General features: G+C 59.5%; 39 protein-coding genes and 1 pseudogene. 25 read left to right on the plus strand and 15 right to left on the minus strand.

Translation table 11 applies throughout. The features are described from left to right. Window positions 1-176 precede the first annotated feature (176 nt). From BW940_RS18500 to BW940_RS18515, 4 genes are read left to right on the plus strand one after another with little or no spacing between them, the layout of a single operon-like run. Window positions 177-2,786, plus strand: a complete 2,610-nt coding sequence (locus BW940_RS18500) for an Eco57I restriction-modification methylase domain-containing protein (RefSeq protein WP_216819683.1) — start codon at window positions 177-179, stop codon at window positions 2,784-2,786. A gap of 34 nt (window positions 2,787-2,820) precedes the next feature. Beyond that, window positions 2,821-3,369: a TATA-box-binding protein gene (locus BW940_RS18505; RefSeq protein WP_084776816.1), complete on the plus strand. Its 549-nt coding sequence runs from the start codon at window positions 2,821-2,823 to the stop codon at window positions 3,367-3,369. Between the two features lie 4 nt (window positions 3,370-3,373). Beyond that, window positions 3,374-6,310, plus strand: coding sequence for a DEAD/DEAH box helicase (locus tag BW940_RS18510; RefSeq protein WP_076610677.1), 2,937 nt, complete (start codon window positions 3,374-3,376; stop codon window positions 6,308-6,310). Then, entirely contained in the window at window positions 6,310-6,858 is a 549-nt protein-coding gene (locus tag BW940_RS18515; protein WP_076610678.1) for a TATA-box-binding protein, read from the plus strand. Before BW940_RS18510 ends, BW940_RS18515 begins: the two co-directional genes overlap by 1 nt. A 365-nt stretch (window positions 6,859-7,223) precedes the next feature. On the opposite strand, the gene BW940_RS18525 is transcribed toward BW940_RS18515, so the two are convergent. Further along, window positions 7,224-8,624, minus strand: coding sequence for a hypothetical protein (locus tag BW940_RS18525; RefSeq protein WP_076610680.1), 1,401 nt, complete (start codon window positions 8,622-8,624; stop codon window positions 7,224-7,226). A gap of 176 nt (window positions 8,625-8,800) precedes the next feature. Continuing rightward, window positions 8,801-9,874, minus strand: coding sequence for a hypothetical protein (locus BW940_RS21225; protein ID WP_143823945.1), 1,074 nt, complete (start codon window positions 9,872-9,874; stop codon window positions 8,801-8,803). A gap of 364 nt (window positions 9,875-10,238) precedes the next feature. On the opposite strand from BW940_RS21225, the gene BW940_RS18530 reads away from it, so the two are divergent. Both BW940_RS18530 and BW940_RS18535 read left to right on the plus strand, forming a co-directional pair. Beyond that, window positions 10,239-11,390 carry a tyrosine-type recombinase/integrase gene (locus BW940_RS18530; protein WP_084776817.1) on the plus strand — a complete coding sequence of 384 codons (1,152 nt, stop codon included), beginning with the start codon at window positions 10,239-10,241 and terminating at the stop codon, window positions 11,388-11,390. Window positions 11,391-11,545: 155 nt separating this feature from the next. Beyond that, complete coding sequence (locus tag BW940_RS18535) at window positions 11,546-12,772, plus strand: hypothetical protein (RefSeq protein ID WP_159440191.1); 1,227 nt, start codon at window positions 11,546-11,548, stop codon at window positions 12,770-12,772. Between the two features lie 138 nt (window positions 12,773-12,910). Here the strand turns inward: BW940_RS18535 and BW940_RS18540 are convergent, their stop codons facing one another. Together BW940_RS18540 and BW940_RS18545 are read right to left on the minus strand one after the other, a co-directional pair. Next, the gene (locus BW940_RS18540) at window positions 12,911-13,930 is read right to left on the minus strand and encodes a tyrosine-type recombinase/integrase (RefSeq protein ID WP_076610682.1); all 1,020 of its coding nucleotides are present in this window, start codon (window positions 13,928-13,930) and stop codon (window positions 12,911-12,913) included. Between the two features lie 330 nt (window positions 13,931-14,260). Then, window positions 14,261-15,550, minus strand: a complete 1,290-nt coding sequence (locus BW940_RS18545) for an MFS transporter (RefSeq protein ID WP_076610683.1) — start codon at window positions 15,548-15,550, stop codon at window positions 14,261-14,263. A gap of 190 nt (window positions 15,551-15,740) precedes the next feature. Between BW940_RS18545 and BW940_RS18550 the strand changes: the two genes are divergently transcribed. Continuing rightward, window positions 15,741-16,463, plus strand: coding sequence for a helix-turn-helix domain-containing protein (locus BW940_RS18550; protein ID WP_076610684.1), 723 nt, complete (start codon window positions 15,741-15,743; stop codon window positions 16,461-16,463). A 253-nt stretch (window positions 16,464-16,716) separates the two neighbouring features. Here the strand turns inward: BW940_RS18550 and BW940_RS18555 are convergent, their stop codons facing one another. The 5 genes from BW940_RS18555 to BW940_RS18575 form a co-directional block, all read right to left on the minus strand. Then, on the minus strand, window positions 16,717-17,268 hold the full coding sequence (locus BW940_RS18555; RefSeq protein WP_076610685.1) for a carboxymuconolactone decarboxylase family protein: 552 nt from the start codon (window positions 17,266-17,268) through the stop codon (window positions 16,717-16,719). Between the two features lie 113 nt (window positions 17,269-17,381). Next, window positions 17,382-18,182 (minus strand): beta-ketoacyl-ACP reductase, encoded by an 801-nt coding sequence (locus BW940_RS18560; protein ID WP_076610686.1) that lies wholly within the window; start codon window positions 18,180-18,182, stop codon window positions 17,382-17,384. Then, window positions 18,179-18,772 carry an HTH domain-containing protein gene (locus tag BW940_RS18565; RefSeq protein ID WP_076610687.1) on the minus strand — a complete coding sequence of 198 codons (594 nt, stop codon included), beginning with the start codon at window positions 18,770-18,772 and terminating at the stop codon, window positions 18,179-18,181. Before BW940_RS18565 ends, BW940_RS18560 begins: the two co-directional genes overlap by 4 nt. Further along, the gene (locus BW940_RS18570) at window positions 18,759-18,977 is read right to left on the minus strand and encodes a transcription initiation factor IIE, alpha subunit (RefSeq protein ID WP_076610688.1); all 219 of its coding nucleotides are present in this window, start codon (window positions 18,975-18,977) and stop codon (window positions 18,759-18,761) included. The genes BW940_RS18565 and BW940_RS18570 overlap by 14 nt, the downstream gene beginning before the upstream one ends. Before the next feature lie 311 nt (window positions 18,978-19,288). Further along, window positions 19,289-19,588 carry a DUF7111 family protein gene (locus tag BW940_RS18575; RefSeq protein WP_076610689.1) on the minus strand — a complete coding sequence of 100 codons (300 nt, stop codon included), beginning with the start codon at window positions 19,586-19,588 and terminating at the stop codon, window positions 19,289-19,291. A gap of 125 nt (window positions 19,589-19,713) precedes the next feature. On the opposite strand from BW940_RS18575, the gene BW940_RS18580 reads away from it, so the two are divergent. The 5 genes from BW940_RS18580 to BW940_RS21235 all read left to right on the plus strand — a co-directional run bounded on the left by BW940_RS18580 (window position 19,714) and on the right by BW940_RS21235 (window position 22,765). Then, window positions 19,714-20,634: a DUF3267 domain-containing protein gene (locus tag BW940_RS18580; RefSeq protein ID WP_076610690.1), complete on the plus strand. Its 921-nt coding sequence runs from the start codon at window positions 19,714-19,716 to the stop codon at window positions 20,632-20,634. A gap of 48 nt (window positions 20,635-20,682) precedes the next feature. Then, window positions 20,683-20,982, plus strand: a complete 300-nt coding sequence (locus BW940_RS18585; RefSeq protein ID WP_076610691.1) for a PadR family transcriptional regulator — start codon at window positions 20,683-20,685, stop codon at window positions 20,980-20,982. A 72-nt stretch (window positions 20,983-21,054) separates the two neighbouring features. Continuing rightward, a complete protein-coding gene (locus tag BW940_RS18590; protein WP_076610692.1) occupies window positions 21,055-22,101 on the plus strand; it encodes a phytoene/squalene synthase family protein in 1,047 nt (348 codons plus the stop codon). Between the two features lie 84 nt (window positions 22,102-22,185). Continuing rightward, window positions 22,186-22,479, plus strand: a complete 294-nt coding sequence (locus BW940_RS18595) for a hypothetical protein (RefSeq protein WP_076610693.1) — start codon at window positions 22,186-22,188, stop codon at window positions 22,477-22,479. A gap of 133 nt (window positions 22,480-22,612) precedes the next feature. Further along, window positions 22,613-22,765, plus strand: coding sequence for an AbrB/MazE/SpoVT family DNA-binding domain-containing protein (locus BW940_RS21235; protein ID WP_006067993.1), 153 nt, complete (start codon window positions 22,613-22,615; stop codon window positions 22,763-22,765). An 18-nt stretch (window positions 22,766-22,783) separates the two neighbouring features. On the opposite strand, the gene BW940_RS18605 is transcribed toward BW940_RS21235, so the two are convergent. Together BW940_RS18605 and BW940_RS18610 are read right to left on the minus strand one after the other, a co-directional pair. Continuing rightward, a complete protein-coding gene (locus BW940_RS18605) occupies window positions 22,784-23,461 on the minus strand; it encodes a nucleotidyltransferase family protein (protein ID WP_076610694.1) in 678 nt (225 codons plus the stop codon). Further along, the gene (locus BW940_RS18610) at window positions 23,458-24,687 is read right to left on the minus strand and encodes a molybdopterin molybdotransferase MoeA (protein ID WP_076610695.1); all 1,230 of its coding nucleotides are present in this window, start codon (window positions 24,685-24,687) and stop codon (window positions 23,458-23,460) included. Before BW940_RS18610 ends, BW940_RS18605 begins: the two co-directional genes overlap by 4 nt. Before the next feature lie 164 nt (window positions 24,688-24,851). Here BW940_RS18610 and BW940_RS18615 point away from each other — a divergent pair, with 164 nt between their 5' ends. The 12 genes from BW940_RS18615 (at window position 24,852) to BW940_RS18670 (ending at window position 37,984) form a co-directional block, all read left to right on the plus strand. Then, window positions 24,852-25,445, plus strand: a complete 594-nt coding sequence (locus BW940_RS18615) for a CoxG family protein (protein ID WP_076610696.1) — start codon at window positions 24,852-24,854, stop codon at window positions 25,443-25,445. After that, window positions 25,442-26,329, plus strand: a complete 888-nt coding sequence (locus tag BW940_RS18620) for an FAD binding domain-containing protein (protein WP_076610697.1) — start codon at window positions 25,442-25,444, stop codon at window positions 26,327-26,329. Before BW940_RS18615 ends, BW940_RS18620 begins: the two co-directional genes overlap by 4 nt. Further along, window positions 26,326-26,979, plus strand: a complete 654-nt coding sequence (locus tag BW940_RS18625; protein WP_076610698.1) for a (2Fe-2S)-binding protein — start codon at window positions 26,326-26,328, stop codon at window positions 26,977-26,979. The genes BW940_RS18620 and BW940_RS18625 overlap by 4 nt, the downstream gene beginning before the upstream one ends. After that, window positions 26,976-29,459, plus strand: coding sequence for an aerobic carbon-monoxide dehydrogenase large subunit (locus BW940_RS18630; RefSeq protein WP_076610699.1), 2,484 nt, complete (start codon window positions 26,976-26,978; stop codon window positions 29,457-29,459). Before BW940_RS18625 ends, BW940_RS18630 begins: the two co-directional genes overlap by 4 nt. Before the next feature lie 30 nt (window positions 29,460-29,489). Then, complete coding sequence (locus tag BW940_RS18635) at window positions 29,490-30,596, plus strand: XdhC family protein (RefSeq protein ID WP_076610700.1); 1,107 nt, start codon at window positions 29,490-29,492, stop codon at window positions 30,594-30,596. After that, a complete protein-coding gene (locus tag BW940_RS18640; protein WP_076610701.1) occupies window positions 30,593-31,570 on the plus strand; it encodes an AAA family ATPase in 978 nt (325 codons plus the stop codon). The genes BW940_RS18635 and BW940_RS18640 overlap by 4 nt, the downstream gene beginning before the upstream one ends. Continuing rightward, entirely contained in the window at window positions 31,567-33,018 is a 1,452-nt protein-coding gene (locus BW940_RS18645) for a VWA domain-containing protein (RefSeq protein ID WP_076610702.1), read from the plus strand. Before BW940_RS18640 ends, BW940_RS18645 begins: the two co-directional genes overlap by 4 nt. Beyond that, a complete protein-coding gene (locus tag BW940_RS18650; protein ID WP_076610703.1) occupies window positions 33,015-33,926 on the plus strand; it encodes a Rossmann-like domain-containing protein in 912 nt (303 codons plus the stop codon). The genes BW940_RS18645 and BW940_RS18650 overlap by 4 nt, the downstream gene beginning before the upstream one ends. Before the next feature lie 18 nt (window positions 33,927-33,944). Then, window positions 33,945-35,102 (plus strand): XdhC family protein, encoded by a 1,158-nt coding sequence (locus BW940_RS18655; RefSeq protein WP_076610704.1) that lies wholly within the window; start codon window positions 33,945-33,947, stop codon window positions 35,100-35,102. A gap of 159 nt (window positions 35,103-35,261) precedes the next feature. Beyond that, window positions 35,262-36,029, plus strand: a complete 768-nt coding sequence (locus tag BW940_RS18660) for a hypothetical protein (RefSeq protein ID WP_076610710.1) — start codon at window positions 35,262-35,264, stop codon at window positions 36,027-36,029. Between the two features lie 291 nt (window positions 36,030-36,320). Continuing rightward, on the plus strand, window positions 36,321-37,109 hold the full coding sequence (locus BW940_RS18665; RefSeq protein ID WP_076610705.1) for a class I fructose-bisphosphate aldolase: 789 nt from the start codon (window positions 36,321-36,323) through the stop codon (window positions 37,107-37,109). Window positions 37,110-37,111: 2 nt separating this feature from the next. Further along, entirely contained in the window at window positions 37,112-37,984 is an 873-nt protein-coding gene (locus BW940_RS18670; RefSeq protein ID WP_076610706.1) for a class 1 fructose-bisphosphatase, read from the plus strand. A gap of 46 nt (window positions 37,985-38,030) precedes the next feature. Here BW940_RS18670 and BW940_RS18675 read toward each other — a convergent pair whose 3' ends face one another. Both BW940_RS18675 and BW940_RS18680 read right to left on the minus strand, forming a co-directional pair. Then, the gene (locus tag BW940_RS18675) at window positions 38,031-38,270 is read right to left on the minus strand and encodes a hypothetical protein (RefSeq protein ID WP_076610707.1); all 240 of its coding nucleotides are present in this window, start codon (window positions 38,268-38,270) and stop codon (window positions 38,031-38,033) included. A gap of 56 nt (window positions 38,271-38,326) precedes the next feature. After that, window positions 38,327-39,499: a hypothetical protein gene (locus BW940_RS18680; protein WP_076610711.1), complete on the minus strand. Its 1,173-nt coding sequence runs from the start codon at window positions 39,497-39,499 to the stop codon at window positions 38,327-38,329. Window positions 39,500-40,019: 520 nt separating this feature from the next. Between BW940_RS18680 and BW940_RS18685 the strand changes: the two genes are divergently transcribed. After that, window positions 40,020-40,370 carry a DUF5658 family protein gene (locus tag BW940_RS18685; RefSeq protein ID WP_143823947.1) on the plus strand — a complete coding sequence of 117 codons (351 nt, stop codon included), beginning with the start codon at window positions 40,020-40,022 and terminating at the stop codon, window positions 40,368-40,370. 72 nt (window positions 40,371-40,442) lie between these two features. Here the strand turns inward: BW940_RS18685 and BW940_RS18690 are convergent, their stop codons facing one another. Both BW940_RS18690 and BW940_RS18695 read right to left on the minus strand, forming a co-directional pair. Continuing rightward, window positions 40,443-41,045: a PH domain-containing protein gene (locus BW940_RS18690; RefSeq protein ID WP_084776819.1), complete on the minus strand. Its 603-nt coding sequence runs from the start codon at window positions 41,043-41,045 to the stop codon at window positions 40,443-40,445. Window positions 41,046-41,118: 73 nt separating this feature from the next. Beyond that, window positions 41,119-41,751, minus strand: a pseudogene (locus tag BW940_RS18695) (aldehyde dehydrogenase family protein); the annotation flags it as partial. Between the last annotated feature and the right edge of the window lie 93 nt (window positions 41,752-41,844).

The following is a 41,844-nucleotide window of genomic DNA, read 5'->3' on the forward strand; positions in this document are numbered from 1 at the left end:
CCCCGATTAGTGTTGTTCAACCGCTATCGACGACTCATCACGACAGAACAGGTGACTCAGGTCAGGCTAACTGGTAATGCTTTGTGAGGTACTGATACTATACTCCTGAGTATGTCGTCGAATATATTGTCGAGAATACACTAGAACCACTCGTAACCGATATTCGGGAGGACTTGATGGCACAGAGTGCTCGGGGTGACCGTGGCTTCGCTGCGGAGTTTGCTGATCGAGTATTTGACCTGAAGATTCTCGACCCGGCGATGGGTAGTGGTCATTTTCTCACCAGTGCGATCGATTATCTCGCCCGTGAAATTATCGACGCACAGGAGAAACAAGCAGCACAGCAGGGAATTGAGACAGTCAATAAGGAACACGATATCAATTGGGCTCGTCGGCAGGTTGCACAGCGCTGTATCTACGGCGTTGATCTGAATCCCCTCGCTGTGGAGCTAGCAAAGGTATCTCTGTGGCTGCGTACCCTGGCCGCCGAACAACCGCTTGCCTTCCTTGATCACCACCTGAAGACAGGGAATTCGCTCGTAGGTAGTGACATTGAGGAAATTGAGGAACTAGAGTCTGATACCGGGGGTAGCGGTCAAAATGCGTCATTAGCCGACTTCGGTGTTACACGGAAGGGTACCATCGAGCAACTGATGGGAATCTATCAGGACTTCATTGCCATCGAGAATCAAGAACTCGCTGACGTCAAAGAGATGGAGTCCAAGTACGACGAGTTTGAGCAGAACAAGCTTCGTCAGCGTCTTGAAGCGATGACGAACGTTCATACTGCTGAGCATTTCGGCTGTGATAGTATCCCCCAAGATGCGTATAAACGCATGGCTGCATCACTAGAAGATGATGATAGCTGGGAAGATATTATGGACACCTCGTGGTTCCAGACATCTCGTAAATGGGCAGAAAAGAATCAATACTTCCATTGGAGCTTAGAGTTCCCGGAAGTCTTCTACAACGAAGAAGGTGGGGAAATAAGCGACCCAGGATTTGATGCAATAATCGGGAATCCACCTTACGTCCGAGTACAGAACTTAGACCATGACCTGATTGACTACCTTAAGACACAGTATCAAGTCGCGTACCGCCGTATTGACGTCTCATTGATGTTCTTTGAACTGGCGACGCAACTTTGCAAAATCAGCGGGAGGGCATCATACATCTCCTCAATGCAGTTCCGGAATTCGACATACGGAGAGAAGCTACGCGACTACTTAGCGGAACGAGATATTGAGAAAATCGTTGACTTCGGGGACTTGCCTGTCTTCGAAGATGCAACGACGTACGCAGGCATTCTTGTGTGGAAACCTAGTGAAAATACAGACCGTACTGTGGATTACACCAAGGTCAATTCATTATCCGATGAGTTGGTTGACGTATTACGTAATGAAACTGACTCTGACGCAATCTCCCGATATCAAACGTCTCTTCTACCTAATGAGGAATGGACATTCACTAACAAAGAAGAAGAGGCCCTGATTAATGAGTTAGAGGAGAATCCACGACTCACAGAATTTGCAGAATCATGTACCGGGATGTTCACAGGTAGAGACGAGATCTTCCTGTTTGAGCCGGAAGAGGCAAAAGAATCAGATATTGAGGATGACATATTTTTAGATGTCATTCGAGGCGGTGATCCTGAACGCTGGCATCTACCGCAAGCGAGTAAAAAATCGATTTACCCATACCAAGAGGTCGATGGTCAAACAAAACTACTCTCAGTTACCACGTTACAGAATGAGTATCCGAATGCATACGAATATCTCCTCTCGCACAAGGAAGAGCTCGCTGAGCGGCAAGACTCGAGAGAAAACATTGACGGCAATGACTGGTACAAGCTGACCCGCCCGGGAAGGATTCCGGTTTTCAACACCCGGAAGATCGTCACATCTGGAGAATCAAAGCAGAACCAGTTCTGCATTGATGAAGTCGGGAGCGGATACAGTAACGCGCGAGTATTTTCCGTTGTTCCTGAAAATCTGTCCGCTGAAACATTACTTGGTATGCTGAACTCGAAAGTCGCAGAGTTCTACTTGCATTCCATCTCCCGAATCAAACGAGGAGGATATTACAGTTACTCATGCAGTTACTTGGATGAGGTTCCGATTCCCCCTTCAATTGATGACCGCCTTGAGGAACTTGTGGAAGTTATTTGCAACAAGACTGCGGAGTTGGACGCGTTAAACTTGAATTTGGGAGATTATCTTGGAAACTACTCTGAAGGGAAGAACCTCGGTGAATTGTATATGCCTGCGAATAACCTCAGCGGAACAGTTCTCACTGCAACAACCGATGATAAGGATAACCTCCGACTGGGCGATGTGAGTGTCACGCGTGAAAACGGTACAGTGAACCTATATGCGACAGCACGATACAAACCAGTAGAACCTGACGAGTACGAAACCGATCAGTGGGGGTACACGGAAACAGAACCCATCCATGCAATGCAGTTCGCTGGCCTTGACCGCAAGATGGAACAGCTACTAGTTGACTTTGTGCCTATGGCTATTGACAAAGCTGGTGGGTTCGCCGGCTTCCGAGAAACTGCCACAACGACAATGTCGCTAATTGATCGGCTTAGCGCGCTTCAGCTACCGGAATTAAATGATGTAGAAGACGGGATGAGTCGCTATATTGAGATCCATACTACCGCGGAAGATCTTAATCAGGAGATTGCAGAGTTGGAAACGCAAATTGATCAGTTGGTTTATGACATGTTCGACCTTTCAGAGGAACAAATTGAATTGATCGAGTCGTCTGTGAATGACCGGTAGTTGACGCCCCCACTTCTCGTATGAAACTTCAATAATGGAAATCGTGAACATCGTTGCTTCAGGCGATCTTGGCGTGGAGCTTGATCTGACCCCACTATATACTGACATCACTGCCGAGAACGTTCAGTATGACCCAGAGCAATTTCCAGGTCTTCAAGTCCGCTTCAGCCAGGAGGGGCCAGTCATAATGTTGTTCTCCTCTGGCTCGTATACGATAGTAGGCGCAGATACCCAAGATCAAGTTCAAAGTCTCTATGATCGCCTCAATGAATCGCTAAACAAGCTAGGAATCGAGTATGAATTCGAAGAGGGCAAGCCAGAGATTCAGAACCTCATCTGCAAAGGCGACCTTGGCCGTGAAATTGACTTGGATGCTCTAGTCATTGCATTGGGATTGGAAAACGTGGAGTATGAACCAGAACAATCACCGTTTGTATACTATTGGCCAGATGGATTTGATTGTTTAATTACAATACCGACAAATGGCCAGTGTATCGTTACAGGTGTCAAGTCAATAAAAGAAGCCAACCGCGCATTCACCAGTTTCCGCGAAGAAGTTGAACGACTTTTTTCGGGTGAGTAAAAAAATGACTAAGTTTGTAGTTGGAGACCATGTCAAGTTTGCCGGTGGGCAGGGTGAAATCACAAAAATTGAGGAGCGTCCAAATGGTTCTCAACTTCTCCACGTATACACGGCAGAGGGACAACTACGCAAGCTCCCAAGTGGCCTGCCCCATATCGAGAAAATTGACTCGATTGTTGACCGTCTCGCAGCAAAGCAAATCAATGATCCCATCCAGTACGATCTTCGAGAACGTGCGACTCGCCTTGACCTTGCGTATCGATACGACCGCTTCCTGTCGCTGACAAACAATCGCATCGAGATAGAACCCTATCAGGTGCAGGCGGCCTACGAGATACTGAACTCGTACGACCATCGGTACCTTGTCGGCGACGAGGTCGGTCTCGGGAAGACCATTGAAGCAGGCATCGTCATAGAGGAACTCATCGCCCGTGAACGAGCCGAACGCGTCCTTATCGTTGCCCCCGCACCACTGGCGGTTCAGTGGCAAGAGGAGATGCGAGAGAAGTTCGACCGGAATTTCGTCGTCTACGATCGAGAGACTGTCCGAACGCATCGCCAGTCCCATCCTAACCAGAATGTGTGGCTTCAAGAAGACCGCATCATCACCTCGATTGACTTCGCCAAACAGGACGATATGCTCGAGGCGCTCAGCAACCTCGATGTCCCTTGGGACGTAGCGGTGTTCGACGAGGCCCATCATCTGACTGCTCGCCGGGGAAGCGACGATTCTATCGAGCGTACTCAGCGGTACAGAGTGGGTGAAGCAGTAGCTGACAATTCTGACTCCCTTCTGTTGCTGACTGGGACACCACACAAGGGGAAATCCGATCAGTTCTACTTCCTCGTTAGTTTGCTCGACCCCTATCGCTTCAGCCATGAATCGCAGATCAATCCCGAGTCGCTGGAAGATCTGATGATACGCCGGCTGAAGGAAGACATGTACGAGGCCGACGGGACGCGTATGTTCCCCGAGAAGAACATCGAAGCGCTTCCCGTGGAGATGACACGGGAAGAGCGAAAGTTGTACGATGACGTCACCGAGTATATCCGCGAGTACTACAACCTCGCCCAGCAGGAGGAGAACCAGGCTGCTGGCTTCACCATGGTCGTCTATCAGAAGCGCCTGGTGTCGAGCATCTATGCCATCCGTAAATCGCTTGAGAACCGAATGCGGGCGATTCAGAACGATGCAGTAGCGGAGGAACTACCTGATGACGTTCAGGAACTCATTCCGCGTTACAGCACGGAGCCCGACACGCTCACTGATGCCGAGCGTACCAAAGTCGAAGAAGCACTTGAGACGGTCACAATCACCCTCAATCAGACGCAGATCGATCAGGAGCTCGACCGAGTCAAGCAATTATGGCAGCAGGCTAAGAACATCAAGACGGACTCGAAGGCCCGCCTTCTTCGGGAGTTTGTTGATCGCATTCTGAAGGAAGACCCAGACGAGAAGATTCTGATCTTCACCGAGTATACGGATACGCTCGAATACCTCCGGGACGAGGTTTTCGCTGACCACGATATCGCACAGGTCTATGGAGACCTCAACCAAGACCGGCGTCGTCAGGAGATGCAGAAGTTCGAAGAAGAAGCGAATCTGATGCTTGCTACTGACGCCGCACAGGAGGGTCTCAACCTTCAATTCGCCCATATAATGGTAAACTACGACTTGCCATGGAATCCGATTCGCATCGACCAGCGCATGGGCCGACTCCACAGATATGGGCAAGACCGAACTGTCGAGATTCGAAACCTGTTCTTCAAAGATACGCGCGAAAGCGAGATACTCAACCTTCTCGTCGAGAAAACGAACCAGATTGAATCCGACCTCGGAATGCGGTCTGATGTTCTCGGGCAAGTCCTCGACGACCTCGACCTCGACCAGACGATTATGTCGGCGCTTGCAGAGGGCAGACCCACAGACGAGGTTGTCGCCGATATTGAAGCAACAATGGAGGAGCGCAAAGAAGCCCTCCAGACCGTTGAGAACGATTTCCTCATCCGAGACCGGTTCGACCTCACCGACGAAGACCAAGAGATCCTAGAGGTCATCGAACGGAGTCAGCATGGCGAAGTGAGTGAGGCGGACATCGAGACGATTGTACGCGTCTTCTTCGATGAGTTTGGCGGGTCTATCAAAGGAGTACGACCCGGCCCTGCCAAAACAGGAGGCGACGTATTCCAGTTGGATGTTCCCGACGTCCTCGTAGGGGGACTCGTAGAGAATCGATATCCTCGCGCCACCTTCACAAAAGACGTTGCCATCGAGGAGGAGGATGTGGAATTCATTGCGTTAGATCATCCGTTGACTCAATCACTCATCGGATTCTGTCTCGACTCGAATCGGGTGCAGGGTCAAGTCGCTGTGAAAACGACATCGGACAACTCGTTGGCCCCAGGAATCCTGTTCAATTACCGACTCGGGTACGTTTCGGGTGCTGGTGAGGCTGTAACTGAGAAGTTCGTTCCACTCTATGTAACCCAGGAAGGCGAGTTAGTGAACGAACCGCCGGAGTTCGTAGATACCATTCCGCCGTCAGAGATTTCGTCGATTTCTGGTCTTGACCGTATCGCCTCGAAGGCCAACGAACTGCATGGACAAACAGAAATGGCCGCGTGGGATCGAGTCGAATCCTTCGCCGAGGAGGCCCGTGCCGAACGTGAACGGGAAGTCGAGATCAAGCGAGAACATGCAGAGCGATACTTCCAAGAACAAATAAGCGAGTGGGAAGAGCGTTTGGAGACATACAAGCGACGTTCTGAGGAAGGTAAGGACATGAGCGCTCCAATCGGAAACGCTGAACGCCAGCTAGAAAATCTACGCAGAGAACGTGATGAAGAGCTTTCCCATCTCGAAGAGGAGAAACACGTCACACCGGAAGAGCCTGACCTCGTCTCGGCGGCATTCGTAGTTTCAAACAGTGAGGATGCCTGATGGTAACTATTGTGAATGCCGTTGGGTCTGGCGATCTGGGCGTCGAACTTGACCTTCAGACTCTTGGTGATGATCTGAGTGTTCCATTCACCGAATACGACCCCTCGAACTATCACGGGCTCTACGTTCGGCTTGTGGAAGGTGGGCCTCTAATTACGGTGTACCGGAGCGGAAAATACATTATTAGTGGCTGTTCCAGCTTCCAAGAACTGGAATCTACAAATGAGGAGTTCATCATCCAGATGGCAGACCTAGGGATTTGCAGTAGGTCTCTTGACCCGGGGTTCACCGTCCAGAACGTCGTCTGCACCGAGGAACTCTCTTCAGCTGTAGATCTTAACACCCTGTCAATTGGACTTGGATTGGAAGCCGTCGAGTACGAACCAGAGCAGTTCCCAGGGCTCGTATACCGTCCACCCGAGATTGGAGCAGTCATACTAGTGTTCGCAAACGAAAAGGTCGTGATTACGGGTGCAGCAGAGGTTGCAACGGCAGAGGAAGCATTCTCTCAGTTACAAACCCGCATTCAGAATTTGATAGAGGCCTGACGTGGAGAACAGCGTTATCACAGCTCTATGGGTTTCATGACCACAGTACACTGAATGGAGGAAACGAATTCATGAGGCGGTTCGATGTGGGAGATACTGTTCGGATAGATATCCCAGATACGAGCGATCCTGACTACGAAGAGTGGCACGGCAGTGAGGGCACAATTATTGAGGTGACGGAGGACACAGCTGGAATCGAAACAGGCGATCCACGTGATAGCATCAGCTATCTCGTCGAAACTGAGTGTGGCGAGTGTATGCACTTCCGGTGGCGAGATCTTCGACCGCTACAAAACGACTGATCCCCGGAGGAAACGGGCTTGAACAACTACCTACCCCACTAACAGCGGATTCTGTACTCTAATTCAGCCAATATATACCCGAGTCAAGCTTCGTGGTGGGCTCTGGATTGAGACTACGCTTTGTGCATTAACCTGCGCGTCGAGGAGTTTCTCATACATGATCCATCTTCGGACGTCAGCATCAGCGTCTTCGGCTAGCGAAGATAGACCATCTTGTGGCCATTGACCCGGGAGAGTGGCCTCATAGTGGTAGGTTTCTTTCTCTACAAGCAACCCTGACTTTTCAAGATTGCCCCTATGCCGCTCGTATGATGTCTGGGATAGATCGGCTGCATCGAGGATCTCAGAACGTTTCAGTGGAGTGTCGGATTCGAATAGTACACGCATGAACTCCCGTGCGGTCGGTGGTAACCAAGGATAAATCTTCTTTGAATCAACAGCACCCAGTCCACGTACCAAGGCCTGCATCGTAAGGGAATCATCTGTGGATTCGAGACGATCTGTGGCTATCAGTGCTTCAGCGATGTCGAATGGAGAACACGTTAGGGATTTATGCGGAATATTACCGAATGCGAGTAAATAGAACCGCGTGACCGTCGGCACGTCGAGGTTGTCACTAATCGGTCGCCCTAGCCGTTCAAGCATAGTCTGGACGGTTTGTTGAAGATTCGAATATGTGTTCGCTGTAGTAACCTCGATAGGGATACGGATGCCCTCCTCGGTACCATTAGCAACCTGTTCTCGAATAGAAACCGACTTGAAGGCCTCAACGATGTCATCGCGGAAGCTCGCGACATCTGGCCCAACAACGACCCAATCAGCGGTGAGGTCAGCATCACGGTCAGTATCGTCAATATCAACCGGCAGCCGATACCCCAGTTTGTCCCCATCCTCCTCCAGAAGCATCCTGGAGGCTGAGTTCCCCCGATAAGCAGCATTTTTTGGTACGGTATTTTTCACAAAGGTGATGAACCGATTGTACCTAGAGTCATCTCGCGTTAGCTGGTCGGTGTCGGGCAGACGGATATGGATGGTGAGATCAACACCTGCTGCGTCGTAGAGATTGGTGGCTGTTGCAAGAAGGCCGTGAGCCTCGCAACATAGACGTGACCAAATCTCGGGACTCTGATTCCGCGTTCCGAGCCGGTAGAGCAAGGAAGTACCTACGGACTCGTACCGTGCCCGAAGATCGTCGTAGTTCTGCTCGGTGTCGGACAGCCAGCCGAGTTGACGCCCAAGACGGAGGGTATCGAAGGCTGTTGTTCCTGAGAGTAGTGGGTCTACTCGTGACGTCGTTAGAATCCGATCGAACGCACGCTCGCTTAGTAAGGCAACACCAAGACGCACAAGGGTAGGTATAGGGCCACCCCACTGAACAGCCACGTGGACTTCATCTTCCGAGTGACCAAGGTAGGTGATTCGCCCATCGTCAAATTCCGATATCCGGTCATTGACGAGAGTCACACCCCGTGCGCACTTGCCCCCAGCAAGTCGATCTACGAGCTCTTGCTCAGTAAGCCAACAACTGGCCGGCGATAGCTTGCGGGTGCTGGGCTGTCCGAAACCTCCAGCACTGCCCCCGAGACAAGCTTCGAGGGGTTGGCCCACCTTTATTGGGTGGGTAGAATTTGCCCCCGACACTATCCTTGTGTGCAGTTGGGGGGTGTGGTCAGGTCGTCGCTAAACCGGGCTTGCTGAGGATGACGAATCTGGATATCGTCAGTTAAGAGGCCTTGAGCATACCTACCAGCAGGAGTGAGAGTCACAGAATTATAGCACCCTCGATCATCTACTGCCAAGAATCCATGATCCTGTTCAAGTTCCCTGTAGTAGCGATCAATAGTCCCTGAACTCAAATCGAGGCTGCTATCGGTCTTGAGATCCCGGATCTCTCGATATTCTTTTTCATTTGATGGGATAGCTGCCAATAACCGAAGCCTCCCACCTTTGGGAGTGAATGCTTGGAGAGCTTCATAGACAGACTGGGGGTCAACCTCGTTATCGACTGAAACGGAAGCGGTGTTATCTGCTGTGTGCGTGTTGCCGCTCTCAGTAAGGTAGGTATCGATCCATTCTGGATGTCTATCTCTGAGAAATGTTTCGAGTGAAGGCGATGCTAAGAGATCAATCGCACAGGTCTTCGAGAGGATGGCGATCGTTTTGAGCCCTCGTTTCCGTTGAGCTCGTTGTGTATTCCGCCAAGCGGACTCATCCAGTAACAGCGAAACTCGGGGTGTAGTTGGTGCGAGGGCAATCAACTGCATTGGCCCTGGTTCAAGATTACCAATACCGGTATTCAGTTCGTGATACCCTGTTCCAATCTTGACCAACGTATCGACGGAAGGTGGTCGATCCTCACTATGTCGAGTTGGCCAATCTTCACGAGGTAAGCCCCGCACGCGCACAGTGAATTCTGCAGCGGCATATGGGTACCAGCCACCAACAGCCTTCACTTGATAGAATTCGTTGAGAATCACGGGGACGTGTCCCTGACGTGGCATGTGGAGAAGTTTCGGATCGTGACACTTTGCGACTTCTTCTACTGCTTCAACGACCCATGGGAGTAGTCCCTCGAGTAGATCTGGAAGCCAGTCGCGGCGTGCGGGAGTAACGTTTTCCAAGGTAAAATCGGGTTTCTTGGCCGAAGTAGCTGGCAAAAATTCAACGTTCCCATTGAATTCGGGCCAAACATATTCTGTACTTGTGGAGGGCATTACATATGAAAAGAACCCAATCGGGGTATTTAACGGCTTGTCAGACAAATGTCTGTTAGGGCAAGTGTGAGAACGACCCACATTCCCGGAGGTTTATAAGTGGTGGGTGGACTTATGAATGCACTTCCCCGCTTTGGGGAGAGAAAACGCAGGAAACGACGATCGCGCACGGAATTGTAAGCCCGCTCCAACCTAGCTGCCTGAAAACGGGCCATAGCGCGACCGTCTCCCCGAGATCGACCAACCAGTGACAACAATCTCAAACCATGATCAGGCAGACATATCTCTCGATCGGTTCGCTCGAAGGCCATCCGCAAACAATCCTCTCACACCCCAACCAGGAGTATCTCGTGGAGGCGTGCGAATGACCGGTGCCGACATCTCAGAGCTCATTGATGAACTGGGTGACGAATTGGCCGGCCCACTTGCCGAGAAGCTCGGTGAACAGATGACGCCTTCTCTCAACTCAATGACTCCCGAGGAGGCTGTGGACAAGTACTTCGATACCAGAGAACTGAAAGACAATACTCAGTACACGCACGAATCCTCGCTTCGGAATTTCTTCCTCCGCTGGTGCGATGATGTAGCCGATATCGACGATATGAACGAACTCTCTGGAAATGATCTCGCAAGCTATCGGATATGGCGGCGTGACGAGGCCTCAAAACGTGTGGATAAACTGAGTCCGAAAAGCGAGGAGACACAGCAGAAAATCACGCGCACATTCATCAAGCACTGCGAATCTTGGGAAGTCGTTCGCTCCGGCCTCCATGAGCACGTTATTGTTCCGAGTCTCGACAAGAACGATGAAGTACGTGATGAAATCCTCGACTCTGAAACGGCGAAAGAAGTACTTGAGTGGCTCCAAAAGTACGAATACGGGGACGTCCAGCACGTCGTCTGGTTGCTCTTATCATCCTGCGGGGCGCGTACCGGTGGGATTCACTCGCTCGACCTCAGAGATTACGTCACCAACGATGACGGGTCTTATCTCAAATTCCGTCATCGGCCCGAAACAGGAACTACGCTCAAGAATGACTACGAAGGGGAGCGGAACGTGGACATACCCCGTTCCGTGAGCGATGTACTCGACGACTACATTGCTGATCACCGGGAATCCTCCACAGACGAGCAGGGGCGCGAGCCTCTCCTCACGACCGCCCACGGACGGCTCGGCAAAAGTACGATTCGCAACTACATCTACGCCTGGACACGCCCGTGCGCGATCGGTCGAGGATGTCCGTACGACCGAGACCCTGAAGAATGCGATGCAGCTCGTCGGAACAATTGGGCATTCGAGTGTCCAGATAGTTTGAGTTGCCACCCTGTCCGCAAGGGGTACATTACAGCGGAGCTGAAGGCGGGAGTTCCGAAAGCTACGATCAGCCAACGCTGCGACGTGTCAGAGGCAGTTATGGACAAACACTACGATCACCGGACTGAAGAGGAGAAGATGGCTGCACGGCGTGTCGCGCTGAAACTCGCCCACGAAACGGAGAAGGGGTACGGCGAGTAGATTTAGAGGTTCTACTGGCTTGCACAGGATCTAACAGAAGCGGTGTACTGATACAAGACATATATCGCAGGAAGCAAACCTATAGCCGCCGAGGATTGTCAATGCAGTAGGGAATAGTACGAAGTTTTTACGTACATAGTTCGATGAGTTTTCCCATGGAACGTCGTGAGTACATATTCTTATCTGGAACTGCCTTTTGTACGGTTTCAGGTTGTCTTGATGGAAGTGGATTGTCTACCGAAGACGAACCAGACGAAGACGACTCGGAGAACGAGAGAGAACCAGACGAAGACGACTCGGAGAACGAGAGAGAACCAGACGAAGACGACAGTTCAGATACTGAAGGCCCTACAATCCACGATTTTACGTTGTCCGGAAAGACATTCGAACCAGGAGACAGTATGAAGATTGATGTCGAGGTGGCTGATGAGACAGACATTGAACGTATTTACTTCCGATTCGAACACGAGAATGGCGGGGGAGCAGTCTTCGATGCGTACCGTGATTTTTCACCAGCAGTCGATGATGGAACACATACGATCTCGTACCAGTGGCCGGAGAATACTCCTGGGGGAACTTACGAAATCACGTCGATCAGTACCCGCGATAGTATTGGGAATTTCGGGAGCCAGACAGACTCATTCAGTATCGATAAAAGAACCATCGAGATCGAGTCAAAGATGTCTGACACTGAAGCCCCGATAATTCACAACTTCACGTTGTCGGGAAGGAAATTCGAGCCAGGAGACAGCATGAAGATTGATGTGGACGTAACTGACGAGACAGACATCGAACGGATCTACTTCCGCTTCGAACACAAGGATGGTGGGGGCGCGGTCTTTGATGCGTACCGTGACTTTTCACCAGCAGTCGATGATGGAACACATACGATCTCGTACCAGTGGCCGGAGAATACTTCCGGAGGTGCTTACGAAATCACGTCGATCAGTACCCGCGATAGTATTGGGAATTTCGGGAGCCAGACAGACTCATTCAGTATCGATAAAAGAACCATCGAGATTGAATCAGAGACGGTTGATACTGAAGCTCCAATAGTTCACGACTTCACGTTGTCGGGAAGGAAATTCGAACCAGGAGACAGTATGAAGATTGATGTTGAGGTGACTGACAAGACAGACATCGAACGGATCTATTTTCGCTTCGAACACGAGGATGGCGGGGGTGCAGTCTTCGATGCGTACCGTGACTTTTCACCAGCAGTCGATGATGGAACACATACAATCTCGTATCAGTGGCCAGAAAACACTCCTGGGGGAACTTACGAAATTACGTCAATCAGTACCCGCGATAGTATTGGGAATTTCAGGAGCCAGACAGACTCATTCAGTATCGATAAAAGAACCATCGAGATTGAGACATAAGGCCGACTCTCAACTGTAGTCCCTAGCAGAAGTTGTCAATTTCTGCAAGCACTCTATGTTCCATTCCTACGAAAATAGACGAAAAAACGTTACTAAACGAAATCACAAGACTGCAAGAAATCCTACAAATCAGACGTCTCAAAGATTACGTAGGAACTTTCGCCGTTGCTCCATTTTCGACTTTTCACTCCGTCTGTCGTAATGCTTCTCTAGCACATCACGACCTACATTCGCTCTAGCAGACACCACTTCTACCGGTATATCAGATGCAAGGTGATTTGTAATGCTTCCGCGACGAACAGCATGCGAAGATACGCTTTCGGGACACTTCGACGCACCCTCGTAACACGCTGCCTCGCACTCATCGACATCGCGATTCAGAGGACAGAGCGCGCCAATCCGGCATGGGCGCGACCAACTGTAGACGATCGAAGTGACTGTTGTGACGTGGACACGTCCATGCGTCGTTGTGATCAAGGGATTGCGTCCGTGCTCATCAGTGACATCGGGCCGAGGGCCGTCAATCCAGTCGTCGAGGAGGGTACAGATCTGAGACGATAGCGCGATCATTCGCTCACCGTCCTCTTGGTTCTTGATTGGTGTCCCGGTTTCTGGCCGATGTCGAATCTCGAGGCACTGGTCGTCTGCGTGATAGTCTCGAAGGTCGGGCGCTCGCACGGCACCTCGTCGCATCATCGTGTGCCACTGCAATGTGAGCACGATGTGTGGTCGGGATGCGTACTCGAATTTTGAGAGATGGCCGAGAACAGCGTCGGCATGGCTCTCGTCAAGCATTACATCACGTACGTTCTCTTTAGATTCGAGGTCAGGAGAGAGCACCTTGTCGCTCAAGTCGGGAGAGACGGCGTCGATAGTTTCGAGGAAGCGAATGAACACGCGGAGCGTATCCATCTGGGTTTTCTCTGTGACTGGTTTGATTCCCCCGTTGAAGTTTCGGCGCCAGAGCCGGTACTCGTGAAGGGTGCGACCGGTCAGGTCATTCAGATTCTTGATGTCCTTCTCGTCGTTGCACCAGCGGATGAAATGGCTGAGACGGGATTTGTGCGATCGTAGGGTGGCCTCGGATACTTCGCGTTGCCGATGGTTGAGATACAGCTGTACTGCTTCGTCCGGTGTGATGGGTTCGAGTTCGTCCATGGTTGCTCCAGCGAACCCGGCTGGAGGTTTGCCGCGTGATTTCTCCCGTTTCTCTTGCCCGTTGACACGGATTTGTTATGGGGCGTAGACGATTCCTGCAGCGCCCACTCGCAACCGGCTCGATTCTCGACAAATACTACTTCCCCCGTAGAGTGTTCGGTAGCCGTCTTTTCGGCACTTTCATCTGTTTCACAGACGGGAGTGAAATCTGATCCCAACGGGAAACGGGTTGCTCCCCGCTGTGTCAGTTGCGACTCTAATCGAGGAGTTTACTGCCGATCACCAGCGGCGAGGTCGGTGATCGGCGGTCAGTGACGACAACAGTCCGTATCAGTCGTCGGTCGTCGCGTGTGCAGGGGTATCCGGAGCGGGTGCGGGTGGTTCGTGGGTTCCGAACTCGGGATGGGTTTCTTCCATCCAGAGGAACACGATTGCGCCGGAGATGAACATCAGGATGGAGGTCATATAAAAGGCGGCTTCGGCGCTGATGAACTCCATCGCGAGGCCGATCAGGATCGCGCCGACACCGTAGCCCGCGTCGCGCCACATTCGGTAGACGCCCATGCCAGCCGACCGCCAGGTCGGGTGGGCCGCGTCGCTGGGAACGGTCATCAGGTTCGGATAGAGCAACGCCATGCCAAGCCCGGAAACGGCGGCCAGAACCGCCCACAGGAGGTAGCCTTCGACGAACACCATTCCGAGGACGCCCACACCGGCGAGGAACATCCCCGCGATGACCGGCGGGCGGCGACCGATACGGTCGGCGAGACCGCCGGTTCCGATCTGGAGGAAGTACATCGCGCTGTGGACGCCGACGACGACGCCGACGGCTTCGATCGCGAGACCCTGGCTCGTGAGATAGAGCGGGACGGCGATCCAGAACAACGTATCGACGAAGTTCTCGATGTGGCCGGCCTGGGCCGCCGCGAACAGCGTTCGATCGCCGTAGGTCGCTCGCTTTAGCACCTCGTTGAACGGGAGATTCGCGTCGTGGTGGTCGTCGTCGCCCTCGAGTTGTGCGAGTTGGACGGTTTCCTTGATGAGGAAAATCGAGATCAGGAAGGCGAGCACCACCACGGCGGCGAGGAAGTAAAACGGCTCCGGACGGAGGCTCGTCCGGCCGGCGATGACACCTGTAATCCACGCCCCTGCGGCGACGCCGGTGTAGCCGAACGCCTCGTCGATGCCGACAGCCAGCCCGCGCTGGTCGGGGCCGGCGAGGTCGATTTTGGCGTTGATCGCCATGCTCCAGGTCAGCGCCTGGTTGACGCCGAGCAAGATGTTGCCAGCGGTGATCCACCACCAGTTGGGGGCGAAGATGAGAATCACCGGGATCGGCAGCGCCGTGAGCCAGCCGAGGACGAGCACCGGCTTGCGCCCGTACTCCTCGCCCCACTTGCCGGCATAGAGGTTGAGTAGCGCCTTGACGAAGCCGAAGGAGACGACGAACGAGCCGATGACCAGAAACGACTCGACACCGAGGACGTCCTCGCCGAGGACGGGAACGACGGTCCGTTCGGATCCGATGGTCAGCCCTGTCGCGAACACCAACAGCACGTGCAACGAGAACTGGCCGAGGTGTTCGCGAATTCCCTGTGTAAGATCTGATGTCTCGCTCATCGGTTACTGGTGGGCACGACGGCTAAGTCGTCGGTTGTGTTCGAACGGTTCCTCGTCGATCCGGAACTGCATACTGCGTTTAGAGACTCTCAGTTCGGCCATCCGTAGTCGCTCATACACAGTACGCCTGAATATGGATGATGCCGGTCATGACCGGCACTATTAATTTTGCTGCGAACGATATCAGCATATGAGCCTGTACGAGGCCTCGTTCAGGGTGAAACACGAGTGTCCCTACCGGGAGATATCGGAGCGCCACCCGGATCTCACGATCCGAGAGTGGTACCTGAGCGACTGCCAGGTGCTCGAGATTACCTCGTCAGAGACGCCGACGGACGATCTGCGCGCCGAAATCGACGAGTTAGGGACGGTTCTGCACGAATCGGTCGACGACACCGGGTTACACGTCGTCACGCAGGCCTGTCTCTGTTCGCTCGAGGGGTCGATCATCGACCGGTTCGAGGAACACAACTGCCTGTACCAGCCGCCGACGATCCACCGTCAGGGCTGGGAGCATTACACGGTGATCGCGTTCGACGAGGCCGACGTTCGGGCACTGATTCGGGACCTCGAGTCGGATCGAGATATCGACGTGCTCTCGAAAACCGCCATCTCGGAGCAGGAGATTCCCCACAGCATGTTGGCCCCGGTCGATCAGCTCTTTGATGGCCTGACTGATCGACAGCTGGCGGCCCTTCGACTGGCCCTCGAGAGCGGGTACTACGAGCAACCGCGAAAGACGTCGCTGCGCGAGCTGGCTGACCGGACGTCCGTTGCCCGGTCGACGTACGAAGAACACCTCCGGAAGGCGGAGAACAAGCTGCTCACGAACGCCGGCGAGTTCTTGCGGTTGGTGACGGCGACCTCGTCGGCGGACCCGCTACACGTCGATCGGTCGGCGACGGCCGACTAGCGGGCAGATTGACTGTCCGCCGCCGCGTTCGCGCTCACCGATCACCTCGAGTCGGACTCCGATCTACGACAGACTGGGACCGAGTCTTGATAGTGATGTGAGTTCTGCACGATCCTGTATTCGATGAGTCGCTAGGAACACGAAGCGCTGCCCGAAATCCGGACTGGGATGGAGTAGAACGATATCGAGTGAGAGCTACGTCGAACGGCCTCGAGTGACGTCCGATCAGACAGACCGATTCGACTGGGCCGTATCAACAGAACGCCGTGATCACGGTTTGCAGGCACTGTTTTGCCTGGCTGGCACGACATCTAAGCTCGGATCGAATCCCATCGTACGTGTTTCCGAGCAGGTTGCCGAAGTAGATCGCTCGAACGAACGCTTGAATGTCGGCGGCCGTGTCCGGGCCGTACGTGTCTCGCAGTTCGACAACGGCGTTTCGACCGGGGTTCTCGCTCGTCTCGGCGTAGCGCTGGGCGAACAGCAGCGCTGGGCGTTCCGCTGGCGCGACGGCACCGTCGACGTCGCGCTCGAGCAACTGTTCGATCGTGTCTTCGTCCATCCCAGCCTCGAGTGCGAGGTCAGTGTGATATCGCGAACAGTACTGACACTCGTTGATTGCGGTCACGGCCAGCATGATCTTCTCCGCGAACTGGGTATCGACCCTGTCGGCCTTCTGTGCACGGACGAGCCGCGGCAGGTTTCGGAGAAACCGACCGAGTCCGACGACGAACGACGTGGCTGTGAACGTCTTCTTTCGGAACTCGTTGCACCCGTCCGACTGGCATTGCTTGGTTATGGACATAACACACATTATTCGTACGTCGAATATAAGCGAACTGGAGTCGGTCCATCTGGTCGTTTTGTGGCGGCCGGACTCGAGACAGTCGACCTGTTGGGAGAAACGAGACGCCGAGACTAGAGATCGATGCCGCCGTTGATGTCGATCACTTCGCCGGTGATGTAGCCGGACTGCTCGCTCGCGAGATATCGGACGAGACTGGCGATTTCCTCAACAGTTGCGAAGCGCTCAAGTGGGATGTCCTCTCGTAAGTCGTCTTGAATCTCGTCCGGGATGGCTTTGACCATCTCCGTGCGCGTAAAGCCGGGGGCGATACAGTTCGCCGTCGTGCCGGTGTCCGCCAACTCGAGGGCGAGCGAGCGGGTAAAGCCGAAGAGGCCGCTTTTGGCCGCGGCGTAGTTGGCCTGGCCGACGTTGCCCTGCTTGCCGATGACACTCGAGATGTTGATGATCCGGCCGTGGTCGACGGCCTCGAGGTCGTCGTAGAACGCTTTGGTGCAGTTGAACGTCCCGTGCAGCGAGACGTCGAAGACACGGTACCACTCCTCGGCGCTCATGTTGGCGAACGTACAGTCGGACGTGATCCCCGCGTTGTTGACCAGCACGTCGATCGGACCGCACTCGTCGTGAACGGCGTCGCTCATCGCCTCGACATCGGCGCGGTCGGTGACGTCGGCCTGAACCGGATGTCCCGTTCCGTCGGCGTCGCTGTCGGTAATCGAATCGGCGACTGCGTGGGCTTCGCCCTCCGAGGAGCGGTAGTTGACGATGACAGTTGCGCCGTGACGGCCCAGTTCACGGGCGATTCCGCGGCCGATTCCACGCGACGAACCGGTCACCAGACACGTTCGGCCCGAAAGCGGTTGTCGTGGCGGCAGTTCCAGCTCGGTCGGCTTCGTGGTGATCGTTGCGTTCATTGGTGGCCCCCTAGCCGTGTCGACTGCTCGGGAGTGGCGTGTTCGGTGAGCGGTTCTGAGTCGGACGGGTCGACTGCGGACAGCCACTCGTCGACGGTGTAGGTCCGCTCGTCGTCCGTCTGTGGGTGTTCCGTGTACGGAACGACGCCGCGAAGCGTCTCCTCGCCCGTCTCGTCGTCAGCCTCGTAGATCGCAAGCGAAATGAACGGTACCCGCAGTCGCTCGCGTGCGTCGTCACAGTCGGGCTCGAGCAGCGACTGTCGAATCTCCCGTCGACGGAACGCTGGCTCGAGCGAGTGGCCGTGATGGGCGGCCCAGCGCTCGAACTCGCCGACGAGTTCGTCACGCGTCGTCGGCCGGTCGTCGTCGGTCGGGTCGACGGTATGACACTCCGGCGGCCAGTGAGTGGTCCGATAAGTGTCGATCCGCTCAGTAGAAGAGAGCCGCTGGAGTCGTTCGACGGTGTCGGTGATCGCCTCTGTGATGGTCGGCGGCGCCGTCGACCGCACGTAGCAGTCGATCCGAAGGGGTGTCTCCGAATCGAGGTCGACGGCTGGCTCACTCGCCGTTAGATACTCATTGACCGACATAGCCACCCTCCGTTCGCCGTGCGAGATCCTTCGAGACGAGCGACTCGAGAACGGATAACAGCGTGAGCTTCGGAAGCGCCAGGAGTTCCTGAAGTTCTGTCACCGTCGGCTCCTCCAGCACGTGGAGGGAGAGATAGACCAGTTTCGTCTGTGGTGACATGAGATCGTCCGGAACGGTGAACTGTTGTGTGCTCGTGGACATCATCCATGAGAGATGCCAACGAACGTTCATATAAACCTGACTGAGCCGTGCGCACAAATACCACATGAGTGCCAGCAGGCGATACTATAATTAGGTTGTATCACGGAGTAGTGTAGCGGCCCGATTCTCCGCAAATCGGTGTGTACACGGGCTCCAGACGGCGCACAAACGCAAGTGAACTCGAGCCACGTGGTGGGAGCGTCGACCACGTGCGTGCTCGACGGAGTCAAATACGTGCGTGCTCGACGGAGTCAAATAGTCGTCGTGACCGTGCGTGAGCGAACCGGCGACGGCGTCGTCACCCACTGTGTCCCTCACATTCCCATGTCTTCGGCCGCCGTCGGGATCGGAAGGTCGTGCGGTGAGACGCCCAGCAGTTCCGCGACGTGGTCGAGTGCCATATCGAACCCGTAGTAGCGCTCGAGTTCGTCGCCGTCGGCGGTCGGTCGCACCTTCAACATCGCGTATCCGTCGCGGTTCTGAGCGATTGCGGCAGTCGTCCCGGTTCGTGCCGGCCCGTCACCAGTCACCTCGAAATTGAGGAGTCGTTCCGTCTCGGTTTCGTCGTAGCTCGCCGTGATGCCGTCTGCTTCGGCCGTTCGATCGTCGGTCATGGCTGGTACTCACGGATCGACAACCGGGAAGCTATCGGTTCCGGCACGCCACGAGTACCACAGCAACGTCGGTTTCGACGATGGGAATCGATACCGATTTTTCCGTTCCTTGTGTGCGTGTAGCCGTGAGCCAACCGGAGCAATCGAGTACCACGGAGTTGATCGCGACGGTTCGCCGGACACGAACGGTCGCGATCCAGTGGGTCATCGTCTCCGCGATCGGCTTTTTCGGCTTCGCCTACGCATTCGGGTACGTACTCGCCGCGATTCGAGACGTCGCCCTCGAGCCGATCGTCATCTCGCCGTTCGCACCGCCGGACGCCGCCATCTGGCTCGTGCTCTCCGTTGGCTTGATCGCGCTCGTCGTGGTTCCACACGAACTGCTTCACGGTGTATTCATGGCCCGTTACGGCGGCAACCCGGTGTACGGTGTCGGTCTCTCGTATCTCGTCCTGCCGTATGCCTACGCGAAAACGCAGACGGCAAGCTACACGCGAAACCAGATGCTCGTCGCCCTGCTGGCACCGTTCGTAGGCATCACAGTCGTCGGTCTCGCGGCGATGGTCGTCTATCCGACTCCGCTATTGGTCGTCCCGCTAGCGGCCAACGCCGCCGGCTCGATCGGTGACCTCTGGATGGCCGCCGTCCTCCTGCAGTACCCCGCCAGCGTTCGCGTTGGCCCACTTCCCGACGCCGACGTCCAGGGGTTCGGAGTCTACGGCTCGAGCGAGCGAGACCACAGCCGTCTCCCGGGGACTCGTGCCCTCTCGACGGCTGTCTCCGGGGCTGTCGGGACGCTTGCAGTGCTTTCGATCGCGATCCTCGGCTGGGTGTTGGTGTCGCTCGCCGTCGGCTCGGGGACCGTCGTGATCGGCGACCCTGACGGCCGCTGGCTGCTCTTCCGACACGAACGCCACGCACACGGTGACGTCCACCTCGAACTCGGTGGGATGCTCTTGTGTGCCGTCACGACGCTCGGTGGGCTCGTCTGGGCGCTCGGGGTTGAGAGCTATCGCGCGTTCGTCTCCGGGTCGTCCCGGCCGTGACGAACCAGAAACCGTAACGCTCGAGGGGCCGGCAGGCCGACGACGGGTATGACAAAGTGGCTCCGAAGCGGCCGCCGCCGCGATATCTGCGTGCTGCTTGCCGGTGCAGATGGGGGCGAACTACGCGGCCAGCAACTCAAATCCCAACTCGAGGCGCGGTACGACGACCACCTCGAGCCGAAGGCGTTCTACGGTTCGCTGTCGGCGCTGGTCGATGCGGGGTTCGTCGAGCAGCGAACGGCGGGGATTCACGACGTGTACGCGCTCACGGACGGTGGCGAACGACGACTACGCGACCACTACGAGTGGGTCCGGGAGTGTCTGCATCAAGATGGCAAAGCGCAGTGAGCGACCATCACTGGAACATCCCGCCGGGACCGCGGTGTTTTTCCGGGATGGGAACAAAGTGAAATCGAGTAGATGACCACGGGCCAGCCCGAATTCACAACTGACGCCGACCTGGAGTGGTGTTACGACGCGGTTCACGGCGTCTCGCGGACTTTTTCGATCACTATCGATCGGCTCGAGGAGCCGATGGCGAGACACATCTGTATCGGCTATCTCCTCTGTCGTGTCGCTGACACGATCGAAGACGCGGGACATATCCCGCCGGATACACAGACCGAACTGCTCACGACGTACGACCAGTTACTCGATCCGGAGGCCGACCAGACTGTCGCGGCGTTCATGGACGACATCGAGCCATGGATTCCCGACGAGCGCTCCGAAGACTGGGAGGTCGTCGCCGAAACCCCGCGCGTATTACGGACGTTCGAATCCTTAGACGAGGAACCGCGAGAGATTATGCGCGAGCCCGTCCGCGAACTCGTCGACGGGATGGCGATGTTCACGGATCGCTACGCCGACGAAGGCGGCTTGCGCCTGCAGACACTCGAGGAACTCGAGGAGTACTGCTGGTACGCCGCGGGCACCGTCGGGACGCTCATCACGGGGCTGGTCGCCCGGGGAGCCTCCCAGAAACGTGCCGAAGAAATGCGGGAGAACGCCCGGTCATTCGCGTTGCTGTTGCAACTGGTCAACATCGCCAAAGACGTCGAGTCGGACTACCACGACGAGAACAACGTCTATCTCCCAGCCGAATGGCTCGAGGCAGAGGACGTCGACGTCGAGCAGGTCACCAACGCGGACAACCACGGCGGCGTCACGAACGTCATCAAACGCGTCACCGGACGGGCCGAGACCTACCTCGACGACGCCCATCGCTATCTCGAGGTCGTCCCCGAGACTCACGGCAACCGACTGTCGGCGTGGGCAATTCCGTACTTGCTTGCGGTCGGGACGATGCGTGAACTCCGCGAGCGGCCGGAAGACGTGATCCGCGAGGGCGACGTCAAGGTTTCGCGCTCGGAAGTGTACGCCCTTCTCCAGACGTTCGAAGGGGACGTCTCGAGGTCGGCACTAGACGATCTGCGTACGGAGATGGCGGAGAAACCGCTCCATCAGTGAAACGCTGTCCGTTCTCGCCGCAGTTGTTCGTCACGTTGTGAACGTCGTCAGAAGATATAACTCTGTTCCGTTCGACTACCCCCCATGTGTCGGGAAACGAAGCGTGAACCCGCGTGGGTGTCGGCCATCCGGCTGGCGTTCCTCCGGGGGCAGGTCGACGTCGACGGCGTGATGGATGAGGCGAATCTCCCCGCCGGATACGAACGAACTGTCCGGGACGTTCTGTCGACGATGGCCGACCGGCGCCTTCTCGAGTCCGTCGGCGAGACGGGCGAGCGATACGTTCCCGGTCCCGTCCTCATCGAATCCGATCGCTTTGATTTAGACTACTCCAAGGCATCCGACGGTGGTGCCCATCGGTGGCACTCGAGTGGCTGAGATGGACTGCTGTCGTCACTGACCGCCGCTCATCGATCCCGTCGCTGGTGATCGGCGGGAACTCGTTCCAACAGACCGTATGAGACGCTCCATAGCGCAAACTATGTATTGACTACGACTGTACACGCCAGCAATGGGTACGCTTACGGATACGAAAATTTCCTCGAAGAACCTGACAACAGTGCCGAAACCGGTCCGGAACTTCCTCGACGTCGGTGCCGGCGACCGAGTCGAATGGCACGTCGAAGACGGACAGATCGTCATCAAAAAACGCGACGCCGAGTAGCCACGACGACGCGATTACTTAGAGATCGTCGGGAACGTCGACGTCACGACGGACACCCAGATCGTCGACCTCGATGAGCGCACTCGAGTCGCTCTCGAGGAGGATTTCCCGACCGCCGATGTCGCCGTCGACGTCGGTGAGCGCGCCGAAAAAGCGGGCATCGAACAACACTGGGTTGCCGCGGTCTCCATCGAACGCTGCGGCGAGGGCCTCGCCAGCGCCGGCGGCGTACGCCGACACCACCGTCTCGATCGTCTCAGGTGTGACGAAGGGCATATCTCCGAGCGCGACGAGGACAGCATCAACGTCGTCGCAGTCATACACGGCCTCGATGCCAGCCCGAAGCGACGACGCCTGCCCGGTGTCGTAGGCCTCGTTGATGACCGTCTCGACCGGCAGCCCCTCAAGTGCATCCTGCACCCGATCTGCCTCGTGGCCGAGGACGACGACGACCGGGTCGACGCTGCTCCGAACGAGCGGTCGGGCGGCGTGACGGACGATCGGCTCGCCCTCGAGTGTCGCTAGCAGTTTATTCTCAGTTCCGTAGCGACTGCTCGTGCCGGCGGCGAGCAACACGCCAGCCACTGCTGGCTCGTTGTGGCCGTCGTCCGCGTGGGACACGTCGTCGGCCTCAAGGAGCGGGAGATCGGCGGTCACAGATTGAGCCGCGTCCTCGTCGGCGTCGTTTTCAGTCATCGTTCCAGTACGGGGTAGGGTACGACTCGGACCTGCTCGTCGGCGGCGACGGCCTCGGTTGTCAGAACGATCCCGTCGGCCTGGCTTGCACGCGTACTCGAGGAGAGTACGCTCGGATCGAACGTCTCCTTGTAGACCGATAGCGGCGAGTCGGTGTGGCCGAGTGGCATCGCAACGCCGTCCTCGAGCGTGACGGGGATGCCGTAGGTGAAGCCGGCAGTCGAAATATCGACGTCGCGAGCCATCTGCGCGGCGACGGTCGGTAGCGCCGTCTCGCCGGCAAAGAACGGGCGGGCGACGAGCGACGTCACCAGATGGGCACCGATGGGTTTGCCTGGAATGGCAAACGCCACGGCGTCGGAGTCGGGCAGTTCCGCGACGGCGATCGGTTTCCCCGGTCGGAGTCGCACCCGGTGGAACAGCACGTCACCGAGGGCATCGAGCGAGCGGATGACGTAGTCCTTATCACCGACGCTGGTGCCGCCGGTCGTGATGACGACGTCGTACTCGTCGGCCAACTCGGCGATCCGTTCTTCGACCCGGTCGTCGACGTCGGGGACCGATCCCTCGTACGTCGCCTCGTGGCCCCACGAGCGCACGAGGCCGGCGAGCATCGGCGAGTCGAGATCCCGATGGCGACCCTCGTGGATCTCCGTCCCGGTCGCCAGCAGGCCAACCGAGAGCCGTTTGCTGACGGGAACCGCCTCGATTTCGAGATCGCCGAGCAACAGCGCGTCTTTCGGCCCGAGGCGCTCGCCCGCATCGAACAGTTCCTCGCCCGCAGCGACGTTGCTCCCGCGCTGGTAGACGTAGTGGCCGGGCTCGAGGTCGGGCCCCGTGAGCTGGCCGTCCTCGACGACGGCGTTTTCGCGCTTGAGCACCGCGTTCGCCGACGCCGGCAGCGGCGAGCCGGTGGCGATCCGGACCGCCGTCCCGGCCTCGAGCGCTGCTGGCTCGTCTTCGGGAAACACTGGCGTCTCGACGACCGCAAGCGGATACTCGTCGGTCGCATCGAACGCAAAGCCGTCCATCGTCGCGTGGCTCTGGGCTGGGACGTCGACCGGAGCCGAAATCGGTTCGGCGAGGGTTCGCCCGGCGAGTTCGTCGAGGGAGACCTGTTCCGTCTCGAGTCGTGGCAGCCACTCCGTTCGAAGCGCACGAACGCGGTCGACGGCCGCGTCCACGTCGATCAGATCGGCACCGTCATGTGTGTCAGTACCTGTCATTCTCAAATCCTATTTTTCAGATGTGATATACCGGAAACACTAATGTTTATTTGTGTGGTATGGGAAATCATAGAGTGTGGTAAATAGTATGCACATAGTGCAGGGTTATAAAAGATGACGTCGATCGACACACAACGACTGCGGCCACGAAACGGGTGGCGCTAATGGAGTTCAGTGGCGAATTCGAACTCGAGGACGTGCCACCGGAGAAAGCGTGGGTCGTACTGTCGGACCCGATCGCCGTCCGAAACTCACTAAAAGGGTGTCAGTACATCACGCCGATGGACGACGACTTCGGTTTCGACGACTACGAACCCGAAGAAGACGTCGAGACGCTGCCCGAAGCCGACCCGGAAGACGTCGCCGCACGCGCGTTCGTCGAGAGTCAGGAGTATGCCGCGTTGATGCAGGTCGGTGTCGGCAGTGTCAAACCTCGCTTCGAGACCTCGGTGACGATCAACGAACGCGACCACGACGACTTCATCATGACCGCGACCGGGAGCGGGACCGCAAGCGGGAGCAGCTTCAGCATGGAGTCGGGGATGCAGATCTATTCGCTCGAGGACAGCGAGGGCTCGCGCATCGAGTGGTGGACCGAGGCCGACATCTCGGGTCGGATCGCCCAGCTCGGTTCGCGGGTGATCAACCCCGTGGCCAACAAGATCGTGGGCAACTTCTTCAGTGATATCGAACAGCAGATGAGCGACGTCGAAGAGACGGATTCGGGCATCACGGACCGGATCCGCGGCATGTTATGAAACCAGCACAGTTCGAACAGCACGAACCCGAGACCGTCGAAGAGGCTGTAAGCCTGCTCGAGAGCTTAGACGACCGCGCGGTCCTCTCCGGCGGGCAGAGTATGGTCCCGATGCTCCGTTTCCGGCTTGCAGTGCCGGAGACGATCATCGATATCAACCGCATCGAGAGCCTCGACTATCTCGAGGAGGACGACGGCTGGCTCACAATCGGCGCGCTCGCGCGTCACGCGGACGTCGAACACTCCGAGCTGATCGCCGAGCACTACGGCAGCTTCGCCGACACGGCACCGCTGGTGGCGGACCCACAGATCCGAAATCGTGGGACAGTCGCCGGGGCGATCGCGCAGGCGGACCCGAAAGGCGACTGGGGCAGCGTCTTGCTCGCCCACGAGGGCGAGGTCGTCGCACAGGGCCCTGACGGCGAGCGAGTCATTCCGGCGGACGAGTTCTTCCTGCTGCCGTACGATACGACCCTCGACGAGAACGAACTGCTCACCGAGCTTCGGGTACCGACACCCGCGCCTCGAGAGGGCAGCGCCTACCACAAACTGAAACGGAAGGTGGGTGACTACGCGATGGCCGGCTCGGCCGCACGGCTCGTCCTCGACGACGAGGGGCGAATCGAGCAGGCCGGCATCGGACTCACCGCTGTCGACATCACGAACGTCCGGGCGACCGACGCCGAAGACCATCTCGAGGGCGAACGGCCAAGCAGCGAACTGTTCAAACGCGCCGGTGAGCTGGCGGCTGAACAATCGAATCCCGAATCGGACGAACACGGCGATGTGGAGTACAAAGAACGAATGGTAAACGTCCTCACCCAGCGCGCACTCGGCGACGCCGCCGAACGCGCCGGACTGGTCAAACAGAGGGTATCACAGTGACGAACACACGAGAGATCACGCTGACGGTCAACGGCACCGAACACACGATCGACGTCGAACCGCGCCAGTTGCTCGTCCACGCGATCAGAGAGGAGTTGGACATGACCGGCACACACATCGGCTGTGACACCGGCAACTGCGGGGCCTGTACGGTCCTCAAAGACGGGGAACCAATCAAGTCCTGTCTCATGTTCGCGACCCAAGCCGACGGGAGCGAACTCATGACCGTCGAGGGGATGGAAGACCTCCCCGAAGCGCGCGGTGACTTGCATCCGCTCCAGGAGGGCTTTCGCGAGGAACACGGTCTGCAGTGTGGTTACTGTACGCCCGGCATGCTGATGTCCGGGAAGGCGTTGCTCGACGAGAACCCGGACCCGAGCGAGGAAGAGATCCGCGAGGCGATCAGCGGCAACCTCTGTCGGTGTACCGGCTACCAGAACATCGTGCGCTCGATCGAGTACGCCGCGGAGGAACTCGAGGAGGTCGCGGCCGCCGACGGCGGCACGACCGTGGCGTCGGGGACAGACACCAGCAGCGCCGACGCGCCATCAGCATTCGACAGCGAGTTCGACTGCGGCGTCGAAAACTGCTGTGGCGGCCCGACGACCGACCGCAACCACGACGCCGACACAGGCGGTGAGCACAAATGAGCAGTGATTCAGAGCGATTCGCGGAGGCAGAAGACGGCGGTCCCCAGCCCGAAAAACACTGCGGCCACGGTCGCGGCGGGATGGGCGAAGACGTCAAACGAAAGGAAGACCAGCGATTCATCACGGGGCGTGGCAACTACGTCGACGACATCAAGAAGCCGGACATGCTTCACTGTGAGATCGTTCGCAGCCCACACGCCCACGCCCGTATCGAGAACATCGACAAGTCTCGAGCACTGGACGTCGACGGCGTCGTCGCCGTCCTCACCGCGGATGACTTACGCGAGTACGATCTCGCGACGATGCCGACACTGATGGCCGACACCCAGGACGTCTTGGTCAACGACAAGGTCAAGTTCCAGTCCCAGGAGGTCGCCGCCGTCATCGCAACCGATCGGTACACGGCCAAAGACGGCGCACAGAAGGTCGTCGTCGACTACGACGTGCTCGAGCCGGTGGTCGACGCCGAAGCGTCACTCGAGGACGACGCGCCGCTGATCAGAGACGATATCGAGGACAAAGAAGACAACCACTGTCTCGACTGGGAGACGGGCGACGAGGAGGCCACTGCAGAGGCCTTTGAGGAGGCTGATGTCACCGTCACAGAGGACATGCTCTACCAGCGACTGCATCCGGCTCCGATCGAGACCTGCGGTGCCGTCGGCGACTACGACCCCGGCAAGGACAAGCTGACGGTCCACATGACCTCGCAGGCACCCCACATCCACCGAACCCTGTTCGCGCAGGTGTCGGGCATCCCCGAACACAAGATCCGGATCGTCAGCCCGGACGTTGGAGGTGGGTTCGGGAACAAGGTGCCGATCTATCCCGGCTACGTCGTCGCCGCTGCGGCGTCGTACGTCTTGGAACAGCCGGTGAAGTGGGTAGAGGAGCGCTCGGAGAACATCCAGTCGACGGGGTTCGCCCGCGACTACGACATGACGGGCGAACTCGCCGCGACCGACGACGGCGAGATTCTGGCGGTTCGAACCGACGTGCTCGCGGACCACGGCGCGTACAACGCCGTCGCCCAGCCGTCGAAGTTCCCCGCCGGATTCTTCAACATCTTCACGGGGTCGTACGATATCGACACGGCGTACGGCTCGCTGACCGCGGCGTACACCAACACCGCACCCGGCGGCGTCGCCTATCGGTGTTCGTTCCGCGTCACGGAAGCCGTCTACCTCATCGAACGAATGGTGAAAGTCCTCGCGGACGAACTCGGGATGGACCCCGCCGAGATCCGCCGAAAGAACTTCATCCAGCCCGAGCAGTTCCCCTACGAGAGTTCGACCGGGTGGAACTACGACTCGGGTGACTACGAGGGGGCACTGGACAAGGCCCTCGAGATGGCCGACTACGACCACTACCGCGAGGAACAACAGCGCCGGATCGACGAAGACGCCGACAAACTGCTCGGCATCGGCATCTCCTCGTTCACCGAAGTCGTCGGGGCCGGCCCGGGCAAAACCTGTGACATCGCGGGTGTCGAGATGTTCGACTCCGCGGAGATCCGGGTCCACCCGACCGGCAACGCGACGGTTCGGGTCGGCGTCCAGACACAGGGGCAGGGTCACGAAACCACGTTCGCCCAGATCGTCGCCGAGGAACTCGGCATGGACGTCGAGGACATCACCGTCGAACACGGCGACACCGACACGGACCCGTACGGCCTCGGCACCTACGGCTCCCGGAGTACGCCCGTCGCCGGCGCGGCGGCCGCCGTCGCCTCACGGAAGGTTCGCGAGAAGGCCAAAGCCATCGCCGCGAACGAACTCGAGGCCGCCGAAGAAGACATCACCTGGGACCGCGAGAGCGGCGAGTTCCACGTCGCCGGCGCACCGGATCGGTCGGTCACAATCACCGAGATCGCCGCGGGCGCGTACATGAACCACCCCTCGAGCGAAGAGCCAGGTCTCGAGGCGGTCAACTACTACGACCCACCGGAAATGACGTATCCGTTCGGCTCCTACATCGTGATCGTGGAAGTCGACCGCGAAACCGGCGAGGTCGAGTTCGAGAAGTTCGTCGCCGTCGACGACTGCGGAAACCGCATCAACCCGATGATCATCGAGGGCCAGATCCACGGCGGCCTCGCCCAGGGGATCGGGACGGCGATGTTAGAGCACGTCACCTTCGACGACAACGGCAACGTCACCGGCGGTGACTTCATGAACTACCTGCTGCCGACGTCGATGGAGATCCCGAACTTCGAAACGGGCCACACCGTGACGCCGTCGCCCCACCACCCGATCGGAGCGAAAGGGGTCGGCGAGTCACCGACAGTCGGCTCGCCGCCGGCGATCGTCAACGCCGTCGTCGACGCGATGAGCCACGCCGGCATCACACACGTCGAGATGCCGATGACGCCCGACACCGTCTGGGCGAAACTCGACGAAGCGGGACTTGCGACCGACCCCGCCGACTCCATCTCACTCGAGTTCGAGGACCAATCGAGCGACACCACGGCCGACGACTGATCACACCGTGTTCACTGTCTACCCACCGACATGACACCAGACACAGCATCCGACGCCGATCTCGCGGCACGCGAGCGAGCGCTGCAAGCGCGTGAGGAACCGTACGCACAGGCGACTGTCGTCCGCCGTGAGCCACCAGTGTCTGCCACCGTCGGCGATCGGGCGCTCGTGACCGCCGACGGCGAGTTGCACGGCTGGATCGGTGGCATCTCCTGTGCGCAATCGCGCGTGGCCGACGAGGCCCAAGCCGCCATCGCCGACGGCGAGCCGCGGCTGATCGGCATCGCCCCCGATCCCGACGCGATCGACCGGCCCGGCCTCGAGGCGTTCCCGATGCAGTGTCACAGTCAGGGCACCCTCGAGGTGTTCATCGACCCTGTGCGTCCGACGACACGGCTGCTCGTTGTGGGCGGGTCGCCGATCGCCCACTCGCTGGTCAGGCTGGCAAGCGAACTCGACGTCGAGATGACGCTCGTCGATCCCGACGGAGCCGACGCCGATATTCCGTCGGAGACGACCGTTTTGACGACACTCGAGTCCGAGGAAATCGCCGAGGCGGTCGGTAGCGAGCCGTTGGTCGTCGTCGCCTCGATGGGCGAGTACGACGCCCGCGGCGTCGCCGCCGGCGTCCTCGCCGAGGCACCCTACATCGGCCTCGTGGCGAGTACGACGCGCGCACCGGAGACCGTCGACCGTGTTGCCGGACTCCTCGAGGTGGAGCCGGACACCGTTGGCGACGCGGTCACGAGTCCGGCTGGGATCGACATTTCGGCCTCGAGCGCGCCAGAGATTGCGACGAGCCTGCTCGCCGAGCTGGTCGCCGTGCGGGCAACCACCGGTCGCGCGCCCACAGCACGCGCCGAACCCAACGACACAGCGACCGCGGAGGGCTCGTGTTGTGCCGGAGGCAGCGACGAGGACGAGTCGACGGCAGCGCCCCCAGCCACGAGCGAAACAGACGACGGGGCAGCCGTTGATCCCGTCTGTGACATGACGGTCGATCCGGACGAGGCACCGAGTGTCACCCACCAGGGAACGACGTACTACTTTTGTTGTCACGGCTGTGCCGACTCCTTTCGAACCGATCCCGACGAGTATCTCGAGGTAACCACAACCGAAACGATGAACTCAGTATGACAGGAGAGACGTCGGGGATAGCCCTCGAGTCAATTGATGAGGCGACGCTTCGCAAGCGATTCAAGGCGCAAAACTACGTCGCGGACGACCGCGTTGTCACGACCGTCCAGCTCGCGTTACAGCTCGGCCGGCCGCTCCTCGTCGAGGGCGCACCTGGCAGCGGGAAGACCGAACTGGGGAAGGTCCTCGCCGATGGGTTCGACACGGAGCTGATCCGCCTCCAGTGTTACGAAGGGCTGACCGCCGAGAACGCCCTCTACGAGTGGAACTACACGAAACAGCTCCTCGCCGTGCAGTCGAACGAGGGGACGGTCACCGGCAGCTCCGGCTCCGAATCCGCGGACGCCGCAGGGACACACTCCGTCTTCGACGACGAGTATCTGCTTGAGCGCCCGCTGTTGCGTGCGCTGAGGGCCGGCGGCGATCGATCGCCGGTCTTGCTGATCGACGAGATCGACCGCGCCGACGAGGCGTTCGAGGCGTTCCTGCTCGAGTTGCTGTCGGAGTATCAGGTGTCGATTCCGGAACTGGGGACCGTCCGCGCCGAGAACCCGCCGATCGTCATCCTCACGTCGAACCGCACCCGCGGACTCAGCGACGCGCTCAAGCGGCGCTGTCTCTACCTCCACGTCGAGCCGCCGTCGTTCGAGACGGAGTACGAGATCGTCTCCCGTAAGGTCCCCGAACTCGACGCGGCCATCGCGGCCGAGGTCTGTGCCGTCGTCGAACGCCTCCGCGAGGAGTCGTTCCTCAAACGGCCGGGTGTCGCCGAGACGCTCGACTGGGCGCGGGCGGTCGCGATGCTTCGAGCCGACGGCAGCGACGAGCCGCTGTCGACCGACGAGATCGAACGGACGATCGGCTGTCTCCTCAAGGAAGTCGAAGACGTCACTCGCGTCGACACCGCGTTGCTCGAACAGCTCCACGCGGCCGCCGCCGCGGCCGACGAGCGACTCGACCCGACCGACAGATGACGCCACGCGAAACCCCGTCAGAGGATGCTACCGAAGCCGATCGCGCTCGAGGCGACAGTGATAACGGCGACCGTAGCGGGCTCGACCAGCCGACAGGACTCCACACCGTTCCCGATTTCGAGGCCGCACGTACGCACGTCCTGACGGAGCTCGTTCGGTTCACCGACGACCTTCGGCGGGCAGGCGTCGACGTGCCAGCGACTGGGACACTCGAGGGGGCACGAGCGCTCGCCGTGGTCGGGTTCGCCGACCGCGAACCCGCCGCGGACGCGCTGCGGGCGACGCTGCTCTCCGAGGCGGCCGACCGCGAGGCGTTCGACGAGGAGTTTCCCACGTTCTGGCACCGGCTGCGGACCGGGCTTGATCGCATCGCGACCTACGAGGGGACGGGCACACCGGACGACGACGAGTCGGAGCCAGCAGGGTCCGTCGCACTCGAGGGCGAGGCGTCCGAACCACTGTCCGACACGGAGCCGCCGTCGCTTGAGGACGGCAACGGAGACGACTCGGAGCGCGCCGAGGTGCGACTGAAGACTGGTCGTCGCCACGCCTCAGGTGAGCGTCCGGTCGACGACGATGACGGCGACAGCGACGCCGTGCGCCGGTACAGTGCCGTCGGCGGGCGCGAACGCGTGGCGGCAACGCCAGCGTCGCTGACGGACGCCGACCGCGACGCGATCGACCGGTTCGTGGACGCGCTGGCGACCGTCCCCGGTCGACGGACCCAACAGGCCACCGCCGGCGAGCGGATCGACGCACGCCGGGCGCTCCGGGCGAGCCTCGGGACCGGAGGTGCTGCGATGGAGTTGCCCGCCCGGGAACGGGTCCCGAGCGAACTACACTGCTGTCTACTGATCGACGTCAGCGGCTCCGTGTTGGATACGGTCGACCGCGACACGCTCCTTGCCGTCGCGGAACGACTCCAGACCGTTGCCCGCCGGAGTTTGGTCTTCCTGTTCGATACCGACCTCGTCGACGCGACCAAGCAGTTCGAGCGCGCTGGCGGTGATCCAGCCACGGCCCTTCGCGCAGCCGAAATCTCGTGGGGCGGCGGCACGCAGATCGGCGACGCGTTCGAAACGCTGCGGCACCAGCACCGCGACGCGGTGGACCGCCGAACCGTCGTCGTCGTGATCAGCGACGGGCTCGACGTCGGTGAGCAGTCGGTCCTCGAGGAACAGATCACCTGGCTCGCCCGACGAACCGCGGCGGTGCTCTGGCTCAACCCGCTCGCCGTCGCGTCGACGTACGAGCCACGGACGCGGGGGATGGAAACCTGTCTGCCGTACGTCGACGGCCTCTTTGGCTTCGCGGAACCGACCGATCTGGCCGAGATCGCCCGCCAACTCGAGCGCCGCGGGCTGGATGGACCGATTGGCTACGAGTACGATCCGCGCCGACAGCAGCCGACGGACACCACCGCTGCAGCCGAGGAGGACCACGAATGAGCGGCGCGATCCTCCCGGCTGTCGTCGACCGACTCCGCAAGCACGGAGCCACGGACGGGGCGACGCTGGAACGGGTCACGGTCGGGCGGTCGACGGTTATGGTTGAACTGGCTGGCGTGGAAGGCGAATTCGACGATACGCCGCGGGGACGCGAGAATCGATCGACCGCCGGCCTCGCCCACCGCCCGCCGGGGGACGTGCCACCAACGGCCGGTCTCGACCTCGAGACGCTGCTCGAGTGGGCGGGGCAGTCACCCGTCGATTCGTCGATGGCACAGGATGGTGACGCCGGCTCGAGAACGGACGCTACAACGCTCGAGATCGCCCTCGGCGTCGCCGCCGTCAACGCGCTGTCGGCCCCGTTCGTCGAGTGGCAGACGGGTGATCCGATGGCGCTGCTCGACTCGAGCGTCGACACGATCGCGACCGTCGGGCTCTTTCGCCCCGCGTTTCGAAAATTTGCCGACGTCGACGTGCGCGTGATCGAACGCGCGCCCGTCGGCGACGTGTCGACGCCCGACGGCGTTACCGTCACGACGCATCGCCCGACCGACGCGGCCGCCGCGATGGCGGATGCCGAGGTCGTTTTCATAACCGGTTCGACGCTCGTCTACGGCGGCCTCGAGCAGTATCTCGAGGCCGCGCCCGAGACGGCGACGGTCGTCCTGATCGGGGCGACTGCATCCTTCCTCCCCGAACCTGCGTTTGCGGCCGGCGCGACCGTCGTCGCCGGCGCGTCGGTGACCGATCCTGGCCGGGTTCGCGAGGCCGTTCGAGCCAACGCGTGCGGAACTGAGTTACACGAGGCCGGCGTAGAAAAGGGATACACAGTGACTGACAGCCCCACTGGTCCGGGTCGGGGCCTGGGACTGTCACAATCGGACCGAGACGAACCGAGAGACGACTGAGTTCGACTAATAAAACTGATGACACGAAACAACTGGAGTGTACCGGAGACCGAAGTATTACAGCGCGTCCACGAGCGACTCGACGCCGACAGTGCGGACGTCCTCGCGACGATCGTCGACGTCGAGGGGAACGCCTACCGACGGCCGGGTGCGAAGATGCTCCTCGACGAAGCGGGCGACGGCGTCGGCTCCATCACCGCCGGCTGTCTCGAGGACGACCTGCTCGCGGCGGCCCAGTCGGTCCGCGAGGACGGCCAGCCGGAGCTGCTCACGTACGATCTGATGGACGACGAGGACGACGTCTGGGGCCTCGGCGTCGGCTGCAACGGGATCATCGACGTCCTGCTCGAGCCCCTGACCGAGACGTATCGCCCGGCCGTCGAGGCGTTTGCCGACGGCCGAAACGTGGCCGTGCTCACCGTGCTCGAGGACAGCAAGGGGGCGCTCGACCGGGGCGATCGCGCGTACTATCACCCGGGTGACGGGGGGCTGACGACACCGGACGGTGAGCCAGCACCGGCCTGGCCAGACGAACTCGCCGATCCTGCGAAAGATCTCGCCGAGCGCGGACGGGCCGACACGATCGAACTTGACAGCCAGGACCGCCGTCTCGCGGTGTTCATCGACGGGCTCGCTGCCCCGACGGAGTTGGTCATCTTCGGCTCCGGCCACGACGTGGGGCCGGTCACCGAGCTGGCCGCGAAAAACGACTTCCGCGTGACCGTGGTTGGCTTCCGCGGGAGCGTCGACCTCGAGGACCGGTTTCCGGACGCTGACGATACGCTAACCACCTCGCCGGCGGCCGTCGACGACGATCTCGAGTTAGGCGACCGCACCTACGCGGTCGTCATGACACACAACTTCATCGACGACCGGCTGACCGTCGAGCAGTTGCTGGACGCGTCCGTCGGGTATATCGGTCTGATGGGGCCACACAAGCGCTTCGAGAAGATGCTCGCGGAGTTCGAGGACGAGGGCCGGTCGTTCGACGACGAGACGCTGGCGTCGCTGTATACCCCGATCGGACTCGACCTCGGCGGTGGGTCGCCCTACCAGATCGCCCACAGCATCGTTGCGGAGATCCTGGCGGTCTCCAACGATCGAACGCCGCGCCATCTGCGAACCCGAGAGGGCCACATTCACGACCGAATCACCGTGGACTCGCCACCGCAGTAGCGCCCCATCGTAGATGGACGACTGTCAGTCAGTGCCGGTGCACCCACGACCGTCCTGCGCGTCCCGGGAACTCGGGACAGCAGACCGATTCAGTGTCAATTGGCGGCAGAAACCTTCAAGAACGATGAGTGTGAGATCAAGACAGATTCGGTGACTCGTGTGAGCAAGGAAGACGTCGCCGGCGACTCGAGAGCGGGGGCGGGAACCGACACGGACATACCCAGTGACGGGACCGATCGTGAGACGCTCGACCTCGGACTCGGCATCGATATCGCTCTCGAGGCAGTCGAGTCGGACGCCACCGATGTCGAACTCACGTTCGACGAGGAGACACTGCTCGAGGCAGCCGACGAGCCCTCCGCACACGACTCGGTCGTCGGGAACGGCCCACAGCTCGAGGCCGACGAGCGAAAGCGCCTTGAGGCCGACGAACGGGCGCGACTCGAGGCGGTCGACGTCGATTTCGATGCGCTCCGGGAGAAGGCGTGTTCCTACCAGATGTTACTGGATGCCGGCGTCGACGAGTCGACCGCCAAGACCCTGCGACGGCGGTTCTCGCTTCCCTGGTCGTTCGACGGCGACGGCGACCTCGAGCGACGCTCGAGCGAGGTCCGGGGCCTCGGCGCGGCCGAGCGCGAGTGGATCGCCAAAAGCGACGACGAGGCATGGCAGACCTTCGAGTACGACCACTCGCCGATTGCGGCGGTCGTCCGGCAGAAACCGTCGGAGCGGCCGTGGCCGAAGCCGACGCCGGTGACGGCGGTGACTGGTGTCGGCCCCGAGGATGCCGACACGCTGGCCGACGCCGGCATCCACTCGGCGAAACGGCTGGCGACGATCAACGCACTCGAGGTCGCCAGCGTCCTCGAACTCGATATCGTGCACGTCCGGACGTGGCGACACAACGCACGGGAGTTGCTCGAGTGATGCTGTTCGAGACCACGAGTCTCACGTCGATCCCACTCGAGACCGGTGACGAAGGCCCAGCCTGTAAGCTGCAACCGTGTGAGTACTGGCTGTTTGTCGGGAGTATGGGCACCATACGGCAGTTACTGTATTCGAGGAACTCCCGACACAGTACACGTGCGCGAGAGTTGACCGGAACGCAGTCTCTGCCCAGCGTCTCACCACAACCGTCAACTAACAACTACAGTTGTACGTAATTTCGATAACTCGGACCATCAGAGATTTATAGCGGCCAGTTGGACCGTCTAACAGATGATTCCGATCGACGATTCTCCGATCGTTCGCGACGGCAAGTCACTGATTCTCGCGATGGACCACGGATTAGAGCACGGCCCTGTCGACTTCGAGGACGTCCCAGAAAAACTCGATCCGGCGACGGTCTTCGAGACGGCGACTCACGACGCTGTCACCGCGATGGCCGTCCAGAAAGGGATCGCCGAAGGCTACTATCCCAGCTACGAGGACGACGTCAACCTCCTGCTCAAACTCAACGGCACGTCGAACCTCTGGATGGGCGAACCGGACTCGCCGGTCAACTGCTCGGTCGACTACGCCGCGGAACTCGGCGCTGACGCGGTCGGCTTTACCGTCTACAGCGGCTCCAACCACGAAGTCGAGATGTTCGAGGAGTTCCGCGACGCCCAGGAGAAGGCCCGTGAACACGACCTCCCCGTCGTCATGTGGTCGTACCCGCGCGGCCAGGGGCTCAAAAACGACACCAAGCCGGGCACAATCTCCTATGCGAGCCGGATCGCCCTCGAGCTCGGGGCCGACATTGCGAAGGTCAAGTATCCCGGCAGCACCGAGGCGATGGCCCACGCCTGCAAGGCCGCGGGTGACATGAAAGTCGTCATGAGCGGCGGCTCGAAGACCTCCGACTACGAGTTCCTCTCGACCGTCGAGGCCGCCATCAGTGCCGGCTGTACCGGACTGGCCGTCGGCCGCAACGTCTGGCAACGCGAGGACCCGACCCAGCTGCTCGACGCCCTCGAGAAGGTCATCTACGAGGAAGCAACCGCCGACGCCGCACTCGAGGGCTAGGAATGACGGTTTCCGATCCAGTCATCGAGGACGTTATCGCAACGATCAGTCGCTCGGCGACGGAGATCAGACAGGGGCTCATCGGTCGCCGCGGGACCGTCGACGAGGAAAACCCGAGCGGCGAGACACAGGTCGAAGCAGACGTCTGGGCGGACGACTTGCTCGCCGAACGACTCGCCGCGATCGACGGCGTCGGTCAGTATGCAAGCGAGGAGCGAGCCGAGATCCACGACTGCGGCGGTGACCCGGATACGGAGTCGGATACGTACGCAGTCGCCCTCGATCCCCTCGATGGCTCCTCGAACCTCAAATCGAACAACTCGATGGGGACGATCTTCGGCGTCTACGACGCCGCCTTGCCAGCAAGCGGAGAGGCCATCGTGGCCGCCGGCTACATCCTCTACGGGCCGATCACCACAATGGTGCTCGCCACCGACGAGACCGTCTCCGAGTACGAACTGACCGGCGGCGAGCGAACGCTCGTCCAGCGAGACGTCACGCTCCCTGACGACCCCGACGTCTACGGCTTTGGCGGTCGCGTTCCCAACTGGCCCGACGACTTCGAGGCCTACGCCCGGGAGATCGAATCGGAGCTCAAACTCCGGTACGGCGGTGCCATGATCGGCGACGTCAACCAGGTGCTTACTTACGGCGGGGTCTTCGCCTATCCCGGCCTCGAGGACCGACCCGAGGGCAAGCTTCGGCTGCAGTTCGAGGGCAATCCGATCGGCTACATCATCGAACGCGCCGGCGGCCGCTCCTCGAACGGGCAGCAGTCGCTGCTGACCGTTGCACCCGGCGAGTTACACGACCGAACGCCGGTGCACGTCGGGAACACCGCGTTGATCGAGCGACTCGAGGACCGAATCGAGTAGTCGACGCGGCGATACCGCCCTCGTTTTCTGCGGTCGTTTCGAGACGTTAGGGGGAGCGCTCAGTCGAGCGCCACGTCGCAGTCACGGTGACGTAGAGGCCGATACCGACGATCAACAGCGCGTAAAACGCCCACTGTGGCCACGGCTGCTGAAGGAACAGCAGCGTCAACAACAGGACCCAGCCGGTGACGATGAGCAGATCGGCGGCGAGTCGAACGGCGGTGCTCGCAATCGTGGTCGTCGGGCGATCGGCCCGGCCGGAGCTGTCGGTAGTATCGGAGGCCATTAGCGTGCTGGTCGTCGGAAAGTGGATGTTTCAGTGGTCATCAGTGCGTGCATCGATCAGAAGTAGTAGCCGTAGACGTCGGTCAGTCTGTAGGCACCGACACCCCAGACGTAGCTCTGTCCCGGCCACCACGTGCGGGCGTTGTTGAAGCCGGCGACGAGGACGTCCCTGTCGTCACTCTCGGGATCGGCGTGGTAGCTCACCGACCCGCTGTCGCCATCGGTCAGATCCATCTCGCCGCCCCAGCGGATCTGGCCGCGCCGGCAGAACTCGTCGGTAAAGCAGGTAACCGCGTCGATCCCCTGAATCGTTCCGGTCGTATGCCCGGTCACCGCACCGACCTTCTCGAGTGTTTCGTCTCGAGCGATGAGATCGGCGAGTCCGAGCCGGGTGAACTGGCCACGGATACGAGCCGGCGTAGGCGTGTCGATCGTGTTCGAGGGTCTGTATCGGTTCCCGGGCGCGACGGCGACGATATCCTCGACCGGGTGGGCGTATTCGACCGACCCCAACTCGACGGTTTCGGCCCCGGCGACCGGGAGCGAAAGGCGATCAGTAGTTGGATCCGCCCCCGCTCCGAACGCGTGTTCGGCCGTCACGAAGAACTCCTGTCTGGTGTTCGGATCGTACATCACGGGACCGAGCGTGGCGATGCTTCCCGGTGTTTCACAGGCGACACCGCTTGGGATCTCCGCACTCGAGACTGAATCGACGAACCGTGGCTCGAAACCGTCGTATCCGTCCTCGATCTCGTCGATATCGGTGATGGTCTCGACGTCGAGTGAGACGCCGTCGACGAGTCTATCGAACGTCTCTCGGATCGAATCGAAACTACTCGAGACACCGACGGAGACGGAGGCAGTCCCACGTTCGTACGAGCCGGGCACGACGGCACTCCCGAGATAGCCGGTAAAGGCCGTTCGTGCCAACAGTTCGTTCAGTTCGAACGCCTTCGTAACGGATGCATACCACGTTGCCGGAACGGTTCGCGTCCGTTCCTCGAGCGACCACGGATCCTCGGGGTCGGGTCTGACGAGTGCCGTGACGATGGGAACCTCGCCGTCGTCGGCCGCCAGAAAGTCATCGACGCCGAGAAACTGGGCGACACCGAGCGCATAGCCGCCAGTAACGAGGGTCCGGAGGAATTCGCGACGATCCATGCCTGCCTCGAGGCGGTCACGAATCGTCGCGAGCCGCGAGACGAGAGACTCGGTGTGTGTGCCTTCCATACCGCGAGCGTTGTACTGGGCTGTGTATTCGGCCGTGCCGTCTAAGCTAATGTTCACGTACACGTGACCGTCGGTAACGCGTACACGTGAGCGTCGGTAACAGCCGAATGTGACGGCGAAATCGAGCAAAACAGTTTTGCCTGCAACTGCGACACCGCACTGCGTCCATCGAATCCGGTGGTCGGAACACGGATCGACGTGAGAAAGACATCCGCGACTCCTCCGTCCCCATTTTAAGAGCAGCTGCTACCGCCGTCTAGCCCCGGTAATCCGGGATTCGCGTCCCGGTTATCGCTCACTACCGCCCGATCGCCGTCGGCTTCGGGCTCGAGACTGGCGTTTTTGTTCGGGCCGTTCACGCCCCGTAAAGACTCGTTCGACGGGGGTTACCAGCGTATTACGGCGGATGGCGAGTCGCTACGCCTACTATAACAATACCCCGAGTGATGGAACCGTTGCGTGTGTACATCACTCCCAATGGCGGACTGCTGCGGATCGGTTCGACTCCGGTGGGGGATCTATGAGTTCCGACGGCGCATACCTGCGCTTCGAACCGCCGGGCGAGATTACGCCGGTCGCCGTCGAGCGGCTGTTGTGGGTACTCGTCGGGCTCTCACTGGTTGGTGACGTCGTGACGACGTTCGTCGGACTGCATCTGGGGCTGGCGGAATCGAACCCGGTCGCTCGAAGCGCGATCGAGGGGTACGGACTGGCCGGTATGCTCGCATTAAAGGGAGTCGCGATCGGCATCGGACTGATCTGTCGGCCCATGCTCCCCAGCACCTATCGACCGATCGTTCCCGCAGGGCTCGCGATTCCCTGGACTGCTGCCGTCTGTATCAACGTCTATCTGATCTCGACGGCGATCTGAGTCCGTTCTCGATGTGCGTGCATGGCCAGCTCGAAAGTCGCTACCTCGAAACCGGCGCTCGTCGCAGTTCTCTTACGAGTCGGCGGTGGAATCGTCCTCGAGCGTTGCCCGGATCGTTTGTAACTCGACGAGAATTTCCTCGAGGACGTCGTCGGTTGTGCGGTCCGTATCGGAGCGGTCGGTCGCCCGCCCGCGTGAGACGTGGCTGCTAATCAGCTGCTGGACCGTTCGTGGCTCCGGAACGGATCGAAATCGCATCTCGACGCCAGCGCCGCCGGCGGAGCTGACCTCGACGTGGCCGTAGCCAAAGCGCGTGCCGAGTGCACTCTGGCTGTAGGAGGTGTTCTGGACTTTCTCGAAGTCGATCCGCTTGACGTCCCGCGAGAACACGCCCTGTTTCTCGTAGAGCCCGGTCGAGGTCACGACGTAGTCCGTGCTCCGAATCCAGAGGACGGCCCAGCCGACGATCGGGATCGTGATGGCACCGAGCACGGCCACGAGCGCCAGCCCGGCAACCGTACTGAACGGGACGACAGCGAGTGCGAGCACTGGCAACACGAGCAACAGCGCCGTCGGTGCGATCGTCCGCCGATCCGGCCCGCCGGCCCAGAGCACCGACTCGTCGGCATCCAGTGAAAGCCACTCGAGGTCGCCGTTATCTTCCTGTCCGCTCATACGCTCGCGGTCACACAGCGAGGACAAAAGGGTGCTGCTCGGAGCGGGCTGGCTCGCGCCGTCTCGAGAGTGTTCACTCAACCGATGATGTTTCCTCGTGGGCCGCTTGCTGGACCCAGATCGTCTTCGCGTTCACGAACTCCCGAACGCCGTCGCGTGCGAGTTCGCGGCCATAGCCCGAGTCCTTCACGCCGCCAAACGGCAGGCGAGGATCGGACTTGACGAGTTCGTTGACGAACGCGAGCCCTGACTCGAACTGGCGGGCAACCCGCTCGCCCCGCTCGAGATCCGCCGTCCAGACGCTCGCCCCGAGTCCGAAGCGGGTGTCGTTCGCTTTCTCGATCGCGGCTGCCTCGTCGGGGACGCGAAACACCGTCGCCACGGGACCGAACAGTTCCTCGCTGTCCGCGGGCGAGTCGGCGGGGACGTCCGTGAGCACTGTCGGCGGGTAAAAGGCTCCGTCGCGATCCATCGGCTCGCCGCCGAGTCGACACGCCGCGCCCGCCTCGAGGGTCGCCTCAACTTGTTCGTGGAGGTCGTCCATGAGGTCCGCACGCGCTTGCGGGCCGATGTCCGTCGCCTCGTCCATCGGGTTACCGACGAGCTGGTCGTCCATCGCCTCGACGAATCGATCGACGAACTGGTCGTAGACTTCGTCGACGACGATGAACCGCTTCGCCGCGATACACGACTGCCCGGAATTAATACTCACGGACATAAATACGTAAAGACATCTGGAACTTTGATTCGGTTGAGTGCAGAGAGAGCAGCATCACGAAGATCGTCAAGCGTCTCGAAC

The organism is Natronorubrum thiooxidans (assembly GCF_900156475.1).
Taxonomy (GTDB): Archaea; Halobacteriota; Halobacteria; order Halobacteriales; family Natrialbaceae; genus Natronorubrum; species Natronorubrum thiooxidans.

What these genes read in the sequence shown, in the direction of transcription:
- BW940_RS18500 (WP_216819683.1), top strand. Translation starts at nt 177, where the DNA reads ATGGCACAGAGTGCTCGGGGTGACCGTGGCTTCGCTGCGGAGTTTGCT.
- BW940_RS18505 (WP_084776816.1), top strand. Translation starts at nt 2,821, where the DNA reads ATGGAAATCGTGAACATCGTTGCTTCAGGCGATCTTGGCGTGGAGCTT.
- BW940_RS18510 (WP_076610677.1), top strand. Translation starts at nt 3,374, where the DNA reads ATGACTAAGTTTGTAGTTGGAGACCATGTCAAGTTTGCCGGTGGGCAG.
- BW940_RS18515 (WP_076610678.1), top strand. Translation starts at nt 6,310, where the DNA reads ATGGTAACTATTGTGAATGCCGTTGGGTCTGGCGATCTGGGCGTCGAA.
- BW940_RS21225 (WP_143823945.1), bottom strand. Translation starts at nt 9,874, where the DNA reads ATGCCCTCCACAAGTACAGAATATGTTTGGCCCGAATTCAATGGGAAC.
- BW940_RS18530 (WP_084776817.1), top strand. Translation starts at nt 10,239, where the DNA reads ATGACCGGTGCCGACATCTCAGAGCTCATTGATGAACTGGGTGACGAA.
- BW940_RS18535 (WP_159440191.1), top strand. Translation starts at nt 11,546, where the DNA reads ATGGAACGTCGTGAGTACATATTCTTATCTGGAACTGCCTTTTGTACG.
- BW940_RS18540 (WP_076610682.1), bottom strand. Translation starts at nt 13,930, where the DNA reads ATGGACGAACTCGAACCCATCACACCGGACGAAGCAGTACAGCTGTAT.
- BW940_RS18545 (WP_076610683.1), bottom strand. Translation starts at nt 15,550, where the DNA reads ATGAGCGAGACATCAGATCTTACACAGGGAATTCGCGAACACCTCGGC.
- BW940_RS18550 (WP_076610684.1), top strand. Translation starts at nt 15,741, where the DNA reads ATGAGCCTGTACGAGGCCTCGTTCAGGGTGAAACACGAGTGTCCCTAC.
- BW940_RS18555 (WP_076610685.1), bottom strand. Translation starts at nt 17,268, where the DNA reads ATGTCCATAACCAAGCAATGCCAGTCGGACGGGTGCAACGAGTTCCGA.
- BW940_RS18560 (WP_076610686.1), bottom strand. Translation starts at nt 18,182, where the DNA reads ATGAACGCAACGATCACCACGAAGCCGACCGAGCTGGAACTGCCGCCA.
- BW940_RS18565 (WP_076610687.1), bottom strand. Translation starts at nt 18,772, where the DNA reads ATGTCGGTCAATGAGTATCTAACGGCGAGTGAGCCAGCCGTCGACCTC.
- BW940_RS18570 (WP_076610688.1), bottom strand. Translation starts at nt 18,977, where the DNA reads ATGATGTCCACGAGCACACAACAGTTCACCGTTCCGGACGATCTCATG.
- BW940_RS18575 (WP_076610689.1), bottom strand. Translation starts at nt 19,588, where the DNA reads ATGACCGACGATCGAACGGCCGAAGCAGACGGCATCACGGCGAGCTAC.
- BW940_RS18585 (WP_076610691.1), top strand. Translation starts at nt 20,683, where the DNA reads ATGACAAAGTGGCTCCGAAGCGGCCGCCGCCGCGATATCTGCGTGCTG.
- BW940_RS18590 (WP_076610692.1), top strand. Translation starts at nt 21,055, where the DNA reads ATGACCACGGGCCAGCCCGAATTCACAACTGACGCCGACCTGGAGTGG.
- BW940_RS18595 (WP_076610693.1), top strand. Translation starts at nt 22,186, where the DNA reads ATGTGTCGGGAAACGAAGCGTGAACCCGCGTGGGTGTCGGCCATCCGG.
- BW940_RS21235 (WP_006067993.1), top strand. Translation starts at nt 22,613, where the DNA reads ATGGGTACGCTTACGGATACGAAAATTTCCTCGAAGAACCTGACAACA.
- BW940_RS18605 (WP_076610694.1), bottom strand. Translation starts at nt 23,461, where the DNA reads ATGACTGAAAACGACGCCGACGAGGACGCGGCTCAATCTGTGACCGCC.
- BW940_RS18610 (WP_076610695.1), bottom strand. Translation starts at nt 24,687, where the DNA reads ATGACAGGTACTGACACACATGACGGTGCCGATCTGATCGACGTGGAC.
- BW940_RS18615 (WP_076610696.1), top strand. Translation starts at nt 24,852, where the DNA reads ATGGAGTTCAGTGGCGAATTCGAACTCGAGGACGTGCCACCGGAGAAA.
- BW940_RS18620 (WP_076610697.1), top strand. Translation starts at nt 25,442, where the DNA reads ATGAAACCAGCACAGTTCGAACAGCACGAACCCGAGACCGTCGAAGAG.
- BW940_RS18630 (WP_076610699.1), top strand. Translation starts at nt 26,976, where the DNA reads ATGAGCAGTGATTCAGAGCGATTCGCGGAGGCAGAAGACGGCGGTCCC.
- BW940_RS18635 (WP_076610700.1), top strand. Translation starts at nt 29,490, where the DNA reads ATGACACCAGACACAGCATCCGACGCCGATCTCGCGGCACGCGAGCGA.
- BW940_RS18640 (WP_076610701.1), top strand. Translation starts at nt 30,593, where the DNA reads ATGACAGGAGAGACGTCGGGGATAGCCCTCGAGTCAATTGATGAGGCG.
- BW940_RS18645 (WP_076610702.1), top strand. Translation starts at nt 31,567, where the DNA reads ATGACGCCACGCGAAACCCCGTCAGAGGATGCTACCGAAGCCGATCGC.
- BW940_RS18650 (WP_076610703.1), top strand. Translation starts at nt 33,015, where the DNA reads ATGAGCGGCGCGATCCTCCCGGCTGTCGTCGACCGACTCCGCAAGCAC.
- BW940_RS18655 (WP_076610704.1), top strand. Translation starts at nt 33,945, where the DNA reads ATGACACGAAACAACTGGAGTGTACCGGAGACCGAAGTATTACAGCGC.
- BW940_RS18665 (WP_076610705.1), top strand. Translation starts at nt 36,321, where the DNA reads ATGATTCCGATCGACGATTCTCCGATCGTTCGCGACGGCAAGTCACTG.
- BW940_RS18670 (WP_076610706.1), top strand. Translation starts at nt 37,112, where the DNA reads ATGACGGTTTCCGATCCAGTCATCGAGGACGTTATCGCAACGATCAGT.
- BW940_RS18675 (WP_076610707.1), bottom strand. Translation starts at nt 38,270, where the DNA reads ATGGCCTCCGATACTACCGACAGCTCCGGCCGGGCCGATCGCCCGACG.
- BW940_RS18680 (WP_076610711.1), bottom strand. Translation starts at nt 39,499, where the DNA reads ATGGAAGGCACACACACCGAGTCTCTCGTCTCGCGGCTCGCGACGATT.
- BW940_RS18685 (WP_143823947.1), top strand. Translation starts at nt 40,020, where the DNA reads ATGAGTTCCGACGGCGCATACCTGCGCTTCGAACCGCCGGGCGAGATT.
- BW940_RS18690 (WP_084776819.1), bottom strand. Translation starts at nt 41,045, where the DNA reads ATGAGCGGACAGGAAGATAACGGCGACCTCGAGTGGCTTTCACTGGAT.